Origin of the sequence: Thalassolituus sp. UBA675 (assembly GCF_002297765.1) — a bacterium.
Classification (GTDB): Bacteria; Pseudomonadota; Gammaproteobacteria; order Pseudomonadales; family Oceanobacteraceae; genus Thalassolituus.
Window position 1 is genome coordinate 57672 of sequence record NZ_DBNJ01000012.1, and the last position, 57671, is coordinate 115342.

The 57671-nt window shown below is 51.6% G+C and carries 51 protein-coding genes and 1 riboswitch (2 of these 52 cut by a window edge); of the genes, 25 read left to right on the forward strand and 26 right to left on the reverse strand.

What is annotated here, in order from left to right:
• A protein-coding gene (locus B3007_RS05970; protein ID WP_301378052.1) for a bifunctional diguanylate cyclase/phosphodiesterase crosses the window boundary here: on the reverse strand, positions 1–2095 show its 5' portion. 551 nt of this gene lie to the left of the window's left edge; 2095 of the gene's 2646 nt are visible here — the first part of the coding sequence; it begins with the start codon at positions 2093–2095; its stop codon lies beyond the left edge, outside the window.
• Positions 2096–2345: 250 nt separating this feature from the next.
• Here B3007_RS05970 and B3007_RS05975 point away from each other — a divergent pair, with 250 nt between their 5' ends.
• Together B3007_RS05975 and B3007_RS05980 are read left to right on the forward strand one after the other, a co-directional pair.
• On the forward strand, positions 2346–2603 hold the full coding sequence (locus tag B3007_RS05975; RefSeq protein ID WP_301378051.1) for a DUF3820 family protein: 258 nt from the start codon (positions 2346–2348) through the stop codon (positions 2601–2603).
• Between the two features lie 3 nt (positions 2604–2606).
• Positions 2607–3317 (forward strand): glutamine amidotransferase-related protein, encoded by a 711-nt coding sequence (locus tag B3007_RS05980; protein WP_301378050.1) that lies wholly within the window; start codon positions 2607–2609, stop codon positions 3315–3317.
• A 188-nt stretch (positions 3318–3505) separates the two neighbouring features.
• On the opposite strand, the gene B3007_RS05985 is transcribed toward B3007_RS05980, so the two are convergent.
• Positions 3506–3739, reverse strand: a complete 234-nt coding sequence (locus B3007_RS05985; protein ID WP_068435737.1) for a GNAT family N-acetyltransferase — start codon at positions 3737–3739, stop codon at positions 3506–3508.
• Between the two features lie 38 nt (positions 3740–3777).
• A complete protein-coding gene (locus B3007_RS05990) occupies positions 3778–4098 on the reverse strand; it encodes a DUF3301 domain-containing protein (protein WP_297534049.1) in 321 nt (106 codons plus the stop codon).
• A gap of 86 nt (positions 4099–4184) precedes the next feature.
• Here B3007_RS05990 and B3007_RS05995 point away from each other — a divergent pair, with 86 nt between their 5' ends.
• The 6 genes from B3007_RS05995 (at position 4185) to nhaD (ending at position 10788) form a co-directional block, all read left to right on the forward strand.
• On the forward strand, positions 4185–4466 hold the full coding sequence (locus tag B3007_RS05995) for a peptidylprolyl isomerase (protein WP_301378049.1): 282 nt from the start codon (positions 4185–4187) through the stop codon (positions 4464–4466).
• Positions 4467–4500: 34 nt separating this feature from the next.
• Positions 4501–5580, forward strand: a complete 1080-nt coding sequence (locus B3007_RS06000; RefSeq protein WP_297534046.1) for a CvfB family protein — start codon at positions 4501–4503, stop codon at positions 5578–5580.
• A gap of 139 nt (positions 5581–5719) precedes the next feature.
• Positions 5720–7315: an ABC-F family ATPase gene (locus B3007_RS06005; protein ID WP_297534086.1), complete on the forward strand. Its 1596-nt coding sequence runs from the start codon at positions 5720–5722 to the stop codon at positions 7313–7315.
• Positions 7316–7587: 272 nt separating this feature from the next.
• Positions 7588–8388, forward strand: a complete 801-nt coding sequence (locus B3007_RS06010) for a type IV pili methyl-accepting chemotaxis transducer N-terminal domain-containing protein (protein WP_297534044.1) — start codon at positions 7588–7590, stop codon at positions 8386–8388.
• 384 nt (positions 8389–8772) lie between these two features.
• On the forward strand, positions 8773–9405 hold the full coding sequence (locus B3007_RS06015) for a cyclic nucleotide-binding domain-containing protein (protein ID WP_301378048.1): 633 nt from the start codon (positions 8773–8775) through the stop codon (positions 9403–9405).
• Positions 9406–9525: 120 nt separating this feature from the next.
• Positions 9526–10788, forward strand: a complete 1263-nt coding sequence (gene nhaD, locus B3007_RS06020; RefSeq protein WP_301378047.1) for a sodium:proton antiporter NhaD — start codon at positions 9526–9528, stop codon at positions 10786–10788.
• A 4-nt stretch (positions 10789–10792) separates the two neighbouring features.
• Here the strand turns inward: nhaD and B3007_RS06025 are convergent, their stop codons facing one another.
• From B3007_RS06025 to dnaE, 5 genes are read right to left on the reverse strand one after another with little or no spacing between them, the layout of a single operon-like run.
• The gene (locus B3007_RS06025) at positions 10793–11524 is read right to left on the reverse strand and encodes a glutathione S-transferase family protein (protein ID WP_068435745.1); all 732 of its coding nucleotides are present in this window, start codon (positions 11522–11524) and stop codon (positions 10793–10795) included.
• Between the two features lie 9 nt (positions 11525–11533).
• Entirely contained in the window at positions 11534–12046 is a 513-nt protein-coding gene (locus B3007_RS06030; RefSeq protein WP_297534039.1) for an acyl-CoA thioesterase, read from the reverse strand.
• 11 nt (positions 12047–12057) lie between these two features.
• Entirely contained in the window at positions 12058–12627 is a 570-nt protein-coding gene (locus tag B3007_RS06035; RefSeq protein WP_301391521.1) for a hypothetical protein, read from the reverse strand.
• A gap of 4 nt (positions 12628–12631) precedes the next feature.
• Entirely contained in the window at positions 12632–13984 is a 1353-nt protein-coding gene (tilS, locus tag B3007_RS06040; RefSeq protein ID WP_301378045.1) for a tRNA lysidine(34) synthetase TilS, read from the reverse strand.
• Positions 13965–17459 (reverse strand): DNA polymerase III subunit alpha, encoded by a 3495-nt coding sequence (gene dnaE, locus B3007_RS06045; RefSeq protein ID WP_301378044.1) that lies wholly within the window; start codon positions 17457–17459, stop codon positions 13965–13967. Before dnaE ends, tilS begins: the two co-directional genes overlap by 20 nt.
• A 117-nt stretch (positions 17460–17576) precedes the next feature.
• Positions 17577–17703: riboswitch (FMN riboswitch) on the forward strand.
• A gap of 2 nt (positions 17704–17705) precedes the next feature.
• Here dnaE and B3007_RS06050 point away from each other — a divergent pair.
• Entirely contained in the window at positions 17706–18170 is a 465-nt protein-coding gene (locus tag B3007_RS06050) for a 6,7-dimethyl-8-ribityllumazine synthase (protein ID WP_301378043.1), read from the forward strand.
• 98 nt (positions 18171–18268) lie between these two features.
• On the opposite strand, the gene B3007_RS06055 is transcribed toward B3007_RS06050, so the two are convergent.
• Positions 18269–18532, reverse strand: a complete 264-nt coding sequence (locus B3007_RS06055; protein ID WP_301378042.1) for a hypothetical protein — start codon at positions 18530–18532, stop codon at positions 18269–18271.
• Positions 18533–18720: 188 nt separating this feature from the next.
• Here B3007_RS06055 and B3007_RS06060 point away from each other — a divergent pair, with 188 nt between their 5' ends.
• The 4 genes from B3007_RS06060 to B3007_RS06075 all read left to right on the forward strand — a co-directional run bounded on the left by B3007_RS06060 (position 18721) and on the right by B3007_RS06075 (position 21686).
• Positions 18721–19524 carry a TatD family hydrolase gene (locus B3007_RS06060; protein WP_297534029.1) on the forward strand — a complete coding sequence of 268 codons (804 nt, stop codon included), beginning with the start codon at positions 18721–18723 and terminating at the stop codon, positions 19522–19524.
• 105 nt (positions 19525–19629) lie between these two features.
• Complete coding sequence (locus tag B3007_RS06065) at positions 19630–20160, forward strand: hypothetical protein (protein ID WP_273089357.1); 531 nt, start codon at positions 19630–19632, stop codon at positions 20158–20160.
• On the forward strand, positions 20144–20467 hold the full coding sequence (locus B3007_RS06070) for a hypothetical protein (RefSeq protein WP_068438390.1): 324 nt from the start codon (positions 20144–20146) through the stop codon (positions 20465–20467). Before B3007_RS06065 ends, B3007_RS06070 begins: the two co-directional genes overlap by 17 nt.
• 16 nt (positions 20468–20483) lie before the next feature.
• On the forward strand, positions 20484–21686 hold the full coding sequence (locus B3007_RS06075; protein WP_068438393.1) for a cation:proton antiporter: 1203 nt from the start codon (positions 20484–20486) through the stop codon (positions 21684–21686).
• Here the strand turns inward: B3007_RS06075 and B3007_RS06080 are convergent.
• The 4 genes from B3007_RS06080 to B3007_RS06095 all read right to left on the reverse strand — a co-directional run bounded on the left by B3007_RS06080 (position 21683) and on the right by B3007_RS06095 (position 25357).
• Positions 21683–22348, reverse strand: coding sequence for a YoaK family protein (locus B3007_RS06080; RefSeq protein ID WP_301378041.1), 666 nt, complete (start codon positions 22346–22348; stop codon positions 21683–21685). The two genes, B3007_RS06075 and B3007_RS06080, sit on opposite strands and share 4 nt — an antisense overlap.
• A gap of 172 nt (positions 22349–22520) precedes the next feature.
• Entirely contained in the window at positions 22521–23633 is a 1113-nt protein-coding gene (locus B3007_RS06085) for a putative solute-binding protein (protein ID WP_301378040.1), read from the reverse strand.
• Between the two features lie 170 nt (positions 23634–23803).
• Complete coding sequence (locus B3007_RS06090) at positions 23804–24118, reverse strand: hypothetical protein (RefSeq protein WP_068438400.1); 315 nt, start codon at positions 24116–24118, stop codon at positions 23804–23806.
• A gap of 21 nt (positions 24119–24139) precedes the next feature.
• Positions 24140–25357: a glycosyltransferase gene (locus tag B3007_RS06095; RefSeq protein WP_301378039.1), complete on the reverse strand. Its 1218-nt coding sequence runs from the start codon at positions 25355–25357 to the stop codon at positions 24140–24142.
• A 114-nt stretch (positions 25358–25471) separates the two neighbouring features.
• Between B3007_RS06095 and B3007_RS06100 the strand changes: the two genes are divergently transcribed.
• Both B3007_RS06100 and B3007_RS06105 read left to right on the forward strand, forming a co-directional pair.
• The gene (locus B3007_RS06100) at positions 25472–26029 is read left to right on the forward strand and encodes a hypothetical protein (RefSeq protein WP_297534021.1); all 558 of its coding nucleotides are present in this window, start codon (positions 25472–25474) and stop codon (positions 26027–26029) included.
• A gap of 72 nt (positions 26030–26101) precedes the next feature.
• Positions 26102–26647: a nucleoside 2-deoxyribosyltransferase gene (locus B3007_RS06105; protein WP_301378038.1), complete on the forward strand. Its 546-nt coding sequence runs from the start codon at positions 26102–26104 to the stop codon at positions 26645–26647.
• On the opposite strand, the gene B3007_RS06110 is transcribed toward B3007_RS06105, so the two are convergent.
• Both B3007_RS06110 and B3007_RS06115 read right to left on the reverse strand, forming a co-directional pair.
• Positions 26637–29744 (reverse strand): efflux RND transporter permease subunit, encoded by a 3108-nt coding sequence (locus tag B3007_RS06110; RefSeq protein ID WP_301378037.1) that lies wholly within the window; start codon positions 29742–29744, stop codon positions 26637–26639. The two genes, B3007_RS06105 and B3007_RS06110, sit on opposite strands and share 11 nt — an antisense overlap.
• 6 nt (positions 29745–29750) lie before the next feature.
• A complete protein-coding gene (locus B3007_RS06115) occupies positions 29751–30929 on the reverse strand; it encodes an efflux RND transporter periplasmic adaptor subunit (protein ID WP_301378036.1) in 1179 nt (392 codons plus the stop codon).
• A gap of 108 nt (positions 30930–31037) precedes the next feature.
• Here B3007_RS06115 and B3007_RS06120 point away from each other — a divergent pair, with 108 nt between their 5' ends.
• Positions 31038–31691 (forward strand): TetR family transcriptional regulator, encoded by a 654-nt coding sequence (locus B3007_RS06120; protein WP_068438414.1) that lies wholly within the window; start codon positions 31038–31040, stop codon positions 31689–31691.
• A 5-nt stretch (positions 31692–31696) separates the two neighbouring features.
• Here the strand turns inward: B3007_RS06120 and B3007_RS06125 are convergent, their stop codons facing one another.
• The 6 genes from B3007_RS06125 to B3007_RS06150 all read right to left on the reverse strand — a co-directional run bounded on the left by B3007_RS06125 (position 31697) and on the right by B3007_RS06150 (position 36456).
• The gene (locus B3007_RS06125; protein WP_297534015.1) at positions 31697–32104 is read right to left on the reverse strand and encodes a hypothetical protein; all 408 of its coding nucleotides are present in this window, start codon (positions 32102–32104) and stop codon (positions 31697–31699) included.
• Between the two features lie 4 nt (positions 32105–32108).
• On the reverse strand, positions 32109–32546 hold the full coding sequence (locus tag B3007_RS06130; protein WP_068438418.1) for a DUF2059 domain-containing protein: 438 nt from the start codon (positions 32544–32546) through the stop codon (positions 32109–32111).
• 31 nt (positions 32547–32577) lie between these two features.
• Positions 32578–33381, reverse strand: coding sequence for a 2,5-didehydrogluconate reductase DkgB (dkgB, locus tag B3007_RS06135; protein WP_297534014.1), 804 nt, complete (start codon positions 33379–33381; stop codon positions 32578–32580).
• A 431-nt stretch (positions 33382–33812) separates the two neighbouring features.
• Positions 33813–35453 (reverse strand): chaperonin GroEL, encoded by a 1641-nt coding sequence (gene groL, locus B3007_RS06140; protein ID WP_068438424.1) that lies wholly within the window; start codon positions 35451–35453, stop codon positions 33813–33815.
• A 51-nt stretch (positions 35454–35504) separates the two neighbouring features.
• The gene (locus tag B3007_RS06145; RefSeq protein ID WP_068438427.1) at positions 35505–35798 is read right to left on the reverse strand and encodes a co-chaperone GroES; all 294 of its coding nucleotides are present in this window, start codon (positions 35796–35798) and stop codon (positions 35505–35507) included.
• 178 nt (positions 35799–35976) lie between these two features.
• On the reverse strand, positions 35977–36456 hold the full coding sequence (locus B3007_RS06150; protein WP_301378035.1) for an FxsA family protein: 480 nt from the start codon (positions 36454–36456) through the stop codon (positions 35977–35979).
• 192 nt (positions 36457–36648) lie between these two features.
• On the opposite strand from B3007_RS06150, the gene B3007_RS06155 reads away from it, so the two are divergent.
• The 4 genes from B3007_RS06155 (at position 36649) to B3007_RS06170 (ending at position 41266) form a co-directional block, all read left to right on the forward strand.
• Positions 36649–38097: a flavin-containing monooxygenase gene (locus B3007_RS06155; protein ID WP_068438430.1), complete on the forward strand. Its 1449-nt coding sequence runs from the start codon at positions 36649–36651 to the stop codon at positions 38095–38097.
• Positions 38098–38219: 122 nt separating this feature from the next.
• The gene (locus B3007_RS06160; RefSeq protein ID WP_301378034.1) at positions 38220–38978 is read left to right on the forward strand and encodes an SDR family oxidoreductase; all 759 of its coding nucleotides are present in this window, start codon (positions 38220–38222) and stop codon (positions 38976–38978) included.
• A gap of 4 nt (positions 38979–38982) precedes the next feature.
• Positions 38983–39303, forward strand: coding sequence for an MGMT family protein (locus B3007_RS06165; RefSeq protein ID WP_301391258.1), 321 nt, complete (start codon positions 38983–38985; stop codon positions 39301–39303).
• 481 nt (positions 39304–39784) lie between these two features.
• Positions 39785–41266: a flavin-containing monooxygenase gene (locus B3007_RS06170; RefSeq protein ID WP_301378032.1), complete on the forward strand. Its 1482-nt coding sequence runs from the start codon at positions 39785–39787 to the stop codon at positions 41264–41266.
• A 67-nt stretch (positions 41267–41333) separates the two neighbouring features.
• On the opposite strand, the gene B3007_RS06175 is transcribed toward B3007_RS06170, so the two are convergent.
• The 4 genes from B3007_RS06175 to B3007_RS06190 all read right to left on the reverse strand — a co-directional run bounded on the left by B3007_RS06175 (position 41334) and on the right by B3007_RS06190 (position 50199).
• Positions 41334–43355 carry a methyl-accepting chemotaxis protein gene (locus B3007_RS06175; protein ID WP_297534011.1) on the reverse strand — a complete coding sequence of 674 codons (2022 nt, stop codon included), beginning with the start codon at positions 43353–43355 and terminating at the stop codon, positions 41334–41336.
• A gap of 22 nt (positions 43356–43377) precedes the next feature.
• Positions 43378–45009: a dihydrolipoyllysine-residue acetyltransferase gene (gene aceF / locus B3007_RS06180; protein WP_068438442.1), complete on the reverse strand. Its 1632-nt coding sequence runs from the start codon at positions 45007–45009 to the stop codon at positions 43378–43380.
• 11 nt (positions 45010–45020) lie between these two features.
• Positions 45021–47702, reverse strand: a complete 2682-nt coding sequence (gene aceE / locus B3007_RS06185) for a pyruvate dehydrogenase (acetyl-transferring), homodimeric type (protein ID WP_068438447.1) — start codon at positions 47700–47702, stop codon at positions 45021–45023.
• 409 nt (positions 47703–48111) lie between these two features.
• On the reverse strand, positions 48112–50199 hold the full coding sequence (locus B3007_RS06190; protein ID WP_068438451.1) for a putative bifunctional diguanylate cyclase/phosphodiesterase: 2088 nt from the start codon (positions 50197–50199) through the stop codon (positions 48112–48114).
• 247 nt (positions 50200–50446) lie between these two features.
• On the opposite strand from B3007_RS06190, the gene B3007_RS06195 reads away from it, so the two are divergent.
• The 5 genes from B3007_RS06195 (at position 50447) to B3007_RS06215 (ending at position 57372) form a co-directional block, all read left to right on the forward strand.
• Positions 50447–51655, forward strand: a complete 1209-nt coding sequence (locus B3007_RS06195; protein ID WP_068438455.1) for a hypothetical protein — start codon at positions 50447–50449, stop codon at positions 51653–51655.
• Positions 51655–52083 (forward strand): hypothetical protein, encoded by a 429-nt coding sequence (locus B3007_RS06200; RefSeq protein WP_068438459.1) that lies wholly within the window; start codon positions 51655–51657, stop codon positions 52081–52083. Before B3007_RS06195 ends, B3007_RS06200 begins: the two co-directional genes overlap by 1 nt.
• 156 nt (positions 52084–52239) lie before the next feature.
• Complete coding sequence (gene imuA, locus B3007_RS06205; RefSeq protein WP_068438463.1) at positions 52240–52911, forward strand: translesion DNA synthesis-associated protein ImuA; 672 nt, start codon at positions 52240–52242, stop codon at positions 52909–52911.
• 4 nt (positions 52912–52915) lie between these two features.
• Complete coding sequence (locus tag B3007_RS06210; RefSeq protein WP_301378031.1) at positions 52916–54310, forward strand: Y-family DNA polymerase; 1395 nt, start codon at positions 52916–52918, stop codon at positions 54308–54310.
• An 11-nt stretch (positions 54311–54321) separates the two neighbouring features.
• Entirely contained in the window at positions 54322–57372 is a 3051-nt protein-coding gene (locus tag B3007_RS06215) for an error-prone DNA polymerase (RefSeq protein ID WP_301378030.1), read from the forward strand.
• Between the two features lie 11 nt (positions 57373–57383).
• Here B3007_RS06215 and B3007_RS06220 read toward each other — a convergent pair whose 3' ends face one another.
• Positions 57384–57671 carry the end of an MFS transporter gene (locus B3007_RS06220; protein WP_301378029.1) on the reverse strand. The gene runs 1032 nt beyond the window's last position, so the window shows 288 of its 1320 coding nt (coding positions 1033–1320); its start codon lies off the right edge, out of view; the stop codon is at positions 57384–57386.

Sequence of the window (57671 nt, forward strand, 5' to 3'; positions counted from 1 at the left end):
CCAGATCAGGCATCATGCCGCCCTCTTCTGCCACTGGAAGGAAGCGCCCCGGCGGAATGATTTCGCCGTCCGGCGTATGCCAGCGGATCAGTGCTTCAACTCCAACAACGCGACCTTCGGTGAGCTCTACCTGAGGCTGATAATACAATCTCAACTCATCTTCTGTAGTGAGTGCCTGGCGCAAACGGTTGCCCAGTTCAAGACGGTCAGCAACGACCTGAGTCATTTCGTTGCTGTATACCTTGTACTTGTTACGGCCTTCTTTCTTAGCCTCGTACATAGCCACATCGGCGTTACTGAGCAGCTGAGTCACATCAGCCCCATGATCCGGGAACATGGTGACACCTATACTGGCGCCGATATAAAAATCTTTGCCAACCCCCACATCAAAAGGTGTCTTGAGCAACTCAAGAATAATACCGGCAACGTTCTCGATCTGAGAGACGTTACCCACACTTTCCAGCACGACAACAAAATCATCACCACCCTGACGTGCAACGGTATCCGAATCTCTCAACCTTTGGCGCAGACGTTTGGCAAAGTCCTGCAACAAACGATCGCCCGCGGGATGTCCGAGGCTATCATTAATGTGCTTAAAGTGATCCAGATCGATCGCAATCACTCCGACCTTGCGCTGATTAATCGTGGCATCAGCGATCGCACCTTCAAGGCGACTTAGTAGTAAATGGCGATTAGGAAGATTCGTTAAAGAATCGTAATTGGATAAATGTTTGAGTTGTTGTTCGTGCTCTTTTATACGCGACATATCCGAGAATACACCGACGTAATGCGTCACTCGTTTCTGTTCATCACGAACTAAGGTCAGAGTAAGCCACTGAGGATAACTTTCGCCGTTTTTACGTGTATTCCAGATTTCACCGCGCCAGTAACCGCGTTCATTCAACTGACTGTTAATACGCTGGTAAAATTCCCGGTTGTGCCGACTGGAACGAAGAAAACCAAGATCTTTGCCCAGAGCTTCTCGTTCAGAATATCCGGTAATGGTACTGAACGCCGGATTAACCGCTTCAATTTTCTGGTCAGCATCGGTAATCACCACACCTTCCATTGAAAACTCGAACACTGTCATCGCCAGGCGCAGGCGATTCTCCCGTGCCTGCTGTTCAGTAATATCCTGCACCGAACCAACACGAGCAACAACCCGGCCCTCAGCATTAACAATAACTTCAGCACGGCCGTGAATAACTTTCTCTGCTCCGGACGGTAAGCTGATCCGATAGGTCATGTCCGACGGCTTACACTCGTTCATGCTTTCCGTGAGTGTCTGCGCAACACGCTCTATATCTTCGGGGTGAATGTACTCGAAATACTGAGAAAGACTGACGACTTCAAGATTTTCATCCTGCTCAAAAATTGCTGCCGTTTGGGGAGTAATAGTGATCTGATCGTTTTCAACGTCGTCATACCAGGAACCAATATTGGCAAGACGCTCTGTCTGACGTAAAAGATGCTCACGATCTTCGAGTACTTCCATGACATGCAGGCGTTCCTGCATAAGCAGGCAGAACTGCGCGAACGTTCCCAGCTGAGTCAGCTTACGTGGAGAAAGGCGCTGTGTAGGATCATCGAACGTGAGAAATAACCAACCAGTCACGCCATAGTCATTTAACAGGGGAATAGTAGAGAGGCGGTTGCCTCCGAGATAATGACGTAATGCTTCTTCGTCCGCATTTTCATCATCAGCAAAAGAGCAGCGTGGAGATATACTGCCACCCTCTATAGACCATCCATCGCGAATAACCGTCGCCAGTTGCTCCGTATCATTCGGTGACACAGCAACGGCCAGCTCGGGACGTTTTCCTGAGCCGTCTGTCGCGATATAGAGTGCAGCCGCCCTGGCCTTGAGGACTCGGGCCATCTGGAACAACGCTCCCTCAACGTCAGTCGCAAAGGTTGCGGCACGGGTAGTAATAAATACCCGCATGGTTCTCTCCAGAATGGTTTCCAGACGCAAATCAGCCGCACCGAAACGTCCACCATTGGTGACGCCAGCGCGACGACTTTCTTCTTCTACGCGTTTCCATCCCTCACTAGGCTGATATTTCCCTTCAGCTGTTGAGGTCAGCACAACCATACAAATTCTCTGACTCCTGATATTACTGTCTCTGGCACACCCTGATGACCCGTGGTCATATGAATATCAGACGAGCCTTACTACTTAATGTCCGAGCGCCCTAACAACTCTATCACCCGGTAGATCTCTTAAAGTGTAGACTATCAATATGAGGTTTAACTGACTTTTTAACAATTTGAAAGAATCTGGGGAACTTTTTAGAATCAAAACTGTTGCTGCATTGCCCCCAACCATCCATACAGGCCAAATAATGTATACCAAAGAGCACCTTCTACAGCTGGTTCAGATGACCATGCCGTTCGGTAAATATCAGGGAAAACGCATTTGCGACATTCCTGAAGAATACTTGCTCTGGATGCAAAAAAAGGGGTTCCCACAGGGGCGTCTGGGTGACTTGCTTGCTATGATGCTCGAGATACGGATTCATGGGGTCGAAGATGTCCTTCTCCCTCTCAAAAAAGCTTATCCGGCAAAGTTGATACAACCAGCAGCAAAAGGGAGCCATTGATCTATGGCCGCTCTCGGTATCCTTGAATGTGATGTTCTCTATGATGACCTTATCGGCGATTATGTGTCCTATGGCGTCATGTTGTCTGAACTTCTCGCCAGCATTGATCCAAACCTGAACTTCACTTTCTATCAGATTCATGACGGCGAGTTACCGTCAGCGGGGGAATGCGACGCCTACCTACTGACCGGCTCAAAGACCGGTGTTTACGACACCGACCACTGGATTCAGCCATTAATGGAATGGGTGCGCGAAGCCCACTCACGTAAAGAACGCATGCTCGGCATATGCTTTGGCCATCAGTTGTTGGCCCATGCATTGGGTGGCCACGCAGGCTTAAGCAACAAGGGTTGGGGCGTCGGTAATCATATGACGGAGATTGATCACCGCCCCATGTGGCTGAATGATGATCAGCCAGCCTATCAACTGATTTACAGTCATAAAGATCAGGTTTCTGCGCTACCAGAAGGGGCCCGTAGACTGGCGGGTAGTGACTTCTGCCAATACGCCGCCTGGTATAACAATGATCTGATCCTGAGCTTTCAAGGGCACCCGGAATTTACGCCCGAATACTTCAGAAGGTTACTGGAGCGCCGCCGCGAAGACGTTGGCGATGAGCGTTTAACTCAGGCAATGAATACTTTGGAACAACCGAATGACAGCAAAACCATCGCTCGCTGGATGACTGAATTTATTCACCTGCCGCGCGCTTAAGCGTGGTATCGATGGCTCTATTTTTACTGACGATTTTCTCGAGTCCTTATGCATTCAGCATTTAGTTCTCTCTGGACAGAAATTCGTAAGTATCAGTGAACGTCCTGCCAGGTCTGATGATACCTGAGCACACACAATTCACTATGGATGAGGCTATCGAGTGTGCAGATCAGACAGGTTGTAAATGCTTACAGAAATTTCTTCACATACCAACAACTGGCCTTGATAGTAAGAGAGTTGTCATTAGCCCATTGAAGCCCGGTTTTAACAAGTTCTTCAGCTAACCCCTTTCCGCGCAAAGCGAACGGGACATAGGTGTGTGTAAAATTCACTTGATCACCTTTCAGTACGTAATCAAGCACACACTCTTTACCGTCCTGTTCAATCACGAAGCGGGACTTCTCTGATTCGTGGTTAACCATTATCTCGTTCCTTGTATGAAGTTGTTGATGGCAGCGAATCAGGCCTGTGGATCAGAATGCACCGCCAGCACCACAGATACCGGCCGGTAGCCCTCCAGTACCAGTGAGCCCGGGTAGCGATCACCGCCGTCGACACTGAATTCAAATTCGTAGCCTCGTACCAGCACAGGTCGCCCCTTAGTAAACTTAAGACGCATACGTGCCAGCGACACAGTGTCATCGAGCAGCTGCAGATTCTCCTGCTGACACTGCTTCCGCAGATACCTGAGCGCCAGCACCCGCGCCGCCTGTTGCCGCTGAATTGCGGGCCAACCAAGCAAAGCCAGCCCGGCGAGTACCGCTATGATCAGTAATTCCACCCGTACCTCACCTCTGGGCCTGTGATACTATCCGCGCTGAGAGTAACACACCTGTATGACCCGTCAGTATTCCGGAGGTTTCCACCATGGCCAACCGCGCCTGCGCCTGCCATATTCTTGTCAAAACCCGTGAGGAAGCCGAATCTTTGCTGAAACAGCTCAACAAAGGGGCTGAGTTCGACAAGCTGGCGCGTAAACACTCCACCTGTCCGTCCGGCAAACAAGGCGGCTCACTGGGAGAGTTCGGTCGCAACGATATGGTGAAGCCCTTCGTCGATGCCGTCTTCAAAGGCCCCCTGTTAAAAGTACAAGGGCCGGTGAAAACCAAATTCGGCTGGCATCTGATCAAAACACTTTACCGTCAGTGAAGACGCTGACGCCCCTGAAAATACGGAGAACCCCATGATGACACCCGGTCTGTTTCACACTCTGACGGTCGCCGACACACAGCCCCAGGGCCTGTACCTGAGCGATGACAGCGGCGAGCGCGTGCTCCTGCCCAACCGTTTTGTGCCCGAGGGCATAGAAACCGGCAGTACGCTTGAAGTATTTATTTACCTGGATTCCGATGATCGTCTGATCGCTACGACACAGCGCCCGCGGGTACAGCTGAACCAGGCGGCCAGTTTGATGGTGAAAGACGTGAACCGTACCGGAGCGTTTCTCGACTGGGGCCTGCCGAAAGATCTGTTCGTTCCTTTTGCTGAGCAGAAGCAACGCATGGAAGCCGGGCAGTCGTACGTGGTCTACGTCACCAGCGACAATACCGGGCGTTTAATCGGCACTACACGTCTGAATCGCTTTATTAAAGACGAAGCAAGCGCGAACTGGCCGGGCGCTGCTGACCCATATCAGATGGGCGATAAGGTCAAGCTACTGATCGCGCAACGTACGGATATTGGCTACAAAGCCATCGTCGATAACACCTACTGGGGTGTGCTTCACAACAGCCAGATTCATAAAGCGATCCGCGTTGGACAGAAGACCGAGGGCTTTATCCGTCAGGTACGGGAAGACCAGCGTCTGGACCTGAGCCTCGAGCCCATTGGCCATCAGAGAGCCGATTCGCTATCAAAGCGCATCCTGCAGAAGCTCAAAGACTCCGGCGGCACTCTGGGCCTGAACGATTACAGCCCGGCAGAACTGATCGAAATGCACTTCGGTGTCAGCAAGCGTGCGTTTAAGATGGCCGTAGGGAAGCTCTACAAAGAACGGGAAATCATAATCGAGGAGAATGGCATCCGACTCGCCAGTGAGGAAGAGCGTAAGAAAGCCATCAAACATGCCGGTGGCAAGCCCGATGCTAAAAAGAACAAGCCCAAAGGCCAGAAAGCAAACAATCGCAAGCCTGAGAAGCATACCGCCCGGAAAGAACAGCCCAAAGACAGCAAAGATGACAGCAGCTCATCTGCACCGCGCAAAAAGACGGTATACCGCAATCCTAAGAACACCTCGGGCAATACCCTGCGCCTGAAAAAGTAAGTCACTCAATTAAGGCCCCCGCGACAGGTACTCTGGTGTATGTGGTGGGGGTTCAGACTCGTTTTCTGTGGCGAAAACGCGTATAGTCGCGGCCTTTGAATACGTCCCAAAATCTGCCTACGCAATTCAGGAAGTGCCTGTGATTTCTACCGCTAATATCACCATGCAGTTCGGTGCCAAGCCGCTGTTCGAGAACATCTCTGTCAAATTCGGAGATGGCAACCGCTACGGCCTCATCGGTGCCAACGGTTGTGGAAAATCTACCTTCATGAAGATCCTCGATGGTTCACTGGAGCCAAGCGCGGGCAACGTCAGCGTATCACCGGGCGAGCGTCTCGGTAAGCTGCATCAGGATCAGTTTGCGTTTGAAGAATGCACTGTGATCGACACCGTGATGATGGGCAACAAAGAGTTGTGGGCCATCAAAGAAGAGCGCGATGCGATCTACGCTAATCTGGAAGCCACCGAAGACGACTACATGCGCGCCGCTGAGCTTGAAGGTGAGTTCGCAGAAATGGACGGCTACACCGCCGAAAGCCGTGCCGGTGAGCTTCTGTTAGGCGCGGGCATTGAGACCGAACTTCATCAGGGCCCGATGTCTGAAGTCGCCCCAGGCTGGAAACTGCGTGTTCTGCTGGCGCAGGCGCTGTTCTCAAACCCGGACATCCTGCTGCTCGACGAACCGACCAACAACCTCGACATCAACACGATTCGTTGGCTGGAAGGCATCATCAATGACATGAAGTGCACCATGATCATCATCTCGCACGACCGTCACTTCCTGAACTCTGTGTGCACGCACATGGCCGACATTGATTACGGCGATATCAAGATTTATCCGGGCAACTACGACGACTTTATGATTGCCTCGACCGCAGCCCGCGAGCGTCTGCAATCAGAAAACGCCAAGAAGAAAGCTCAGATCGCTGAACTGCAGCAGTTTGTATCGCGCTTCTCGGCCAACGCGTCGAAAGCGAAGCAGGCCACCAGCCGCGCTAAGCAGATGGAAAAAATTAAGCTCGACGACATCAAGCCTTCGAGCCGTCAGAACCCATATATCCGCTTCAATCAGGAGAAGAAACTCCACCGTCTGGCGCTGGAGATCGAAGGTCTGGCACATTCTTACGATGGCGAAGCACCGCTGTTCAAGAACACCAACCTGCTGATTGAAGCCGGTGAAAAAATTGCCGTGATCGGTGCCAACGGCGCCGGTAAGACGACCTTCCTGAAGTGTCTGGTCGGCGATGTCACGCCAACGGCCGGCACCATTAAGTGGGCTGAAAACGCCGACCTTGGCTACTACGCACAGGATCACGAATACGAATTCGATATGGGCGGCAACCTGTACGACTGGATGGAGCAGTGGAAAACCGATAAGCACGACGATCAGGCCGTGCGCGGTACTCTTGGTCGCCTGTTATTCAACCAGGACGACATCAAGAAATCCGTCAAAGTGTGCTCAGGCGGTGAGAAGGGTCGCCTGCTTTTCGGTAAGCTGATGATGAACGACCATAACGTTCTGCTGATGGACGAACCGACCAACCACATGGACATGGAATCCATTGAGTCTCTGAACATGGCACTGGAGATGTACGAAGGCACCCTTATCTTCGTCTCCCACGACCGTGAGTTCGTGTCGTCACTGGCGACCCGTATTATCGAGATCCGCGACAACGAGATTGTCGACTTCCACGGCAGCTATGACGAGTACCTGAAGTCACTCGGTATCGAATAAGCCAACAGCTATTGAATAATGGTGACCCCGCAGCCGGCGGGGCCATCCTCCCCCGCTGTTATCTCTTTCTTTTTGCACTAAATATCATCTATCCAACTGAAACATGCCCTCAGTCAGTGCAGGCCTGCGTCCTCAGATGGCCGGAGTTCGTGGATTTCCGGCCACCTGTCTTTCATGACAGCTATATTTCACTGGTGGCTCGTATCTTGCTGCGTTGCTTATAAGCCAGCCGAATCAGGCGAATATTAATCAACTAAGCAAAGGATATAACCGTGAGAAGTCTGCTGTTCACACTTATGATTACTCTCATGCCCCTGACTGCTCCGACTCTTAGCTGGGGCCTCACGGATGCAGAAGCCATCAATGTATCAGGCCGTCAGCGTATGCTTTCACAACGTATGATGAAGGACTACCTGATGATCGGTGCCAACGTAAAAACTGAAACGGCACAGCGACAGCTGGATTCTGCCGTTGCACTGTTTGAAGAGCAGTTTCTGGCCCTGCGCGATTACGCTCCCAGTGATAAAATCAATGCGAAACTGGATGCCGTAGAGGAGATATGGCTCTCGCACCGGGTTAAAATCATCTCTACACCCGACAAGTCTCTTGTGCCGGAACTACTGAAAGAAAACCTGAATCTTCTCACTGCGTGTAATGATGTCGTGAAAGAGATCGAGAAGCACTCGGGCATTGCCAGTGGCCGCCTGGTCAATATGTCGGGCCGCCAGCGAATGCTATCCCAGAAAATCGCTAAGGCTTACATGGCGATGTACTGGAAGGTCGATGCTCCCGCTCTCGAAGAGGAGTTTAAGCAAGCGATTACCCTCTTCGATGAGTCACTGCTTGAGCTTCAGGCATCGAAGAAAAATGACGACCCACTCAATGATGCACTGAAGCGTGTACAGAATCAGTGGAAGTTTTCACAGTCAGGCTTTCAGCTCGGTGATCAGGGCCGGTTTGTTCCCACCGTGATTTCAGTAACCACCGAATCAATCCTGAAAAAGATGGACAAAATCACCGGCCAATACCAGGAACTGATGAATTCAGATCAGCTTCTCGCCGGATCAGACTGATCAGAGACAGCTTAAGTTGAGTCTGTCGCCCAGCTCGGGCGGCAGCACCAGCGCCCCCCCCAAGACCGAACACCTCCCCAAACAACACCGCGATCACTTCCCTCTTACTGAGTCTCCAGCATCGAAAGAATTTTGTGTAGAGTAGTTATTGCAAGAAGCAATAATGAACAGAGCATCATTTTATAAAGCGATGACATCATAGTGAGCTACTCTTAAACAGACGACGTGATAATCTGCCACAATGCGGGCCGATTCTCATTTTCATCGTAAAGCGAGTGGTATGCTCCCGTCGTTCGTATGTGGCTGAGCCGGATTACGATTGGAGCTACATAAATCATAGGGCATACCTGAGCGTTAGGTGTGCGTTAGACAACAGGATCTTTTATGCGCCCCGTCACCCGGGAAGAGTACCCGCTTGAAAACCTCCACAGAATCGTTTCCGGCGTCACTTTTTTCAAAGAGCTACTGAAGACTGATCCAGAACAATTCGAGTTATTGATGACGCAGGCGCGATTTGTGACCGCCGAGCAGAATGAAATTGTGCTGCATAAAGGTGATGGCGCAAACGTATTGTATTTTCTGCTGCGCGGTGAGCTCGACGTCATTGCCGATGATCACGCAGAAGAAGTCTTGGGCACAATCAACCCCGGCGAACCATTTGGTGTCATGGCAATGGTGCTGAATTTTAAGCGCTCAGCATCTATCCGGGTCTCGAGTAAGAACGCCCTGCTGGCAGGCATTGAGTTCGACCACTTCCGTCACAGCGACAGCGCCAGTATCTTCAGCCTGACAACTCGTATTACCTTCTTCCGCATGCTGAACAGCAATATCCGCTGGGCACTTGAGCGAAAAAAAATGGAATCACCGGACCACGCACTCGTACAACGCATCCGCTCTCTGCCTATCTATTCTGGCGAGAAGAATACAGCTGCCGAACTGCATGCATTGATGGAGCTTGCTCATCTTCAGGCAGAACTATTGCGCGACTGGAATGACGCCAGCCTGTCAGATAACTGATCTCACGTAACAGCCTCTGAGCTGGATCAATTTGTTCAGCAATTAGGACATATGTCTGCTTTCGCACCTATGGTGATGGGCATAGAATGAAGGTTCTCATGCCCTGAATAAGCGTCGCTCATGCCTGAATTTGTTTCCTGGATTCTGATTACACTCGCCGTGCTGGCGTTGATCGGAATTATCTTCGAAGAAGTTATTCACATTAATAAAGCCCAGTCGGTATTGTTCTTCGGCTCAATTTCCTGGGTCATTCTGTTTGCCGCCAGCATCGGGACACCGGAGCATCATAGGATTGAGGAAGGGCTGAAAGAAAACATCGGAGAAATTGCCGCACTCTGGCTGTTCCTCACCGCAGCGATGACCTTTGTCGCTTACCTTAATAAAAAGGGCTTGATCGAAAGCGCCATTTTCAAGGTGCTTCCGCAGCAAATATCCGAACGAAAACTGATGCTGCTCACTGGTTTATTTGCCTTTGTCTTCTCATCGCTCGCCGACAACATTACCGCGACACTGGTATCCGTCGCTCTCATTCTTTCGTTGCAATTACCTGCTCAGAAGACACTGAGGTTCGCCGCGATTGCTGTCTTTGCTGTGAATTCAGGCGGCGTGGCCATGATCACTGGCGACGTGACGACGTTGATGATATTTCTCGCCGATAAAGCAGAAATTACCAGCCTGCTGATGCTTTCTCTGCCAGCCTTCTGTGCCGTTCTCGTTCTGATCGCTCTGCTGATGTTACCGATGTCCGGCGAGGTGACTGTCACCAAAACATCGCACGACCTACAGCAGGTCGACATTGTCGTAGCGGGTATTTTCCTGCTGACGATCATGACTACCATTGCCTTCAATGTACTCTTCGATATTCCACCTGTACTTACCTTTCTGACCGGGCTGTCCATTATGTTCCTGGTCGCGAAAGGGATGGGAGAAGATACTGAGGATGATCCTATTATGGATTATATCCGTCGTATCGAATTCGATACCCTGATGTTCTTCCTCGGCATTCTTATGGTGGTCGGCGCGCTGAAAGAGATCCGAGCACTGGATTCGTTTGTTGCCGTCTATGAGTATCTTCCTGCGTGGCAGGCGAACTATCTGATGGGGCTGTTTTCATCCATTATCGATAACGTCCCTCTCACTGCTGCCCTGCTCAAATCAGACGTTGTGATGAGTCCAGCGGAGTGGTTGGCACTGACCTATGCCGTAGGAGTGGGTGGTTCACTGCTGATCATAGGTTCAGCCGCAGGCATTGTCGCAATGAGTAAGATTGAAGCATTAACGTTTGGCACTTATCTGAGATTTATCGTCGCTTTACTACTGGCATACACCCTGGGGTACGCTCTGACGATGGGGCTCGGCACCCTGATCTTCGCTCAAACCTGACGCCTTAACGGTTCTGTTCGTAGCGAATAGCCAACGATTGCAGGGCTCGCTCGTGAGACGCTTTCCAGTGTTTCATTTCGGCGGGTTCCTCGACGTCAGTCGGCCACTTAAGGCCATAGCCATTCGGTCTGAATAAAGGTGCAAACAAAGCGCAGGCAGTGAGATCAGCACGCGTAAATTCATCACCGACCAGATATCGGGTGTTCGCATATATCTGTCGCAATTCGTTCAGCAATTCATCCATGTCGTTCATTGCTTTGTGAGCACTGGTTTCGTTGATGTTCATCCAGCCACGTAAGGTATTCGAGAGCTTACGATAACCAACGTAAAACATCATGCTCACTACCAGGCTCTGTTTTGCAGTAAGCAAGGGCACGATTGCTCTCGGGAATGGTAACAGGAAATGATAATTAAACGTTCTGACCGCTGGGCCAGCGATCCGATCCAGACGCTCTTCCCAAGCCCTGGCTTGCTCTGCCAGCGAAGGGTCTTTTGGCGTGAGTGAGCGTTCGGGGTATTTCGATTCGAGGTAATCAATAATCTCTGCACTGCCCTGCACTATCACTTTGCCGTCTTCAAGAACCGGCACCTGTGATCTTGAGGCCATCTGCAGAACCTTGCGCACATGAGGTCCAGGTACAAGATTAATTTTCCGGTATTTCAGCCCCTTAAAATCCAGCGCCCAGCGAACTTTTTCGCAGTAGTGCGACACCGGGAACTGATATAGCTTTATCATCGGACCTCCTCAGCGGGGTCCCGATGCACTCCGGACTTCCGCCTGAAATTGCTGCCAGCTCTCCACGATACCCGCAGCACTCTGTGGACTTTCTCCACTGAAAATATCTTCCGGGGACAGAACTGCTCCTTTGGCGACACACGCTTCCTTCACGATTCCAGTTGCCACCAGTTTTTTCCCCACGTAAAAATCGTGTCTGAAATATACGTACTTCTTATCCCACCCCAGAAGAGTGGTCTCCATATCCAGCCGGGCGAGAAAACCTACCGGGCGGATATAAATCATGTCCTGCGCGGCAATCAGACGCATCCCCGCAGGCCGCTTCAGTTCTTGTTTAAGCCCTCTCCAGAACTGAAACCTTCCTAATTCCATAAAACTCAGAAAGCGGAAATTTGGAAGATGGTTCCGCCAGCCCATATCATGCGGCTGGATGCGGTAACTCTGCCTGACCGTATCGCTCTTGCTATGCTGTGTCTGGCCGCTGAACAGCCAGAGAAGAAAAAAACGTATTAACAGATTCATGGCTTATCCTGTCAGGGCAAATAGAACTGCAGTTCTACCTCTGCGCCTTTAATTGTATCTTCGATCGGCATTTGCCTAGCCTCTTCTGATTCATCCCAGAGCAGTTTTCCGGAGAAGTTCAATGTCGACTCCTGCGGTATTTCCCGGAATACATCGGGGAGCACGCCGCGAGAAGAACCGTCACCTCCTATCGTCTCCCAGGACATCGAGGGCAAAGATAAATTCAGGGGCCTTTTGTCTTTATTTTTATTCTCTTCTTTTACTTTCGTTACTGTCTTCAGAAAAGTCTTTTCAGCCTCAGAACTCTCTTCTGATCCTGATACGCCTTCCGGATCAGAATTCTGATCTGACTTACTCTGAGCTGAAGTATCGTCGCTTGCCTCTGCCTCTGTCTGAGAGGCAGTCCCCATTTCAGACCATAAATTTGAGACTGGCTTTTCTCCACGCAGTATTTTTGCGGTCTGGTCCTCACACCCGGCCAGAAAGATCAGCGATACAATACTTATTACTGCAGACATCCTTATCCAGCAGCGCTTCGTTTTGCAAGTTTGCTTTCTGCTGTCTGTCATAGATAACGTCATAATATCATTCAGTCGTTTCCCTCCAAATAGCGCCCTGGCGCCATTTGAGGCTTAAAATGTCTACCGGTTCACATTCAGGAGAACATTCATTCATCAAACCCAGAACGGCCAGAATATCACCCTGGTAAATCAGCATGGGCCAGTCATCTCTGAGCCAGACCGGAACACCGTTTTCCTGCCACACGTTCTTCAATGTTTTCGTCTGTTGCCCTTCTCGGCGCAGAACTTTCGACGCACATTGCCGGGCGGGCAATACCGACCAGCCCTCAGGCAAGAGTCGACTATTTTCTAAGGGCGCGATGGTACCCCGCCCCCATGTCACCGGTATACAGTCGACACTATCTGGCGTCTTTTGTTCACTCCATGCATAAAGGTGCTGTTTGAAACGCTGTAGTACGACACCGTCAAACCGTAAGCTCGGCTGGCGGTCTGGCCCTGCGCTCAAGGCCTGTTCCAGCCAGTGCCAGACCTTCTTTCCCTGAGGTATGGGTAATCCATTTTTCTGAAGCCAATACCTGACCTGATGAAAACGCACCCGCGGAGACCGCTCATTAACTGCTTCGACAGAGAGGCAAAAGGGGGCAGTGGCCGGCCAGTTACATTCTGAGATCGCCTCATCTAATACCGGCGAGAGTAGATCCATCAATAACTGATGGTCAGCGGACAGGTGGTGTGTGGTTTCGATGAGGGTTGACTCAATAGACGGATACCGGGCCTGCAGTGACGGCAGTAAACTGTGCCTGATCCAGTTACGATCGAAGGTCTGATCCAGATTAGAATCATCTTCAATCCAACTCAGCCCTCTTGCGGCCAGGGCCAATTGCTCTCGCGTAAACCCCAACCACGGACGCACGACTGTGCGTTCATCGTCAGGGTGACGGGTCAGCTTACGACTGGGTGACATTCCTTTGAGTCCGGCCAAACCGCTGCCACGAAATAACCGCAGCAGTAGGGTTTCCGCCTGGTCAGAACCGTGATGTGCGGTCAGTAACAGAGCCTGGGGCGGGAGCAACTGCTGAAAAGCGGCGTAGCGGGCGTCCCGGGCAGCGGCTTCGGTTCCCTGCCCTTTGTATTCCAGCGTTACCTTCCGGCCGATGAAAGAAACACCACAGGCTTCACAGTGACGCTGGCATTCCTGCTGCCAGAGGTCTGAATCCGGGCTAAGGCCATGATTAACATGAATCGCCGTCACCCGTGAGCACCACTCTGGCCGGGAGGCAATGCAATCGAGCATCAGACGGGAGTCCATGCCGCCGCTCAACGCGAGATACACAGCCGTACCGGGGTATTCTGAGAATACCGGTGCGAGTGCCTCAGTTAACTCAATACGCAGCTGCTCAGCTGAAGACAAGCTCAACGGAGGCCTCGCCGAATTCGTATCTCAACTCCTGTAATAGCTCATCGGTTGGATTGATACGCCAACGATCATCGAGACGGATATCACAACTCGCAACTTCGTTGCGATAGTCCAGAACCACAGGGCAGCCGTTTTCTAAGGGTTGCAGTAGCTTAGCAAGGCGCTGACAGAAGGTATCGGGGTTGACCTCACCATCGACGCTGACACGAACTGAATTGGCGTAAGTGAGGCGAGCCTGGCTGATTTCCATAGCATTGCGCCCAGTAGCTTTCAGGCCGCCTGAGTAATCGTCGTGGCTGATCTGAGCTTCGACGACGAGCACCTTATCTTTAGCGACGACCTCGCGCACCTGTTCATAAACATCGGAGAAAAGTGCGACTTCCATCCGGCCAGAGCGGTCATCCAGAGTGACGAAGCACATATTGTCGCCGCGCTTATTCTTCATCACCCGCATATCAACCACCAGACCAGAGAGCTTCTGCGGTGCTTTGGCTTCCTGCAGGTGTGACAGGCGGGTCGGCACTAACTGGCGGACCTCTTTCTCATATTCATCGAATGGGTGACCCGTGACGAACAGACCGAGCGTATCTTTTTCGCCTTGTAAGCGCTCTTTCAGGCTCCAGTCACGCAGACGACGATGACGTTCATAAACATCGCCAGTGACGGCCTCTTCAGCTTCGACTTCACCAAACATGTCGAACATGCCGGCGGCTTCATTTGCGGCGCTCTGGTTAGCTGCCTTGATGGCATCTTCGATGCTGGCCATCAGCACCGAACGCGGTGCAGTGTACTCAAGACGGTCAAAGGCACCGCAACGCACCAGCGCCTCCATTACCCGTTTGTTGATTTTCTTCGGGTCAACCCGCTTGCAGAAATCAAACATGTCACGGAAAGGGCCGTCTTTACGGGCAGCAATAATGGCGTCAATCGGGCCTTCACCCACGCCCTTCACCGCGCCGAGACCATAAACGATGGCGTCGTCATCATTCACGGTAAAGCCGTACTGGCTCTGGTTTACGTCCGGTAGGATGAGCTCAATGCCCATCTCCCGACACTCTTCGATAAAGACCACCACCTTGTCGGTGGTCTGCATGTCCGAGGTCAGTACCGCCGCCATAAAGGGCGCAGGGAAGTGCTGTTTCAGCCACAGAGTCTGATAAGAAACGACAGCGTAAGCAGCGGAGTGAGACTTGTTGAAGCCGTAACCTGCAAATTTCTCTACCAGGTCGAAGATCTTCATCGCCAGATCCGGGTCTACCCCCACCGAGATAGCACCCTCACGAAAAGTATCCCGCTGTTTGGCCATCTCTTCTGGCTTTTTCTTACCCATGGCACGACGCAACATGTCTGCGCCGCCCAGCGTGTAGCCCGCAAGGATCTGGGCGATCTGCATCACCTGTTCCTGATAGACGATAACTCCGTACGTAGGCTCAAGCGTTTCTTTCAAGGTTTCGTGTTGGAAATCTGGGTGTGGATAGGCGACTTCGGCACGACCGTGCTTACGGTTAATAAAGTCGTCCACCATGCCGGATTCCAGCGGCCCCGGACGGAACAGGGCCACCAGTGCGATCATGTCTTCGATGTTATCCGGCTGGAGACGGCGGATCAGATCTTTCATCCCGCGCGATTCGAGCTGGAATACCGCGGTGGTTTTGGCTTCTTTCAGCAGCTTGTAGGAGGGCTCGTCATCGAGTGGAATCATATTGATGTCCACCGGCTCCAACCCTTTTTCCGCTTGCTTGCGGTTAATGGTTTCGAGCGCCCAGTCGATGATGGTCAGGGTCCGCAGACCCAGGAAGTCGAACTTCACCAGGCCGGCTTCTTCCACGTCGTTCTTATCAAACTGAGTCACCAGACCGGTACCGTCTGGTTCACAGGCTGTCGCCGAGAAGTCGGTCAATTTAGTCGGTGCGATCACCACACCACCAGCATGTTTACCGGTCTGACGGGCAATCCCCTCAAGCTTGAGGGCCATTTCCCAGATTTCCTGGGCTTCTTCGTCTTCGTCGAGGAATTCTTTCAGCAGGGCTTCGGTCGACAAAGCTTTCTCCAGCGTCATGCCCGGATCACCCGGAATCAGCTTAGAGAGCTTATCGGCCAAACCAAACGACTTGCCCTGAGCACGGGCCACGTCACGCACTACCGCCTTCGCCGCCATGGTGCCGAAGGTTACGATCTGAGACACCGCCTCACGGCCGTAGTTGTCGGCCACGTACTGAATCACCTTCTCACGATCTTCCATACAGAAGTCGATATCGAAGTCAGGCATGGAGACACGTTCCGGGTTCAGGAATCGTTCGAACAGCAGGTCGTATTCGAGCGGATCAAGGTCGGTAATTTTCTGCGCGTAGGCCACCAACGAGCCCGCACCGGAACCCCGCCCCGGGCCAACCGGAATATCGTGATCTTTGGCCCACTGAATAAAGTCCATTACGATCAGGAAATAACCGGGGAATCCCATCTGAATAATAATATCCAGCTCGAACTTCAGACGGTCATCGTAAGGTTTGCGCTTTTCGGCGTATTCCGGTGAGTCTTTAGGTATCCCAGCCAGAATGACGTCCAGGCGCTCATTCAGACCTACCTCAGAAATCTTGCGGAAAAAGTCGTCCTCGTTCATACCTTCCGGAATCGGATAGTCCGGCAAGTAGTAGGTGCCCAGTTCGACTTCTACCGAACACCGCTTGGCAATCTCCACGGTGTTTTCAATGGCGGACGGAATATCACTGAACAGCGACTCCATTTCTTCGCCCGAGCGGAAATACTGCTGCTCACTGTATTCACGTGGACGACGTGGATCGTCCAACGCAAAGCCCTGACCAATAGACACACGGGTTTCGTGAGCTTCAAAGTCATCGGCTTTGATAAAACGTACGTCATTGGTGGCGACAAGGGGTACATCCAGCTTACTGGCCATCGCCATGCCCGCGCGGACAATATTTTCATCGCCCTCACGCCCAGTGCGCTGGACCTCAAAATAGAAGCGATCCGGGAAATGCGCCATATACTCTTCGACCAGAGCCTCAGCCGCTTCAAGCTTACCTTTAATGATCCGCTGACCAACATCGCCATCACGTCCACCCGATAACAGAATCAGACCGGCTGACTGTTCGAATAGCCATTCTTTTCGAACAATGGCTTTATCAAAGTGCTGATTCTGGCTGTACCCACGAGACACCAGCTCACGGAGATTTTTGTACCCATCATCATTGATACATAAAGCGCAGACGCGGAAAGGCGCCGTCTGGTCATCGGGGTTTTCCAGCCAGAGGTCCGCGCCCAGAATCGGTTTAAGGCCTGCTCCCAATGCGGTTTTGTAGAATTTAACCAGCGCATAGGTATTGGCCTGATCCGTTAAAGCAACCGCCGGCATGCCCGCATCTGCGGCTGCCTGAACCAGTTTTTTTACACGAATTGTACTGTCGTAAAGCGAGTACTCGGAGTGAACTCTGAGATGAACAAAGCGACCGGCCATGTTGCCCCCTGTTAATGATCGGGAGATTGTACCGGTTTTCTCTGAACGCCAAAACAGACGTCCTTTGACCTGAGCGGCCCATATGCCTATATTGGCCGCCCCCTGCAAAGGGGAAACAACCATTCTCGGGGCGGGGTGCAATTCCCCACCGGCGGTATAGCCCGCGAGCGCCTGTTAAACAGGGTCAGCAGATCTGGTGAAACTCCAGAGCCGACGGTCACAGTCCGGATATGAGAGAGAGACGATATGAGTACTACGTTTGACCCAAGCAAAGCCCGCTTTGCCTTTATCCATGCCAGCTGGCATACCGACATTGTTCTGAAGTGCCTGGACGGTTTCCGTGAAGGTCTGGCAGAACGCGGTTACAACACCGACAACATCGATGTTGTTGCCGTACCCGGCGCTTATGAAATCCCACTGCAAGCCAAGCTTCTGGCAAAAACCGGTCGCTATGACGCGGTTGCCTGCAGCGCATTAGTGGTGGATGGTGGCATTTATCGCCATGACTTCGTGGCCAATGCCGTCTGTCAGGGGCTGATGCAAGTGCAACTGGAGACCGAAGTGCCGGTACTGACCGCAGTGCTGACACCACATAACTTCCACGAGCACGACGAGCACAAGCAATACTACACTCGCCACTTCGTGGTGAAAGGTCAGGAATTGGCCAATGCCGCCGATGGCTCTCTGCGCGCTAAGGCAGCGATCGCCTGAAGAAACACTCGTTTGTTCGGGTATGTTGAGTGACGCCAATCAAACAGCGCTCACTCAACACCTTTTCTTACCATTACTGAACCACAAACGTCGATAATTCAACGGTGACCCAGCACAGACTGAAAGCGCCGGATTCGCTGGCACTCACTGGCAATATCGTCACACACATCGCGGAGGTCAGCCTCAGAATGCGAGTGAGCTTGGGGGATGTTGTCGACTGTTGTACCGGTTGCTTCGGAGTGAAGTACTTCAATGGAAGCATCGTTCGCCGAAAAACGACACGGTCCACACAGATTACGTACCAGGTTGGCACATAAGTGCTTCAGGTGATGCTCTATCTGAGGTTCTGAATGACTACTCACTGTTCATACCTTCACGTGTGGGGCTCGTTCTTTTAACCATAGCGGCTATCCTGATTTCTGCCCGTCACACTGAACTGTCATACTCGCCTTTCGGCCCGTATAATGACTTCGATCACATAATGACCAATATCCTAGGGTCATTGCTTAATCGCACATCATCCCATTCATGACTTTTTATCATATTCGACATGGCCAAAAAACGCAGAGATATCCCCAACTATCAGCAGCCCATCATTGAAACGCACTTTCATCTGGACTATCTGAAGGAACAACCGGCATCAGACATCCTGCAGCAGGGTCGTGATATTGGTGTCGAGCGCTTTATGACAATCGCTGTCGCGCCAGAGAACATGGGGCAAGTACTGGCTTTAACAGAAGAGCACCACGACGTTTATGGCACACTGGGAGTGCACCCGCACGATGCGGAAAAGTACACCGAAGAAACTGGCAGCTTTGTTCGGGAGCATTGTCAACGCGAGAAGATTGTCGCCATAGGTGAAATTGGTCTCGACTATTTTTACGACAACAGTGACCGTGCCGTGCAGCGCAAGGTCTTTGCTGAGCAGCTTCAGATCGCTGTCGATACCGGCCTGCCAGTCGTCATCCACACGCGTGAAGCCGACGACGACACCATGGCGCTACTGCGTGAATACGCCCCCCAGATGAACCGCAAAGGCGTGGTTCACAGCTTCACCAGTGGCATGGAACTGGCCCAGTTGGCGGTTGAGCTGGGCTTCTGCCTGGGAATCAACGGCATCGTTACCTTTAATAAGGCAGACAACGTTCGCGAGGTCGTTGCCGCCACCCCTATGAGCCGGCTGCTTCTGGAGACTGACTCTCCGTTTCTGACTCCGGTCCCATACCGTGGGACAGAAAATGCGCCCAAATATCTGCCCTTTATCGCAGAGAAAATCGCCGAGGTGAAAGATCTCTCTGTTGAAGAAGTTCTCAGCGCTTCTTACGATAATTCGTTACGTACCTTCTTTAACTGATAGGCACCAGCTCCCGCAACAAGTAGAGCGACAATCCTTGCAAACTGCCTGACCTGTCGTCATTCTGAGCGATTAACTCACTGACGACAGACTCAGGAACAGGGAATGGCACTACAGAACTGGTTCGGCCGTGGATGGCTTGCGTTGGCTTTTGCAACCATCTACATCATTTCGCAAGCCACTATTGCATCAACCTTGCACAGTGCAAATGCATCGCATCTTCTGTTCGCATTCCAGTTTACTTACGATGCGGCCAGCTTCAGGGAACTGTTAGCGTCGATCAGTGCCGTACAACAAGCCGGTCTTCAGGCGCATTTCACTTACGATCATATCCACCCTCTCTGGTATGGCGGCCTGATTGTGACCCTGACGGCCTGGTTACTTAAGAAGAATGACTTGGGTGGGCGCTGGAATCTTCTGATTATTTTCGGTGTTATTCCCTCACTGATGGATATCATCGAGAACAGTATTCACGAGCCACTGCTGTTTGAAACAGCCATTCCCACTGACCCTGCTGTTACCATCGCAGCGATCTGCGCTACCATTAAATGGTCCATGGCATTGGGCTATCTGCTGATGGCCATCACCCTTGGGGTACGAGCAGCGATTCAAGCGAAGAATGAAAAAACGAGCTAGTAAGCAAGAGATTCGTGACAGCCTGAAACAGGATATCGAGCGATACCTGAGCGATGGTGGTGAAGTCCACGAATTTGAACGCGGAGAGAGTGGCCTGATTGATGGCCGCTACAACGAACAGGCCATGTCGTTTGAAAAACGACAGGAGCGTACCCCTGTGTCTGACGTTCTGCGCGCTATTGATGAACGCCGTGATGCCCGACGCAAACCCCAGAAGAAAATCACAGAAAAACGCTCGTCCGGCCCAAAAAAGAAAGTCATATACGACGACTTCGGTGAACCTTTACGGGTTGTCTGGGAAGACTGACCTCAGGAAACGTTAAATGAGTAACGACCCTCTCCTGCTGATTCTTGCGGCAGGTTTACTCACCTTCGGGTTGATATCCCAACGTATCGCGCGCATTGCGCTCACTGCCCCCATGCTGTTCCTGCTTCTGGGTGTTATCAGCGGGCCTGTATTACTGGACTGGAGCGCCCCCGCGATCGAGAGCAGTGCACTCAAAATCATTGCTGAACTGACGCTGGCATTAATTCTGTTTACCGACGCCAGTCAGGTGCAGAGATCGCATCTGGTGAAGTTCGAGAATCTTCCGATACGGCTTCTCGGCATTGGTCTGCCTCTAACCATGCTGGCAGGCGCCGCCGTCGCTTTCTTACTGTATCCAGGGTATTGGCAGGTCGCGATTATGATCGGTGTGATTCTGGCCCCTACCGATGCGGCGCTTGCCCAGAGCGTATTCTCAGCATCGGCCATCAAAGAAAAACTCCGTCATTCAATCACAGTTGAAAGCGGCCTGAACGATGGCCTTGCTCTTCCTTTCCTCCTTTTGATTATTGCCATTGCCAGTGCCGGTGACCTCAGCACCGTAGACCCATGGTACTGGGGTAATTTTCTGTTTCAGCAGATTGCACTCGGGGCCTTAACAGGTATTGCCGTGGGCTACTTTGGTGGATACCTGCTTGAGCAAGCCGGAAGGCATGATTGGATGGATCCGGTATTTCAGCGGTTATCCTCTGTCGCACTTGCTCTGGTAACCTACACCGGCGCTGAACACGCCGGCGGCAACGGCTTTATTGCGGTGTTTATGGCGGGGCTGTTTCTTCATGCCGGACGGACGATGGTAGTAACCCGCCTGAAAGAATTTGGCGAAGCAGAAGGTCAGTTACTGACCCTGGTGATGTTTTTTCTGTTTGGTCTCATCTACGTCCCTGATGCGTTACCTCAGATAACCCTTGAAACGGTCATTTACGCACTCCTCAGTCTCACCCTGATACGCATCATTCCAGTCGTATTAGCCCTGACTGGGACAGGGCTTGATATCAAAGAAAAGCTGTTTCTGGGATGGTTTGGTCCCCGCGGAATTGCCAGTATTCTGTACCTGTTAATGGTGATTGAGCAGTTGGGTTTTGCAGAGCAGCTACCCGGGTATCAGCTGCTTTTCCCTACCGTAGTGACGACAGTGGTGCTCAGTATTTTTGTACACGGGATGTCGGTGCCTCTATGGGTTCGATGGCTCAAACGCTAAGTACGGACACTCCGTAACAGCACCACCGCGTATCCAACAGACACCAGGGCAACCCAGATACCGTTAATCAGTACAGCATCGTAACCTAGTTGCTGAAAACCGAGAGTGCCCGCCGCAGCCCCCAGGATAAAGGCGAGAAAAATAGACAATTGCAGTAGCAACTGTTGCCTGAGCAGACCACGCCCTGCAAAGAAATTCCCGAGCACAGAACCTATATCAGACACGATGCCGGTCAGGTGGGTAGTACGAATGACTGAGCCGCTATAGGTCGCCACCATAGCGTTCTGTAAACCGCAGGCCGCTGACGCCAGCCACTCCGCCGACATGTGATCAGTACGGAAAGCGTACCAGGCAAAAAACAGAAGAAAGGCTTCAATGGTCAGCGCCAGACCGTAGCGGCGGCCGAGTTGCAACGCCTCATTACCAACGATGATACCGCTGATAATGGCCCCAATTACAAAGCTGAGAAGTATGCTCGCTGTATGGAATAAAACTTCAGACCGCCCTGACACCAGCGCATCCGCTGCAATGGTCGCCGTCCCTGTTACATGTGAAACCGCATTATTCGCGAAAGAGAGTAAAGCGACGCTATTGATAAAGCCTGCGTTCAGCGCCAGCATCACACTGCCCGCCAGAACCCAGACGGGAAGTTGACGAATCATTCTGCCTGCTCCTGTCGAGCGTTTTATTCTATCGGATTTGCGCACTCAAAGTGATCGGGTTGAAAACGACAGCGCACTTTGCGTTGCCATGTCAGCATTTGAAAGAAAAAAAATACCCAGCAATGCTGGGTATTTATCTCAATCACCGGTGATGTTCTCGTACTCTACCGGCTTATTCTACTGGGTTAGCACATTCGAAATGTCCTGGCTCAAACTTACAACGAACCTTACGCTGGAGCTTCAGCATATCGGCATCATAGTATTCACGCTCACGCAGCTGAATACGGGCTTCCTGCATCATAACCTGATATTCCGCTTTATCGTCGTCAGGAATATTGATCCAGTACTGTTCCGGAATCTCACCTTCCTGTGCTTTGACCAGTTTTTCGATTGTTTCGAACCGTGTCAGGAAGTCTTCGCGAACCAACTGCGCCAGTTCATTCGGGAATTTATCAGCACGCCCTACAAGCTGCAGAGTGATCTGTGAGAACGGATAATCAACGATACCGCCGTTATCCCCCAACCCTTTGTACAGCTCCATGACCTGATACGCAGCCAGTGGTGCTGCCAGAACATCTACAATCTTGTTATTGAACTTAGTACCCGCGTTCACGAGTGCCGTTGGCACCGGGTTGGCACCGATCTGCGATACCATTTCAGCCTGCACCAGATCGTAATCAAGAACGGCTACACGTTTACCTGCTGCTTTCGCCAGCGTATTAATCTTGCGGTCATTCACGAAGATATACGCGGCACCCATCGGAGCGTAACCCATCACAACGTACTGACCATCAAGCATGCGGTCGGCATTTTTCGGGCTGGTAATAGCCTGCATCAGCAACTTCATGTGATCACGGCTTGGCACCGCACCGATTGCATCAATGGTGCCTGTGTAGCGGTTAAACAGACGTGCGCGTAAGCCAGTAAACAATGCTGCATCACACATACCCGCTTTGAGTTCTTCAGTCAGAACAGATTCGCTGGTGTAAGCATCCAGTTCAACGGTAACGCCCCACTCCATCAATTGAGCAGCCTGATCGACTGCGGCATTGTAGATAGGGCCATTTTTACCCGCAATATCCCACACACAGATACGGCGCGATGGAATCGAACCATCTTCATTCAGCATATCGGGATACATGGCCTTGATCGCTTCAACACGCTCAGCTTTAGCGACCTTAGGGTCCATGGCTTTGATTCTGAGGGCCTCAGTATCGGCAGCGATGGCCGACGCCGAAACCAGAGTCGAAACAGCACATACGGCTGTGGCGATAAAACGCTTCATAATTTGTTCCTGTTCTTATTTTAATCTCAGCGACTACTCTAAATATGCAGTGCCGGTTATTTTTGTTGTCACACCGGGCACAGCATCTGCCGGGTGTTTGTCGTCGGAATAACCCCATACATCGACGAACACGAAATACTTTACACCTGTCTGTAAAAATTAACCAGTACTCAGATATGAGTCGCCCGGTAAGGGCGGCGGCTGCGTTCTTTCCGCATGCAGTGTAACCACCAGATGCAGCAGGTTGGCGCCAGAATCAAGCCTATCGGTACGCCCACCAGTAGCGTCCAGCCCAACATTGACAGCCCGTAGAGAAGATCAGCAATATTCACGTCCCCCAGATGGCAGACGCCTCCGACCGAGGATATCAGGTCACACCCCAGAAACTCTGCCAATGAAGTTGCAAAGACAATAAACAGGAAAGGAGAAATCAACAGGAGGGCTGATGTCCAGAGGCTGATCAACGCTTTGTATGATAACTGCATCTGGCCCTCCAGACTGCTCACTTAGTGACGGTTCTTCGCCTCTATCCACTGCGCCATATACTGGGTGCTCTTGAGGCTATGGTGGCGAAGCATACCACCAATAAAGTCGCACTGGCGGTGTCTTTCGAGGCCATTGAGCAGGTCATCAATCCGAGTCAGTAAATTCTGGCCATGAATGGCCTCATTGAACCTGCCGATGGCCAGATGCGGCCCCCTTGCACTGTATTCGGACCACAGAAATTCATCCCTGTAGAGTGCAACCGCCGATTCAACGAACTCACTGGGTTCGTCGGCGACCATGGCTGGCGATGGTTCGCTACCGAACATGCCTTCCGCACCAATCCCTGAGGTCACCGCTGGCGTCCCCAGTGTGGCAGCATCCAGTAACTTCCCTTTAAGGCCCGCACCAAAGCGCAGAGGGGCCAGCATCACACGCGCGTTACTGATCACAGCCTCTGCGGAGGGTGCCCAGCCTTTGACTCTGAAACCAAGGCCCGGATTATCCAGCTGCGTTGCTTTCTTTGGCGGGTACGCGCCGTAAACGTGAAGCTCTGCAGATGGGAGCTGACGACGAATATCCGGCCATAACTCGCGTAACTGCAGCACGGCATCCCAGTTCGGTGCATGGCGAAAATTCCCGATTGCGACGAAGTGTTCACGCTCATTAAATGCTTTGATCTCCCGATCGGACGGACTAAGCATAAACGGCAGATACAGGATCTTTGATCGATCAACCGGAAAGTTATCTTGCAGCCAGCTCATTTCATATTCAGAGATGACAAGCGTCAGGTCACAGCGCAGCAGCGAAGCGATTTCCCGGAAAGCCATATCCGTCTGCCACTCCAGCTCAGTCACCGGGCGCCCTGCCTTAATCGCGCGGTGTCGGGCATCACGCAGGCAGTGAACGTCTTCCATATCAAGGATACGAAGCGCCTTCGGGGCAAACTTCTCGACGCGCCAGCCGAACTGCTCCTCCATCATAAAGCGGTCAAACATCACGATATCAGGCGACTGTTCCGTCAGCCAGGTATCAAAGGTCGATGAGTTCAGCTCAATACGATGCTTCTCTATGTCCATCGCAGCGAGGTTAACCGCATGATCACTGTCATCGGCGGGAGAGGCAAACAGCACACGGTAGCCGCTCGCACGCATCAGCGAGAGAATCTGCAGCATACGACTGCCCGCTGCTGATGAATTGGGTTCTGGCCAGACGTAGCCAATAGCAATAAAGGTTTTCATGGCGCGATTATAGCGCGTTGCACCGCACAATTTGGTCTTAACACGGAGACGACCAAAAACAGCCCGGATGCTGGTATACTCCGCTCCTGTTTTTAATTGCCCGACGGTTGAATAATGAGCGAAATTACCACTCCTGATTACCTCAAAGACGCCGAGCAACTGCTCAGCGAGAACGGTTTTGCAACCAGTGATGACTGGTATCACGGCACGGCCTCTGGTCTGGTAGACACGATTCTCAAAGACGGCCTGAAAGGCGGCGGCGATACAGAGACGGCTCAGCGTGAGCAGGGTACTCTGGGCACTATCGGCAACCGCCAATTCGAAACCAGCGAACCGGTGTTCCTCACGCAAAGCAAAGAGTTGGCGTACTTCTGGGCCGCACGTAAAGCCCACATGCGTAACCTATATTTCCGCAAAGAAGAGACGCCTGTCGTTCTCAAGGTGACGGCGCCTGAAAAAGTGACTCCGGATGTCGGCGGTACCGCTATCCTGCTGGAGCCTTCCAACACGTATATTATGATGTTGAAAGAGCTCTACGAGAAGAAAGGCATTGCCTGGATCGACGAATCGAATCCACTCAAGCTGCCACGTGAGACCTATCTCACCATGCTGGGGCTTGGCTACAGCTACAATGACATTCCGGCCGATAAAATCAGCCTTGTCAGTGAGTGACATGGCCTGAATTAAAGGTCTGAATAACGGCTGACATAGTGCTTTATCAGGCACTTGATATGGATAACTAAGATGAAGATCTATCTTGCGGGTCCGGAAGTCTTTTTCCCTGACGCGGATGAGCTCGGGGCCCGCAAGAAGCAGATCTGCGAAAAGTACGGTTTTACCGGCCTGTTTCCCCTCGATACACAGATTGCACCGGCCGCAACGGCCTCGGCAACCGGGTTCCTGATCAGCCATGAAAATGAACAACTGATCCGGGCCTGCGATCTGGTGATCGCCAACCTCACGCCTTTTCGAGGCGCCAGTGCCGACGTTGGTACCGTCTATGAAATCGGCCTTGCTCGCGGCCTTGGCAAACCAATCCACGGCTACACTAATGACCCGGAGCTATACCACTCCCGTCTGAACGCTCTGTTTGGAAGCGGGACGGAACAGCCACAAGGTCAACTCTGTGACCGCGACGGCCTGAAGATCGAAGAGTTCGACCTGCGCGACAATCTTATGATTGATGGTGGTATCCATGCCAGCGGCGGACACTTTATCGCGGCACAAAAAAAGGCCGCCATCACAGAGACAGCGGCCTTTGAGAAAATCCTGATCAGGCTCAGCCGTTAAGCTTCACCCCGGACATTCTGCGCACCAGAACATAGAAGAGCGGGATAAAGAAGATCGCCAGTACAGTTGCGGCAACCACCCCACCAAACACCCCGGTACCAATCGCATGACGTGCACCTGAACCCGCGCCGGAGCTGAGCATCAGTGGTGTCACACCCAGACCAAAGGCCATCGATGTCATCAGGATCGGACGTAGACGCATACGGGTGGCATCAAGCGTTGCCTGAAGCAGTGTTTTACCCTGATCTTCCAGCGCTTTGGCAAACTCAACGATCAGAATCGCGTTCTTAGACGACAGACCAATGGTCGTCAGCAGGCCTACCTGGAAGAAGACGTCATTACCCAGTCCACGGAAATTAGCCGCAGCAACCGCACCAATAACACCCAGAGGCACAACCAGCATCACAGAGAACGGAATCGACCAGCTTTCATAAAGTGCCGCCAGGCACAGGAAGACTACCAGCAACGACAAGGCATACAGTAGTGGCGCCTGGTTACCGGCCTCAGCTTCCTGATAGGAAAGCCCGGTCCACTCGAAACCAAACCCGTCCGGCAACTGCGAGGCAATTTCTTCCATTGCCGCCATGGCATCACCGGTACTGAAACCTGGCGAAGCTGAGCCCTGAATATTTATCGACGGCACGCCGTTATAGCGTTGCAGCTGCTGTGCACCGTAGGTCCAGTTCCCTTCAGAGAAGCTTGAGAACGGTACCATTTCACCGCTGGTATTACGTACATACCAGTCGGTAATGTCATCCGGCAGCATGCGGTATGGTGCATCCGCCTGAACGTACACACGCTTGATCTGACCGCGGTCGAGGAAGTCATTCACATAACTCGAACCCCAGGCAACGGCCATGGTGCTGTTAATTTCAGAGACTGGGATACCCATCGCCAGCGCTTTCTGGTGATCCACTTTCAGGTCAAACTGAGGCGCATCAGGCAGACCACTGTATCGTACCTGATTCATTTTCTCGTGTTGATTGGCCTGGCCAAGTACCTGATAAGTCGCTCCCATCAGCGCTTCGTGCCCCATACCACTGCGATCCTGTAGCTGGAAGTTAAAACCGCTGGCCACACCAAGTGCAGGAATCGCTGGCGGGTTGATCGCGAATACAAAGGCTTCACGGATTTGAGAGAAAGCCCCCCATGCACGACCAACCACAGCCTGAACACCGTCTTTTTCAAGATCACGCTCATCCCAATCTTTAAGACGGATAAAGGCGATACCTGAGTTCTGACCACGACCTGAGAAGCTGAAACCAGCGGCCGCGAACATTGACTGCACAGCGTCTGATTCATTATCGAGGAAGTGATCTTCAATCTTCTTCAACACCTCAATCGTCTGCTCCTGTGACGAACCCACCGGCAACTGAACCAGCGCGATCAAGATGCCCTGATCTTCTTCGGGTAAGAACGCACTTGGCAGACGCATAAAGGCAAAGATCAGCACGCCAACAATCAGCACATACATCACCACATAACGAACCCAGTGGCGGATGGTGCTATCAACGCGATTACGATAGCCGTTCGTTGCTTTCTCAAACGTGCGGTTAAACCAGCCAAAGAAACCTCTTTTGGTCTGATGATCACCGTCGTGAGGTTTGAGCATAGTGGCACACAGTGCCGGCGTCAGAATCAATGCCACCAACACCGACAACACCATGGCCGACACGATAGTGATCGAGAATTGCTGATAAATTGCACCTGTCGAACCAGGGAAGAAGGCCATCGGAATAAATACAGCAGACAACACCAGGGCAATACCGACGAGAGCACCGGTAATTTCACCCATCGACTTGCGGGTTGCCTCAACGGGCCCAAGGCCCTCTTCAGCCATGATCCGCTCGACGTTTTCCACCACTACAATGGCGTCATCTACCAGAAGACCAATCGCCAGCACCATACCAAACATGGTCAGGGTGTTTACTGAGAAACCAAAGGCATAAAGAACCGCAAAGGTACCCAGCAGAACCACGGGCACTGCAATAGTAGGGATCAGTGTTGCACGGAAGTTCTGCAGGAACAGGTACATCACCAGGAAGACCAGTGCGATCCCTTCAAACAGAGTTTTCACAACCTCGGTAATAGAGATCTCAACAAATGGGGTCGTATCGTACGGGTAACTGACATTGAGGCTGTCCGGGAAAAACTCCTGCAGTTCAGCCAGACGCTCTTTTACCAGTTTTGCCGTGTCGAGCGCGTTTGCGCCAGATGCCAATGTGACGGCTAGACCAGCGGCCGGCTTACGGTTAAAGCGACCACTGATTTCATACGACTCAGAACCGAGTTCAATACGGGCAACGTCAGACAGCGTGACGCGCGAACCATCAGGTGTCACTTTCAGAAGAATCCGCCCAAACTCTTCTGGCGTTTCCAGAAGCGTCTGCACAACAATCGACGCATTCAATTGCTGGCCTTCAACAGCCGGCGTACCACCTAACTGACCACCAGCCACCTGATTATTCTGCACCTGAATCGCAGAGGTTACGTCGTTAGGCGTCAGGCTGTACTCATTCAGTTTGTTCGGATCCAGCCAGACACGCATTGCATACTGAGAGCCGAACAAGCGCGTATTACCCACGCCTTCAACACGGGCAATTGAGTCCTGAACATTTGCACCGATAAAGTCTGCGATATCAGAGCGCGTCATGCTGCCGTCTTCAGAAGTGAAACCAATCACCATCAGGAAGGTATCCGACGACTTAGCTACGCGTACACCCTGCTGCTGAACCGCCTGAGGCAGGCGTGGCGTCGCCATCTGCAGTTTATTCTGAACCTGAACCTGGGCGATGTCAGGATCAGTCCCAGCAGCAAAGGTCAGTGTGATCGACGCGTTACCCGATGAGTCACTGCTGGCCGACATGTAAAGCAGATTGTCGATACCGTTCATCTGCTCTTCAATCACCTGCGTCACAGAGTTCTCAACGGCTTTCGAAGACGCACCCGGATAGGTCGCAGTAATCTGAACTTCGGGTGGCGCCACCTGTGGATATTGCTCCACAGGCAGGTTGATGATCGACAGGGTACCCGCCAGCATCAGAATGATGGCGATTACCCAGGCGAAAATCGGGCGATCAATAAAGAAACGAGCCATAAATTATCAACCCTCAGCTGACGATTGTGCAGATGTTTTTTCAGCGTTGACGTCTACTGGCGTCACCGGTATCCCAGGGCCAATTTTCTGCAGGCCGTCGACAATTAGCTTATCTCCAGCCTTCAGACCAGACTTAATTAACCAGCTACCGCCCACGGCTTTCTCAGTTTTCACCGTGCGCTTCTCAACGATATTGTTCTCACCAATCACCAGCGCAGTGGCAGAACCGTTAGGCTGACGGGAAATGCCTTTCTGAGGAACGACAATGGCATTTTCACGCTCGCCCTGAGGCAGACGCGCACGAACAAACATGCCCGGCAGCAACGCACCATCAGGATTTGGAATCAAAGCGCGCAGAGCGACAGTACCTGTCTGTTCATCCACTGCGTATTCAGAAAACTGCAGAGTGCCTTTGTGTGGGTACACGGTACCGTCAGGGAGAGCCAGCTCGACGGTTGCCTGATCTTTACCGGTTGTGATCAGTTCGCCACTGGCCATCGCCGCACGCAGACTGCGTAGCTCTTCATAAGACTGAGTTAAGTCCACATAAATTGGGTCAAGCTGGCGGATCGTCACCAGCGCTGCTGCCTGATTCGCGGTGACCAGAGCACCTGCGGTCAGTGACGAACGACCGATACGACCGTTAATCGGCGCCTTGATCGTAGTGTATTCAACATTGATTCGAGCCGTATCCAGACGCGCCTGAGCAGCCGCCACCTGAGCTTCAGTGACAGCAAGATTCGCGTTGGCATCCTCCAGCTCCTGCTGGCTGACAGCCTCGGACTTACTCAGTTTGTCGTAACGGCCATCAGTAAGCTTCGCCAGTTCCCGGTTCGCTTGCGCATTCGCCAGGTCGGCTTCAGCACTGGCCAGTGCTGCCTGGTAAAGCTTGTCGTCCAATTGATATAGAGGCTGACCCGCCTTTACCCGATCCCCTTCCTTGAACAGGCGCTCTTCAATAATGCCTGTTACCTGCGGACGAACTTCAGCAACCTGATAAGGCGTTGTCCGGCCCGGCAACTCGTTCACCAGGGTAAACGGCTGTGCAGTCACTTCCACATATCCAGCCTGAGGCGGCGGCATCTGCCCACCACCGGCGGCTTGTTGGCCAGACTGCTCACCACAGGCAGCCAGAATAAATGAAACCGTCAGCGCAGCTGCTGGTAAACGGAATGATGTACGCATGAGTAACCTCAGTCTGGTGGTACTTTAAAGGGCACAATATACATACATGCACGAATGTATGTATAGTGTGAAACAGTGAGTTGTCATTCGTAGTACAGTGAGCCCGCCATGCCCCGCCGCACCAAAGAAGAAGCCCTACAGACCCGCGAGACGCTCATCGAAGCGGCGGAGGTAGTCTTCCACCGGAAGGGCGTTTCAGCATCCTCATTAAACGACATCGCGAAAGAAGCGGGTGTGACACGCGGTGCCGTCTACTGGCATTTCAAAAACAAACACGACATTTTCCAGGCCATCGTCGATCGTCTATTGGCTCCACTCGATGCCTTACACGACCAGATAGAAGACCCTTCGGAGCCTGATCCACTCAGCCGTTTCCGCGAGTTACTTGAATACCTTACTCTAGAAATCGCCCGTGATCCACGGCGCCGCCGCGGGTTTGAAATAGCATTTCTGAAATGCGAGCAGACCGAGGCCAATGCGGTGCTGAACGAGCGTCATCGCCAGAACTATCTGGATGGGTCAGAACGGATAAGAAAAGCTTTGGAAGCAGCCGTAAACAAAGGGCAGCTTCCGGCGGATCTGGACATTGAGCGCGGCGTTGCACACCTTCATATTCAGCTCACCGGAATTATCTACCTCTGGCTGGTACTGCCAGACGTAATCGATTTTAAGAAAGAAGCCCTCCACATGATCGACAGCTTCTTTTTGACGATTAAGCAGAATTTTGGCTCTCACTCCCAAGGCGACAATGAAAGCCAATAAGGGATTCAGGCTTTAGCGGCTGAAGCACTCTTCAGATACACCCAGGCAAAAAAGACCATAAACACGGCGTCGTTCAAGCCATAGATACTGTAGAAAATCCCCGCAAAGAGATCCTGCTCGTACACCGCCTGCAAATTATCTCTACTGAACCATGTCAGCCAGCAAACAACGTAGACCAGTTTTTCAACTGCAAAGGCTCCTGCGATCCAACGCAAATTGCCCGGTGTAAAAGCGGCCCCCAAATACGCCAGCCCCCAGACCATGATCATGATCAGACCGAAAGACGACATAACCACAGGGTCGGCTTCCATTAAGGCTGTATTCGTCAGGCCCTTTGAAAAAATAAGAACACCACTGATGTTAGCAATGGCAGCGGCGATAAAGCCTTGCTTAACCAACGAAGGATTCAACATTTAATTATTCCTGACGTTCCTTCAGTTTTTCTTGTGCGCGTTGCATCAATTTTATGCCCCACTCCTGACCAACCATCATGGATTCCTGCATGATCAGCGGCTGCACTTTGATCATTTTCTGACCTACATCTGACTGCAGAAACTTCAGCTGTGCATCGACATCCGCCTGAGTGAGGTGCTTCTGATAGATCGGGATCACCATATTTTCCAGCTCGTCGCCATCGACCTGGCTTGCAAATTCCTCCCAGAAAGCCTCAGGTGCATCCGGCACCATACGCTTCATGGAAGGTATCATCTGCTCCATCATCTGCGTGGCCATATTACCCGCGCCGGTTACCTGAAGAAGCTCTTTAACGCTCTCACTGCTGGGGGCCTCTGCCCACGAAGTCGCAGAAATAATGAACATCAGGCCCGTGAGAAAAGTTAACTTAATTGGTTTCATGCGATAGTACTTCAACAAATGAAGGCCTATGCTAATCCCATTGCGGAGCAAAGTCAGGGTCAATTTTACGGTCGCCCCGATCAAGCTTGCCGATTGCGATCATGTCTTCAGCATCAAGCTGTAAACCGTGACTGTTGAAGTTATCTTTCAGGTGATCTTTATTGGTCGATGCAGGAATGGTGATCAAACCGTTCTGTAACTGCCATGAAATGGCAACGTTTGCCGGCGTGACACCGTGCTTCCTGGCAATACGAACGATTTCTGGGTCAGAGAGAACCTCACCCACGTAGAATGGGTTATAGCCCGTGACCTTAATATCATTAGAAGCACAGAATGCGCGCAAATCATGGTTCTGAAGATACGGTTGTACTTCCACCTGATTCACATACAACTCGCCTGCCGGAAGAATACGCAGTGCATCTTTTAGCTGAGCGATAGTAAAGTTTGATACACCGATGTGCTTTGTCAGCCCCTGCTGCTTCGCTTTTAAAAGCTCGCTCAGGTACTCATCCATTGGTGCATTATCTTCTGGCGATGGCCAGTGAATCAGTAAAAGATCCACGTAATCCACAGACAGTTTTTCAAGGCTTTCCTTCACACTGGGTATAAATCCGGTCCGGTTCAGATGACTGTTCCAGACCTTAGTCGTCAGAAAGAACTCGTCACGCTCTAATTCAAAATCAGCGAGTGCGGAACCCACTTCAGATTCGTTATCGTAAATCTGAGCGGTGTCGATGTGGCGGAACCCCACATCAAGAGCGTCAGTAACTGCCTGATACGCGGTTTCGCCCTTCAGACGAAAAGTGCCCAACCCCAGAGAAGGAATATTTTTCATTACGCTACCTCATTATTAAAAACACAATAAGTCCGATAACGGAGAGGCTCCTAAGTTCGCAACATCTGTAAATGAGGCATAAAAAAAACCGGCCCTCGTGAGGCCGGTTTTAATTGCTCCCCGGTAAGGTCGCAATGTTCTTAAATACATAGTGAACAGCGTGAGCTTCTAGAGCTTGAGTAAATTGAAAGCTGAGGGCAGTTCAGTCACGGCGCTGGTTTCGATGCTCTGCAATCTGTTCGATGATTGAACGAGGCGTGAGCTTCGACGTGTAGTTCACCTACACGAGAAACCAGCAACAAAGAATGAACAACCTCAGGCAGCAATGAAATCGACGACTGAGGCAGGCTGATCAAGGCGTATTGAGCGACGCTTAGTTCACCTAAGCTAGCGAGATACAACAAAGAGCAGCCAACTTCAGTGGGCGATTTTTACATCATGCCGCCCATACCGCCCATTCCACCCATACCACCCATGTCAGGGGCAGCAGGCGCATCCTGAGGAATCTCAGCAACCATGGCTTCGGTGGTGATCATCAGACCTGCCACAGAGGCTGCTGCCTGCAGAGATGAACGGGTCACTTTCGCTGGGTCAAGAATACCCATTTCGATCATATCGCCGTATTCACCGGTGGATGCATTGAAACCGAATGAACCTTCACCGGCTTTTACTTTATCAACAACGACTGAGCCTTCAGCACCGGCGTTACCAGCGATCTGACGGATCGGAGCTTCCATCGCGCGCAGGGCCAGAGCAATACCCACGTTCTGGTCTTCGTTATCACCTTCGACGGTGATTCCGGTCAGAGCGCGAACCAGAGCAACACCACCACCAGCGACGACGCCTTCTTCAACCGCAGCACGGGTCGCGTGCAGAGCATCATCTACGCGGTCTTTCTTCTCTTTCATTTCAACTTCAGAGCCTGCACCGACTTTAATAACGGCTACACCGCCAGCCAGTTTCGCAACACGCTCCTGCAGCTTTTCTTTGTCGTAATCAGAGGTAGAGGCTTCCATCTCAGCACGGATCTGCTCAACACGGGCAGTCACGTCCTGCTGTGAACCAGCGCCGTCAACAACGACTGTGTTTTCTTTGCTGATAACAACGCGCTTGGCAGTACCCAGCATATCCAGAGTGGTTGTCTCGAGCGACATGCCCACTTCTTCAGAGATCACCTGACCACCGGTCAGCACTGCGATGTCCTGAAGCATGGCTTTACGGCGATCACCGAAGCCTGGTGCTTTCACTGCAGCCACTTTGAAGGTGCCGCGCAGGTTGTTCACAACCAGAGTTGCCAGCGCCTGACCTTCAACGTCTTCTGCAATGATCAGCAGCGGACGGCCAGATTTCGCAACGTTCTCAAGAACCGGAATCAGTTCCTGCAGGTTATCAATCTTCTTATCGACCAGCAGCAGAAGAGGGTTATCCAACTCAGCAACCATCTTTTCCTGGTTGTTGATGAAGTATGGAGACAGGTAACCGCGGTCGAACTGCATACCTTCAACAACGTCCAGCTCGTCAGTCAGGCCTTTGCCTTCTTCAACGGTGATCACGCCTTCTTTGCCGACTTTCTCCATCGCTTCGGCGATGATACGACCAACAGTTTCATCAGAGTTTGCGGAGATAGTACCTACCTGAGCAATGGCTTTGCTGTCTTCACATGGTTTTGCCTGAGCTTTCAGCGCTTCAACAACGGCTGCTGTTGCCTTATCGATACCGCGCTTCAGGTCCATTGGGTTCATGCCAGCAGCAACCGCTTTCAGACCTTCGTTAACAATCGCCTGCGCCAGTACGGTCGCGGTGGTTGTACCGTCACCCGCCTGATCGTTCGCTTGCGAAGCAACCTCTTTTACCATCTGGGCACCCATGTTTTCGAACTTATCTTCCAGTTCGATCTCACGTGCTACAGATACGCCGTCTTTTGTAATGGTCGGGCCACCAAAAGCCTTATCCAGAACGACGTTACGGCCTTTAGGACCCAGTGTTACTTTTACTGCGTCAGCCAGAATATTTACGCCGTCGAGCATTTTTGAACGGGCGTCATTACCAAACTTAACTTCTTTTGCTGCCATGGTAGTTTCCTTAAAATTCGTTGATTTGAAGTATCAGAAGACGGATAACAATTAGTCTTCGATTACACCGTAGATTTCGCTTTCGTTGAGAATCAGCAGTTCTTCGCCGTCTACAGTGATTGTGTTGGAACCTGAATACTTACCAAACACAACGATATCCCCTACGTTTACAGCCAGAGCCTGCACATCACCGTTATCCAGAACTCGGCCATTACCGACGGCTACCACTTCACCCTGATTCGGCTTCTCAGCCGCAGCGCCCGGCAGCAGGATGCCACCAGCAGTGGTTTGCTCTTCTTCCTTGCGACGAACTACGACGCGATCGTGTAAAGGACGGATTTTCATTTGAAGTTCTCTCCAATGTATATGCAAATAAGTTGCGTGTTATGAAACCCCGCTGTCAGCGTGCTCGCTGATCAGGCGGCCCCAAAATCTGTGTGGTTTTCTTTATTGGGGTGGTGATCTGGTTTTCAACACCCCGAAATGAAATTTTTTACTCTTGTCACTTTTCGATCTTCACGCTTCAGTCTTCGCGTTTATAGTCGCCCTCAATCACATCGCCACCAACCCGGCCATCCCGCTGAGGTCGTTGTGATTGCTGACGCTGATTGAACGGCTCCTGAGTGCCGGGCTGCTCGAATGGATTCATTACCTGAGGTTTGAATCGCTTCATGATCGACTGCGCCATCACTCCACGCACACCGGGAAGCAGAAGACTGAAGCCAAAGGCATCAGTAATGAATCCGGGAGTCAATAAAAGTGCACCGGCGAGCGCTAATAAGAAACCTTCAGCCAATTCCTGCGCCGGCAGGCTACCCTGCCGCATACGTTCACTGGCACGCATCAATGTGGCGAGACCCTGAGCACGCAATAGAGTGACACCGACCAGAGCGGTGAGAAGAATCAGAGCGAACGTCCACAGTATGCCGATGGCACTGCCAACTTTGATCAGGACGGCCAACTCGGCCATAGGAACAAGAATAAATATAAAGAGTAAAGGCACGTATAACTCCCGTAAGCTTTGCTATCTGAAATGGGGGCCAATCTTCTGAATACAACCCCAGCGGGACTGAAGCACAAGTCCGAGGATGGCCCATAAGTGTCACGATTGCCCGTAATTTGTCTTCTTTTGCCCTACTATTTGATACCTACACAACGGATAGTGCCCGCGTCAGATAATAATTGGAGTAAAAAAATGGCAACTGAACATTTCGACGTATTGATTGCAGGCGCGGGACTCTCCGGGATCGGGGTAGCTTGTCACCTGACAAAAAAGTGCCCTGATAAGTCATTTGCCATTCTGGAAGCCCGCGACGCCATTGGCGGCACCTGGGATCTGTTCCGCTACCCTGGAATCCGCTCTGATTCCGATATGTTTACACTGGGCTACCGCTTTAAGCCCTGGACCAGCGATAAGGGCATCGCCGACGGCGGTGACATCCGCCAGTACATACGTGATGCTGCGACTGAAAATAAAGTCGATGAGAAAATCCGCTTTAAGCACAAAGTTAAGAATGCCGACTGGAACAGCCGTGAAAAACTCTGGACTGTGACCTCGGACGTTGACGGCGAAACCCGCACCTATACGGCCAAGTACCTGGTCGGTTGTACCGGTTATTACGATTACGATGAAGGCTTCACGCCAGAATTTGCAGGACGTGAAGACTTCAAAGGTCAGGTGATTCATCCGCAGTTCTGGCCGGAAGATCTCGACTACACCGGTAAGAAAGTCGTGGTGATCGGTTCAGGTGCAACGGCGGTTACATTAATCCCGTCTATGTCACGCGAAGTTGAAAGCATTACTATGCTACAGCGCTCGCCAACCTACATCGTGCCAGTACCGAGCAAAGACAAACTCGCTATCCGCCTGCGTAAGTTCCTGCCTGAGAGTTTCGTATACAGCATCATCCGTAGCCGTAACATCATGCTAACCATGGCGTTCTACAACTACTGCAAGCGTTTCCCGCAGAAAGCCCGTGACTTCATTTTCAATTTCAACAAGAAGATTCTGCCGAAAGACTTCGACATGTCGCACTTCACTCCGAAGTACAACCCATGGGATGAGCGTTTGTGTGCCGTTCCCGGCGGCGACCTGTACAAGGCCATTCACAAGGGCAAAGCAGACGTTGTGACAGACCACATCGATAAGTTCGTCGACAATGGTATCCTGCTGAAATCAGGTAAAACGCTGGAAGCCGACATCATCATTACCGCTACCGGTCTGAAAGTTGTTGTGCTTGGTAAAATCAACGTCACTATGGATGGGCAGCCGTTCGATGTCACGGACAAGATGAGCTACCGTGGTGTGATGTTCGAGGGCATCCCGAACGCCGCCATGGTATTTGGTTATACCAACTCATCATGGACGCTCAAAGCCGATCTGATTGCTGATTACTTCTGTCGTGTTGTGAACTACATGGATGATAAGGGCTACGACGAAGTTATTCCGGTCAACCATGATCCGGGTATGGCAAAGAAATCCTTTATCGACCTCACATCAGGTTATATCTCCCGGGTAAAAGATCAGCTACCGAAGCAAGGCACCAAAGGCGCCTGGAAGCTGCATCAGAACTACTTCCGTGATTGGCTGTCTCTCCGTGCCAGCCGAATTACCGCAAAAGAGCTTCAGTACGGTAAGAAGTAAGCTCTATCGCTCTGCTTGTCCGGGCACCCGCCCGGGCAAAGCGGACAGAGCTGCCAGTACCTGCAAGGGACACTGGCTAGCCGCTATACTCTCAGGGCATTCAGCCGCCCCAGGAGCTTCCCATGAACATTCACGGACACACAATTGCAATCACTGGCGCAGGTCAGGGACTCGGCCGGACCATGGCTGTCGAACTCGCCAAGAAAGGCGCCCGCCTCGCTATTATTGATCTCAACCCTGAGCCGATGCAGGAAACACAACGCCTGATCAGTGCCCTGGGAGGGGAAGCTCGCTTATACGAATGCAATGTCGCCGATGAAGATTCCGTCGTCTCCACCTTCAATACGATTAACACCGACTTCGGTGGGATTCACGGCCTGATCAACAACGCTGGCATCCTACGCGACGGGCTCTTCGTTAAATCAAAGAACGACGAAATTACAACCATGAGCCTGGCCAACTGGCAAATGGTGATCGACGTTAACCTTACCGGTGTTTTTCTGTGTGGGCGGGAAGCCGCCAGCCATATGGTGCGTAACAAAGAGCCCGGCTGCCTGATCAATATATCCAGTATCAGTCGCGCAGGTAACGTTGGCCAGACCAACTACTCTGCCGCCAAGGCTGGTGTTGCTGCAATGGCCGTTACCTGGGCAAAAGAGCTGGCGCGCTACAACATACGTGCGAACGCAATTGCACCCGGCTTTATCTCAACAGAAATGACCTCCGGTATGCGCCCGGAAACACTGGAGATGATCTGCTCTGGCATTCCGGCGTCACGTATGGGGACGCCTGAAGAAATTGCTCATGCCGTCGTTTTCCTGCTCGAGAATGAATACGTTTCCGGCCGGGTCATTGAAGTCGATGGTGCATTACGTATCTGAGTCTATGCCCGAAGAGATCCAGACACCTTCTGATGAAGAGAAGCTATACATTGCCTTGAGCAGCGTGCCGGCTGGGCGGGTCATTGCCTATGGAGAGCTTGCCCGGTTGGCCGGGCTTCCCGGCCGTGCCCGCTGGGTCGGACGCACCCTGTCGCAACTCCCTGAGGAATCAGCGCTGCCATGGCACCGGGTAATCAATGCCAACCGAAGAATAAGCCTGCCTAGTGGCTCCCCAGGCTATGCAGAACAACGGCAGCGCCTGCTCTCAGAAGGCATTCTTTTCTCTCCTGCGGGAACAATCGACAGGAAATACCTCCTGACCTGAATGCACAACTGCAACGTGCATGACGTTAAAACACCCTCTCATGGACTGGTTGGCAAAATAGAACCCACCCGACTCCTACGTACGTAACACCTTCACTGAAGAACAAAAACTATCAATTACGAATTTTTAATTGTTTTTATCTATAAAAAAACAGAACCGTGTTTAATGCTTATAAATGATAGTGAGTACAAACTAATAAACAGAAGCGGACACCGCTATAACAATACCGGCCAGCACTATCATCCCAGCAGTGACGGGGCTTTTAGAGCCACAGAGCACTCTATTCTGTCCCCGGTTCAGGACGAGTTTCTCGACATGTGTCAATTAAGTACGGATTTATGTCGGTCAATCACCTTTCCCCCTAGCTTTATTTCAGACAAATTACAAACCACCAGCCGCAAGGCACCCTTGAACAACGAGGGCCTGCTACCGACATAAGCCGTTCAGCAAGCCGACTCATACGATAACAACAGGTGTGACTATGTCTCAGACTAACGAATATTTTGACCTTCTAATCATCGGCGCAGGCCTGTCAGGCATTGGGGCTGGTTGCCACATGAAGAAAGAATGTCCGGGAAAAAGCTTCGCCATTCTGGAAGGCCGTCAGGCAATTGGTGGCACCTGGGACCTGTTCCGCTACCCTGGTATCCGTTCAGACTCTGACATGTACACTCTGGGCTATGAATTCAAACCATGGGTAAACAAAAAAGGCATCGCTGATGGCGACGACATCCGTAACTACATCCGCGAAGCTGCTCAGGAAAATAAAGTAGAAGAGCACATCCGCTTTGGCCACAAAGTGATCGGCGCTGACTACTCGAGCAGTGAATCACTGTGGACAGTCACGGTAGAAGTTGATGGCGAGACACGTACCTATCGCTCACAGTTCCTGCTGAGCTGTACTGGTTACTACAACTACAACGAAGGTTTCACGCCTGACTTCGAAGGTCGTGATGACTTCAAAGGCCAGATTCTTCACCCACAATTCTGGCCTGAAGACCTGGATTACGAAGGCAAAAACGTACTCGTAATCGGCTCTGGTGCAACGGCGGTTACTCTGGTGCCGGCGATGACCGACAAGGCTAAGAGCGTTACCATGCTGCAGCGTTCGCCGTCTTACGTGATTTCTGTACCGCAGATGGACCCTATGATTAACTTCATGCGTAAAATCATGCCTGAAAAGTGGGTCTACAAAATCACACGCGGTCGTAATGTGACTATCACCCTGGCTATCTACAATTTCTGTAAGAAATTCCCGGGGCTGGCTCGTAAGCTTCTGCAGAAGCAGGTATCCAGCCAACTGCCTAAAGACTTCGATATGTCGCACTTTACGCCTAAGTACAATCCTTGGGATGAGCGTCTGTGCGCTGTGCCAAATGGCGATATGTTCAAAGCAATCAAGGCCGGTAAAGCCAACGTCGTTACCGATCACATTGATCGTTTCGTCGAGAACGGTATTCTGCTGAAGTCCGGCAAAGTACAGGAAGCGGACATCATCGTAACGGCGACAGGCCTGAAAATTCAGTTGCTCGGCAACATGAACCTGACGATGGATGGTCAGGAAATTCCAATGCCAGAGAAGATGAGCTACCGCGGCGTGATGTTCGAAGACATCCCGAACTTCGGTATGATTTTCGGTTACACCAACGCATCCTGGACACTGAAAGCCGACATGCTGTCTAAATGGTTCTGTGGTCTGATGAAGCACATGGATCACATTGGCGCCCGTGAAGCTAAGCCTGTGAACCACCACGGTAAAATGGAAACGCGTCCATTTGTAGACATGCAGTCTGGTTACATCGCGCGTATGGCCCACACTCTGCCTCGTCAGGGCATGGAAAAGCCATGGAAGCTTTACCAGAACTACTTCGCAGATATGGCAGCCCTGAAAACGGCTAACTACGATGAAGAAACCATCGAATATGGCAACAGAATAGAAACGACTGAACCGCGACCTGCGTGATCATCCTCTGTTACTGATGAAAAGAGCCCACTCTCAACGAGTGGGCCCGTATCGACCTACGTCGCGGTCAGTTAACTTTAAACTGGTCGACTTTATTGCCCAGCGATTCAGCGATTGAACGGGTCTTGGCAACGGCCTGAACCGTACCTTCTGCATTGCGCGACGTTTCTTCACCCGTACTGCGGATCTCACTAAGATTTGTGCGCAAGCGCGTCGCCGCCTCGCGCTGCTGTCCAGCGGTACCCGCAATCCGGTCAGTACGCTGCTGAATATCGCCCATGCTCTGTTGAATTTCTGCCAGAGTGTCACTGACTTGTACCGAATTTTTCACGGTTGCATCCACCATGTCGCGGTTGACGCGCATGGTGTCGACTGCTTTCACAATGTTTTCCTGAACATCGCTGATCAAGGTTTCAATCTCCTGAGCGGACCCCTGAGTTCGGCTCGCCAGTGTCCTCACTTCATCCGCGACCACAGCAAACCCACGGCCTTGCTCTCCAGCCCGAGCAGCTTCAATAGCAGCATTCAGAGCCAATAGATTGGTTTGTTCCGCAATACCTTTAATCGTTTCAAGGATAGAGCTGATGCTGGTCGAGTTTTCGGCCAGGCGGTTTACAGCCGCCATCGAATTTTCCATTTCGTCAGACAGACGGCCGACCTCGCCCATGACGCGTGTCACAACCTTGCCTGCTTCGTCGGATTTGCCCTGTCCTGAGCGGGCTGCCTCTTCGGCTTCTTCTGCAAGACGGCTGACATCAGCCGCACTCTCAGCAACCTCTTCAATGGTGGTGCTAACCTCGTTCGTCTGCGCTAACTGCACGGTGACTGCCTCGCGACTGCGGTCTGCGATGGATTCAACTTCAGATACATTGCTGCCCACCTCAGATGCAGAATCTTTGACCGCGGTCAGAGTCTGACGAATATTATCGATCATCTGATTAAAGGCATCCCGCAACTGCCCCATTTCATCACTGCCAACCACTTCAATCCGCCGGGTGAAGTCACCCTCTGCGACCACGCCCGCAGTTTTGGTAAAGCTTTTGATCGTCGCCCGAACAGACATAAAGAACGAGAGGTACAGGTAAACAATAATAGAGAGTGTTACGAGCAGCACAGTAACGAGTGTGGTGACCCGGGTGGTCTGGCCAGCCAGTCGCTCTTCAAGTCGGGTCTGAAGCAGAGGGAATGCATTACCACGCATGTTATCGAAAACGGACGATGCCTCAAGATAGTAATTATGGAAATCCTGCCAGGGCCGCTCAATAGAGGCAGCCATAATGACCTGTTCATCCAGGGTCATTCTCAGGTCATTCAGAAATGCCAGGACATTACGTGCATTATCGGCAAGTGCCGCATCACCCGTCACTTCAGCGTTAGCCATAACCAACTCTGTTCCCTGCTCAGCCGCCAGAATCTCATCATAAATAAGATTCATAAGATCGTAAGTCGATGACTGTAGATACTGCTCAGCAAAGGCATAAATACCTGCGGAGTGGCCAAGACCAGCAGCTTTCTCGACCTGAGGGAGATCAATCAGCAAGGTAGACGTCAGACGTTGGATAGTGTCATCAGAGTCCAATGTAAGCCCGGACGTCTGCGCATACTGGCGGGCGGTCAGATAGATCTCTTCGATGTTCGTCTGGAAGTAATTAAATTGATCAAGAAAAGCCGGTTGGCGTTGCTCACCAACGATACTGAAACGTCCCAGGTATTGAGAGCGCCACTCTTCGATAGTGGTGATCAGGTTATCGTCATCAAGTTGGTCGATCAGCGTATTGGTTTTTTGCGGCAGCAAACCAATCAAGCGCGTCGCCTCATCTCTTAGCGCCTGATCACTCTGAATCACCGCCGCTGCAGAAATGTCGCGAACATTTTCAAGCTCTTTGGCAAAAGCGAGCAACAATTCAACAGAATAAACAGCGTTAATCTCACGCTCAGTTTTCTTCATGGAGTCGAATGCGGCCAGAAAGACCTGGCCGCTGAGGATTACGAGAGGCACCAGAAACAGGAAACTGATGAGGCTGAACTTTGAGGCATAGCTTAAACGCCCCATAAACTTGATACCCGGAAGCATCAGTGACCTGAACATATGTACAATCTCCGCTAAAACATCACATCAAGAGCTGCCGCATATCCTCCAGATAACTCACGAGTTTCTGGCTGAAGCGCGCTGCTTCAGCCCCGTCGATCACCCGATGGTCGTATGAAAGCGACAGAGGCAACATCAAGCGAGGAACAAATTCAGATCCATTCCAGACGGGTTTCATTTCAGACCGTGACAGGCCCAGAATGGCAACCTCTGGCGGATTAACAATCGGTGTAAATGCAGTACCACCGATTCCGCCCAGACTGGAAAGACTGAAGCAACCTCCCTGCATGTCCTTTAAGGATAGTTTACCTTCACGGGCCAGGCTGGCCTTATTGCCCAGTTCTTGTGTAATTTCTGTAACCGACTTCTGATCGACATCACGAATTACAGGGACCAGCAGTCCTTTCGGTGTATCTACCGCAACGCCAATATGAACGTACCCCTTCATAATCAGCGATTCACCGTCCGGTGCGAGCGACGAGTTGAAGGTAGGAAACTCTTTCAGTAGTTTCGCGATGGCTTTTAGTACGAAAGGAACAATCGAGTAGCGCACGTCTCCGTTGGCGTTCTGTTCCTTACGGAAAGCCTCCAGCCCCGTGATATCAGCGTGGTCAAACTGAGTTACCTGAGGCACGTTCAACCAGGCCGTCGTCATCGAGCGTGCTGTAGCTCGCTTAATGTTGTTCAGAGCCTCTGTAGTTACCGGGCCAAACTGCGAGAAGTCCACCTCTGGGACTGCTGGGATGCCTGTTCCGCCTGCGCTTGCAGGACCGTTCACACGCTCTTTAACAAAGGCCTGAACATCCTCCTTAAGAACACGCCCTTTAGGGCCAGAGCCCGCAACTAACGCCAGATCGACACCAAATTCCCGTGCCACCTTACGGACCGCAGGGCCAGCATGAACCTGCTTCGAAGGCGATGCCGCAACGGCCGACATCGCCGGTGCAGCGTTGCTCTTAGCTGGCGTAGCTTGAGAAGCCGTTGACGCAGGTGCAGACTCCGGTTTCTTATCCTTGCTTTCGCTAGAGCTGGCGGGTGCTGGCTTGCTTTCCTGCTTAGCAGTGGCAGCGGTTTTTACCACCACCATAGGATCACCTTCGCTGACCTTATCGCCCATCTTAATCAGAATTTCTTCGACCGTACCGGCAACTCCAGCAGGAATTTCCATGCTGGCTTTATCGGTTTCGAGCGTGATCACTGACTGCTCTTCATCAACCTCTTCACCAACGCGAACAGACACTTCGATCACTTCGACGTCTTTAGATCCTCCCAGGTCAGGGATAGGGATGGTTTTGCTCTCACCGCTTCCAGCAGCTTCTTTACTCTCGGCAGGTTCATCAGAAGTCTCTGCTTCAGACGCAGTGTCAGCATTACTGTCGCTGTCGTCGCCATCTGAACTTTGAGCACTGCTGTCACCTGACGAAGCACTGTCCAGTTCCAGAAAATCGTCTCCCTGGCTGACTTTATCACCGACCTTCACCAGCACACCGGTTACTGTGCCCTCTTCTTCAGCCGGAATTTCCATCGTAGCTTTGTCTGTTTCAAGGACAATCAGAGCCTGCTCTTTCTCGACGCTGTCCCCATCACTGACCAGTACCTCGATAACTTCGACGTTGCTGGAACCACCCAAGTCAGGAATTTTCAATGTTGTCATCGGTTCCTTCCTCAGCTGTACAGCGGATCTGGTTTAGACGCATCAATAGAAAGCTCTTCTCTCCAGCTTTCCAGCTCATCGGCAGACAGAGTGCCCTCTTTCATCAGCTCATAACCTGCGGCCCAGGCGATGTGCTGCCAGTCGACTTCAAAGAAGCGACGCAGGGCGTCACGGGTGTCACTACGACCAAAGCCGTCGGTACCTAACACCTGATAGCTGCGACCCGCCGGGATGTAAGGACGGATCTGATCCGAGTAGGCTTTCATGTGGTCGGTTGCAGAAATCAGCGGACCTTCGCTCTGTTTCAGCTGAGAGGTCACATACGGCTCAGGTGTGCGCTGTCCTGCGGACAGCAGAGCTTCACGTTCGCAGGCCATACCGTCACGGCGCAACTCGTTATACGAGGTCACTGACCAGACGCTGGCAGCGATACCTTTTTCGTTAAGCCATTCGGCCGCTTTTTCAACCTGACGAAGAATAGAGCCTGACCCCATCAACTGTACTGGTTTGTCGGTGCCAGCCGACTCACGCAAGCGATAAATACCGCGGCGTATGCCTTCTTCAACACCTTCCGGCATGACTGGGTGTGGGTAGTTCTCATTCAGAGAGGTGATGTAGTAGAAGACTTTCTCTTTCTTCTCGTACATGCGCTTCAGACCATCCTGAACGATCACTGCCATCTCATAGGCATAGGTCGGATCGTAAGAGATACAGTTCGGAATGGTCGACGCCAATAAGTGACTGTGGCCATCCTGATGCTGCAGACCTTCACCGTTCAGTGTTGTGCGTCCGGAGGTAGCACCAATCAGGAAGCCCTGACACTGCATATCGCCAGCCGCCCAGGCAAAGTCGCCGATTCGCTGGAAGCCAAACATCGAGTAGTAAATGTAGAAAGGAATCATAGCCAGGCCGTTAGTGCTGTATGAGCTGCCTGCAGCCATCCAGGCCGAAAATGCACCGGCCTCGTTGATGCCTTCTTCAAGAATGCGGCCTTTCTTATCTTCGCGGTAGTACATGACCTGCCCCTGATCGACTGGCTCATAGAGCTGGCCTTCAGATGAGTAAATCCCCATCTGGCGGAACATGCCTTCCATACCAAACGTGCGCGCCTCATCCGGCACGATAGGAACAACGCGTTCGCCCATGTTCTTGTCTTTCACCACCTGTGACAGGATCCGCACAAACGCCATGGTCGTTGAAATTTCACGTTCTCCAGTACCATCAAGCTGGGCCTGGAAGAACGACAAGTCAGGCGCAGTAAGGCCCTGCCAGTTTTCAGTACGTACCGGCAGGCTGCCGCCCAGTTTCTCACGTTGCTTACGCATGTAAGTCATTTCAGGGCTGTCAGCAGGCGGACGATAGAACGGCAGGTGCTCCAGGTCTTCGTCACGTATAGGAATACCGAAACGATCCCGGAAGGCTTTCAGGCTATCGATATCCAGTTTCTTAACCTGGTGCGCCTGATTCTGACCTTCGGCTTCGCCACCCATGCCATACCCTTTTACGGTATGAGCCAGAATTACCGTGGGCTGCCCTTTGTGATTCACGGCTTCGTGATACGCCGCGAATACCTTGTACGGGTCATGTCCGCCACGGTTAAGTTTAAAGATGTCCTCATCGCTGAGGTCTTTAATCAGATCTTTCAGCTCAGGATACTTTTCGAAGAAATGCTCACGCGTATACTTACCGCCTTTGGCCTTGTAGTTCTGATATTCACCATCAACGGTTTCGTCCATGCGTTTCTGAAGGAGGCCTTTACGGTCTTTCGCTAACAAAGGATCCCAATGGCGACCCCAGACGACTTTAATAACGTTCCAGCCAGCTCCACGGAACTGACTCTCCAACTCCTGAATAATCTTACCGTTACCCCTGACCGGGCCGTCGAGGCGCTGCAGATTGCAGTTAATAACGAAGATCAGGTTTTCGAGCTTTTCGCGCCCGGCAAGACCGATGGCGCCCAGAGTCTCAGGCTCATCACACTCGCCGTCACCGAGAAACGCCCAGACTTTACGACCTTTACGCGGCACGAGTCCTCGCGCAGACAGATAACGCATAAAGTGCGCCTGATAGATCGCCTGTAACGGTCCAAGGCCCATCGAAACCGTAGGGAACTGCCAGTAGTCTGGCATCAGTTTCGGATGAGGGTACGATGACAGTCCCGGGGCCAGTGCTTCCTGTCGGAATCGTTCAAGATCGTGTTCGTCGAACCGCCCCTCAAGATAACTGCGCGCATAAATGCCCGGTGATACGTGACCCTGGTAATAAATCAGATCGCCCAGCGGCGATTGCTCGCTGTCAGCATTTGGAGCACGGAAGAAGTGATTGAATCCCACATCGTACAGCGTCGCACTGGAGGCAAAACTGGAAATATGGCCACCAAGATCACCCGCGCCTTCTTTATTTGCTCGCAGTACCATCGCCAACGCATTCCAACGCACCAAAGAGCGGATACGTCGTTCCATGAAAAGGTCACCCGGCATCGGCGCTTCTTTTTCAGGTGGGATAGTGTTGCGATACGGGGTATTCAGGGCATACGGGAGTGGCATCCCGTCCCTGGTGGCCCTTTCGGCGATACGTTCAATTAAGAAGTGGGCTCTGTCTAACCCTTCAGCTCGAATAACGGAGTGGATTGCATCCACCCATTCTTTGGTTTCCTGAGGATCTGCATCGTTCGTGTAGACCTGATCATCCATTCGCTAGGCTCCTGACCTTGGGCATGTGCTGCTTTCAGTATAGATAAAGTCTGGGAAAACACTCACTCGGGGCCGCAAAGAAATTCGAGGCTGGTCGCAAAACTCCGAACCAGCCCCCAATCATTTCCACAAATGTTGCTGCTCCCGTCACAAAGGTGACTATTTTGTCATTTAAGACTTTCACGCAAATATTGAGACACCGATATGTCCGTAGGGTTTCATCCTGCCCATTGACTCTTTTTGTCCGGATTGATGAGCCCATTTTTACCAGTGTCCCTAAGCGACACTCCGAACAACCTATTCCTCATAAGATCTAGAGTTGAATGTATGGAATTAGTTCAAAAGCTTCGCGCCAGAATCACGAGCGGCGGAGGATTTCCCAGTACTGAGTCAGTGTATTGGTGAACGACTATCGGTGCGTGAGCACGCCTGACTGATCCGAAATTGACGTGGCAAAATTGGCCTTGAGCTGTTCTAGCTCCTGAGGACGGTCAAACAGATAGCCCTGCATCAGGTTACAACCGTGAATTTTCAGAAAATCACGCTGAGCTTCGGTTTCTACACCCTCTGCACACAGTTCTATCCCCAGACGCTTGGCCATCTCAATAATGGTTAAAACCAATGCATCATCGCGGGCTGTAAGGCCAATATTCTCAACAAACTGCTTATCAATTTTGATCAGATCGATAGGAATACGAGTCAGGTAACTGAGCGACGAATACCCTGTGCCGAAGTCGTCTAATGCGACGCGACAACCAAGTTCGCTGATGTCATTGAAGAATCGATTCGCCATCTCAAGATTATCGAGATATGCATGCTCCGTCACTTCGAACTCGATCAGTTCAGGACGAACGGCATAAGTTTCAAAGGTACTGCGGATAAAATCAGAAAACTGGTAGCGTTTGAGGTCGTAAGCCGACAGGTTAAGAGAGACCAATATAGGAACAGGAAGGTCCTGAAAGTAATCCGCAACGTCGCGGCAGACACGCTCAACAACCCAGTCGGTCAGCGCAGAAATCTTGCCTGAGCGTTCAGCAATAGGAACAAAATCTGATGGCGACACTCTGCCAAGCGTTTGGCTGTTCCAACGCACCAGTGCCTCAACACCTCGGGGTTCACCATCGCTGCTGACCTTAGGTTGATAACAGATGTAAAACTCGCCGCGCTCCAGGCCCGGCTCAATGGCATTGGCAATGTCAATTTTACGCTGATGCTCAATGAGCATATGTTCCTGGAAGAAGCAGTACTGAGACTTACCCTCTTTTTTGGCAACGTACATAGCGACATCGGCATTACGTATCGTGTCCTGCGTATCAAAACCGCCTTCGGACGCCCGCGCAATACCGACGCTGGCGCTGATCCGGACCTCCCATGAATCAATCAGAAAAGTTGTTCTCAGGCCACTGACAATGTCTTCAGCCATACTCTCCGGGTGATCAGGAGAGGTTCGACACAAAACAAGGAATTCATCACCGCCATGACGACTGACAACGTCTTCTCTCGGGATGTACGATTTCAGCCTCTCCGCAACCTCAACCAGCAGTTTGTCACCGACCTCGTGGCCCAGCGTATCGTTGACCTCTTTAAAACCGTCCAGATCGACGAACATGACTACCAGGTCGCCTTCCCCGCTATCTCGCAATTCACGTAATGAAGCATCGAGAATGCCCATAAAGCTCTGTCGATTAAGCAGATGCGTCAGGCTGTCGTAGTTCGCCAGGTATTCCATTTCTTCCCGGCGCTGTTCCAGAAGTTCGACGTACTCCTGATTAATGTCGGACTCAACACGGATCGCATCCATCATATTGTTGATATCCTGCGTTAACGACGACACCTCGTACTTACCGTATACAGGGATCTTGAGTCGATAGTCTTTAGTCTCCTGAACTTTTCGGGCAAATTCAGATAACTGAGTCAAAGGCCACAACCAACGACTAGCCTGTACATAGAACAGACCCACCATGATCAGGATCACAGCAATCGCGACAGGAAGAATGCGTAATGCCAGGCTGATAGTGCTCGAAAGCAGCGGCCCTTCAAGGTCAACGATCAGGGCCAGATGCCCCATCACCAAAGGTGGCTCGCCGATACGTCTGACAGCAATCAGACGTCCGTCGTCGCGTAGTACCCCGGACTCGAAAAACTTCCAGTCCGTGAAATCAACGGGGAAATCACCCTGGCTCTCAAGCATGGCCTGGCCAGCATACAGTTCAAGTACGTTCCACTGCGGGTCAAAGATGGCGGCACCAACCACATTTTCGTAAGGCTCAAGGCTCAGCAGATAACGCTTCAAGTCGAAAAAATGATCCGACTTGCTGAGAATCCCAACCAGGTCGCTGGCCATGTTGTCGGAGAGTGCACGGAGATCGCTTTCAACGTAACGGGTGTAGAGCTCCCTGTGCTCGCGCAGGGCAGAATAAAATACAGAAGTGGCGACCAGTGCAATCGAGATAAGACTCAATAGCATCACCGCCGTTCTGATACTTCTAATCAGCATGTAGCTCTCTCTGTTCCCTGACGTCGTAAATTTTTTATACCTGCCATCAGATCATAGTTCACTATAAGTTCAATGTCTGGCCGTTAAGGAATGATATTTATCCTTCTCAGCCCACCACTTATATGACATATTAGGCCAAACTGTCTGAAGTGGGACATCCCGCAAGCTGTATGGGCAGAATTGATTACTATACTCCTGCAACAGAGCCGACATTGAGTACTCTGGCGCAACTTGGAGCAACCATATAATGATAAAAATACCGGGTGTTGCTGCCGTTGTATCTGCCCTCCTTCTGGGTGCAGAGGCATGCTATGCAGAAAAACTGACCGACAATCTGGAAATCTCGGGCTTTGCCCGCGTCATTGGCGGCTACCTCAGCCACAGCAGCCGACGTTTCGATGGCTATACCAATGAAGTATCTCTGGATGAGCAATCACTGTTAGCGGTTCAGCCATCCTATTCCTTCAACGATAAGCTGTCCGTTTCGAGCCAGTTCGTCGCACATACCGGTGACGATCGTGACAGCGGACTGGAATGGGCTTACCTGAGTTATCAGCCAAGCAGCGCCTGGCACTTCAGGGCAGGGAAACTACGTACACCGTTTTTTATATACAGCGACGGTTACGACGTTGGCTACAGCTACCCGTGGGTAACCGCACCTGTTCAGGTTTACAACAATTACCTGTTCTCTAATTTTAATGGCGCCAGTGCCAGTTATTACCATTCAGGCAACTCTCTGGCACTCAACCTCGAAGCTTACTACGGATACTACGAAGGCGACTTGTTCCTTGCCGGCTCAAAAGTAGACGTTGAGACAGAAGTTGAAGACCTGGCGGGTATCGTCGCTACGATTAGTCGCAATAACCTGTCTTTACGCATGTCATACCATCAGGCGCGCAACACGACTGAGATTCCGAATGTATCTGAGCTGCGCTCACAACTGTATGCCCTCGGCTACAACGACAGTGCCAAAAGTCTGGAATCTTCCGGTAATGTATACGCTCTGCAGACGTCTCTCAGCTACGACACGTTAAATTCATTCTATAAAGCAGAGTGGGTCAACATAGTCACTGGGTACGAAATTGCTCCTGAGATCACGGGTTACTACCTGATGGCGGGCCGGGTTATTAACGACTGGACACTGCACGCGACATACAGCCGCAGCGAATACAGTGCAGTCAAAATGTCGAACGAGCTGCCGATACCCCCGACCGGAAACCCGCAGCAAGATATGTTATCAACGGCCTACTACCAGGTATTTGCCAGCACACCGAATGGCAACCTGGATAGCTACACCCTGGGAACACGTTGGGACTTTCGGATGAATATGGCACTGAAAGCAGAAATAACTCTGCTTGAAGAGTCACGAAGCCGCAGCGGTTTCTTTATGAGCCCAGCAAATGACTCCACTGAAAATGCCTACCTCTACCAAGTGGCGTGGGAGTGGATCTTCTGATGAGACTCATACTTAGCTCTTTACTGGCGCTGACCTTATTGTTTGCACCAGGGGCATTTGCTGCCTTCGCCAGTGAACGCATCATTATCGTGACGCATTCCGATAATACCGGCGTGCGATTATCCCGTGAACAGATACGTAACCTGTTTATGGGGGCCTCTGTGGGTCGTGATCTGCAGCCTGTTGCCCTACCTCCCGGCAATCGTACACGCAGTCTGTTTAACATAAAGATCGTCGGCCTTTCTGACTCACGGGTTCAGTCTTATTGGGCTCAGATGAAGTTTACTGGTCGCCGCCCGCCGCCTCAGATAGTCAATTCTGAGAAGGCGATGGTTCAGTATCTTCTTGATACGCCAGACAGCATTGGCTACCTCACTGCGGACACAGACCTACCGGAAGATCTGATCGTTATTTATGCCACCGACTGACCGGTAGGCGTACGCCGACCAAGACAAAATACTGAACTAAGAAAGGGCCTGCGAGGCCCTTTTTTCTTCTGTCTTTTGTGCTCTGTCGTATCGACTCCTTGAACACTGTTTTTATATACAGTACTGTATATAAAAACATTCATAGGAGAGAGAGGTATGCCAGAGACACAATCACATTCGTCATCCGGTCCGAGTTACCCTCTCGACCTGGCTCTGAACAAAGGGCTGGTATGGCAGGCGGCTCAGCAACCCTGTAGCAGTGCCAGAGTCATCTCCTCTGGGTATCCGCAGCTGAACCGTGAACTCCCACAAGGGGGCTGGCAAGCTGGCCAGGTCTGCGAGATTTACCCTCATAGGTACGGCTCCGGTGATATGCATATTCTGCTACCCGTGCTGGCGACATTAAGTCATCAACAGCAGTGGATCATGATGGTAGCTCCTCCTGCTATTCCCTACGCGCCAGCCCTGACAATGGCAGGAATAGATACCCGACGACTGTTGATGGTCCACCCCAAAGATCGTAAAGAAGCACTCTGGTGCGTCGAAGAAGGGCTTCGGTCTGGTCACTGCAGCGCCGTCATGGGATGGCTGCCTGAATCGGACCCTAACAGCATTCGCAGGATTCAACTGGCCTGCGAAGCAAGTAAGAACTTCTGCTGGCTATGGCCCGACGCCAAACACCAGAACAGCGCTTCAGCCGCACCATTGAGACTTCAGGTCACACGAATCTCAGCAGAACAGGCAAACCTGCGCTTTATTAAACGTCGGGGACGCTGGCCGGGTAATGCCTTTTCACTGTCACTGAACAGCGCAACCCGGACAGGTTAAGCCAATGAACGCCTGGCTCTATCTCTACTTTCCGGATATGTACCTGCACAGTCTGGTCCATGATTATCACAGCCCGGTTATTGTGATTACTCAGGATCAGCAGCGGGTCGTTCAGGTTTCAACTGCTGCAAGGCAATGCGGAATTCGGCCAGACATGCCTCTCGCCAGTGCGTTATTTCTGTGTCCGGAAGTTGTCTGCCATACCCTGAACAAGGAATACGCAGAGCAGTTACTGCAACAAAGGGCACTGTGGGCATATCGCTACTCTGCACAGATATTCCCGGACCCAGCGGACGGCTTATGGCTCGAAGCAGGGAGCATGCTGAGGCTGTTTGGTGGCATTGAAGCCTTCGCTAACACGCTCAAAGACGGCTGTCAGCAGCATCAGTGGCCACTGCAATATGGCTTAGGCCTGACGCCTGTTTCTGCGCGCTGGCAGGCACTCGCTGATATACAGACACTCTCTCTGAATACCGTACAACAACAGCATGCGCTACAGGCACTTCCTTTGGATAAATTGCATCTCAACGATGCACAGCTGCTGGCACTACAGCGACTGGGTATCCAGCGTCTGGGAGAGTTATTACAACTGCCACTCGCAGAAACTGGTCGTCGTATCTGTCCGCAGTTGATGCAACAACTGCAGCAACTACACGGACAACAAAAACCGCCCTCTAGTCTTTTTACTCCGCCGCTGAAATTCTCTGAGAAAGTCATTTTCAGTCATGATGCCGAGCACAGAAATGGGCTATTTTTTCCATTGGCTCGTCTGCTCGACAGCCTCTGTGGATTTCTCCACCACCATCAGCTTTCAGTCCGCTGGCTGGCCTTACGCCTGTTACACAGAGAACTTCCGGAAACCCGTTGGTTATTCAGCTTTGCCAACCATGAATACCGCTATGAAGAACTGTTACAACTGTGCCGTTATCAATTGGATAAACAGTCTCTGCGGGCCCCGGTCACTGAGCTTCAGCTTAGTGTCACCCAGTTCACTTCAAGACAGCATGAGCAGGCATCATGCCTTGCAACAGACGACCAGACGCCTCTGTCAGGCAGTCTGATTAACCGCTTACAAGCCAGGCTATCAGCCAGCCAGGTGTCGGTACTGCAAAGCACTGGAGACCCGCGACCAGAAGCTTCATGGCAAGCACAGCCCGCAGATGAAAGCGTAACAGACAGCCTGAGCCGAACCGGAGACTGGCCTATCTGGTTGCTGCCTGAGCCAGTTCCCTACCCGCCTCCCGCAGACATTATCCAAGGCCCTCTGCGCATCACCAGCGGCTGGTGGGATAGCCGGATGACGCGCCGGGATTATTATCAGGTCATGCAAGATGAACAATTGCTATGGGTATTCAGAGATGACCAGAAACGTTGGTTTCTGCATGGCTATTTTTCATAGGCTGACACTCCGTGACTACACCATATGCTGAGCTTCACTGTCTGAGTAACTTTACCTTTCTTCGGGGCGCTTCTCATCCCGAAGAATTAGTCCAGCAAGCCGCTGATCTTGGCTATCAGGCATTGGCTCTGACCGATGAATGCTCTTTCGCAGGCGTTGTGTGCGCCCACCGGGCCATTAAAGAAGAAAATCTGTCACTGAAGCTGATTATTGGTAGCGAATTTCGTCACGCCAGTGGCCTCTATATTGTGCTCGTTACCGGGCGCAAAGCGTACGCTGAACTCTCAACACTGATTACTCAATGCCGGCGTCAGGCAGAAAAAGGACATTATACGTTTACGCCCGCACAGCTCACTGATTTGCAACATTGTCTGTTGCTCTGGCAGCCAGCTGAACAAGAGATACTCTCTGAGTACGCAGCATTAATCCGACATTTTCATCAACGTCTGTGGCTATTGGGAGAGCGGACGCTGGATGAATTTGATGCCCATCACTATATCGGTATCGCCCGCTGGGCAGATACCCTCGACCTGCCTGTTGTCGCAGCGAGCAATGTACATATGCACCACCCGTCACGGCACAGCTTACAGGACTGCCTGACAGCTATACGTATGAACCAGCCAGTTCAGCAGATAAAGCATCACTTATATGCAAATGCCGAGCGTCACTTACGGTCACTTAAAAAATTATCACATCTTTATCCTGAACATTGGCTACAGGAAAGCGTCAGCGTCGCTAATAAATGCACATTTAATCTTGATGAAATTTCCTATCTTTACCCCACAGATTCAGTTCCTGATGGTCTGTGCGCCCGGGAATATCTCAAAACTCTGGTAGAAAAAGGCCAGACAATCCGCTTCCCTGAAGGTACCCCTGCTCATATCCAACAAACCATCGATAAAGAGCTTCGCCTGATCGCACAGAAAGAATACGAGCATTACTTTGTCACGCTCTACGATATCGTCCAGTTCGCCCGCTCAAAAAATATCATGTGTCAGGGACGTGGTTCCGCGGCCAATTCCGTGGTCTGTTATTGTTTATTTCTGACCGAAGTAAATCCGCAAGAGGTACAACTACTTTTTGAACGCTTTATTTCAGAAGAGCGCCACGAACCGCCAGATATTGATATTGATTTTGAAAGCCAGCGACGTGAAGAAGTTATTCAGTACATATATCAGAAATACGGGCGCGAGCGTGCTGCACTCGCAGCTACTGTCATCCGTTACCGTCCGCGTAGTGCTTTGCGTGATGTCGCAAAAGCACTGGGAGTCAATACTGCAGAGCAGGACCGTATTGTTGCCCGCTACGCTGGCCGCTATCACGGTCACGAATGGATGGATCATGTCTATCCAGACTCCGATCAAAGCCCTTTAACGCAACGCCTTCGTTCACTGACTCAAGAGATTCTGGGTTTTCCTCGCCACCTGTCACAGCATGTTGGTGGCTTTGTTATTGCCGAAGGTTGTCTGCATGAATTAGTTCCGGTCGAAAATGCCAGCATGAAAGAGCGCACGGTGATTCAGTGGGGTAAAGACGATCTGGAAACGCTTGGTCTGATGAAAGTGGATATTCTTGGCCTGGGCATGATGACAGCGATACGTCGTAGCCTGAATCATTTAGAAATGCAGATCAGTGACATTCCGCGGGAAGACCCGGCGACGTATAAAATGCTGCAGAAAGCAGATTCCGTGGGTGTCTTTCAGGTCGAAAGCCGAGCTCAGATGAATATGCTACCGCGCCTGAAGCCCGCCTGTTATTACGACCTGGTAGTCCAGGTTTCAATCGTACGCCCGGGCCCCATTCATGGTGATATGGTGCACCCTTATTTAAAGCGGCGTAACGGTCAGGAAGCCGCAGATTATCCTCTGCCTGAACTCAGACCTATTCTTGAACGCACCCACGGGGTTCCATTATTTCAGGAGCAAGTCATTGCCTTTGCCATGGTCGCCGCAGACTTTACTGCCTCTGAGGCCGATCAATTAAGACGCTCCATGGCCAGCTGGCGAAAGAAAGGCCAGATGCACAGGCTACAAAATCGTCTGCGTGAAAACATGCTTCAAAATGGATTTTCAGAAGCCTACATAGAGAGAATCCAGCGCCAGCTCGAAGGCTTTGGTGAATACGGTTTTCCAGAATCTCATGCCGCCAGTTTTGCTTTACTGGTTTATCTGACCGCCTGGTTGAAGTGCCATCACCCTGGCGTCTTTCTGGCGGCCCTACTCAACAGCCAACCTATGGGATTTTATAGCCCAGCACAGCTGATCAATGATGCGCGACACCATAAGGTTATGATTCACCCGGTCGATGTTAATCACAGCCACTGGGACCACGAAGCACTTCCTGATGGCTCAGTCAGACTTGGCCTTCGTCTGGTAAAAGGTATGAATCAGGATGCAGCGACGCGACTGTTAGCAGCGCGTCCGGAAGCAGGATACAAGAGCATTTCTGACTGCACCCAGGCTGCTCAGCTCAATCGCAAAGAGCGTGAGGCGCTGGCTTCTTCAGGTGCATTCGGTGCCCTCAGTGAGCATCGTTACCATGCACGCTGGCAAGCCGCTGAACCCGCTGCGGCATCTTATCAACCCGACCTTCTTGAGAACCTTTCACAAGCCACAGCCTGGGAGCTGGCAGCGCCAGATGAAGTCGATAATCTACTGGAAGATTATCAGAGTCTGGGCGTGACGCTTGGACGCCATCCGATGGAAGTCCTGCGTGAACAGGGTCTCTTAGGGAACAGTGTGACAGCAGAAGGTTTAAAACAACTGAAACACGGAGACGAAAGCTATATCAGCGGTATTGTCACGTGTCGCCAACGCCCCGGAACCTCAGCAGGCGTGACCTTTATTACGCTCGAAGATGAAACCGGTTGCTCGAATATTGTGGTCTGGCTGGCTACGGCAAAACGTCAGCTGGATACTTTGATTCATGCACGGTTACTACAGGTATACGGAAAAGTTGAGCAAGACCCCGAAAGCGGCATTACCCATATGATTGCATACCGGCTACTCGATCTGAGTGGTTCACTGGAGCGGCTGAAAGTACAGTCGCACGACTTCCACTGAGTGCTACGCTCTTAGTCACGGGACAAGAAGTTGCGGGCCTGCAACAGACGAATCAACCACCAGAGAATCACCAGGCTCGGTAAGACCATCAGGGTGGTTAATACAAAGAAGGTCGCCCAGTCACCGTTGAGGTAATCGACCACATAACCGCTGGCACCTGACACTGTCGTCCTGCCAAAATTCGCGATCGATGCCAGCAAAGCGTACTGAGTCGCTGAAAATACCCGGTCAGTCAGCAGAGTTACGAAGCTGACCAGTACCACGGTCGCAAATGCGCTGGTGAATCCATCTGCAATCAC

What these genes read in the sequence shown, in the direction of transcription:
- dnaE (WP_301378044.1), bottom strand. Translation starts at nt 17,459, where the DNA reads ATGGCCGGTCGCTTTGTTCATCTCAGAGTTCACTCCGAGTACTCGCTT.
- B3007_RS06080 (WP_301378041.1), bottom strand. Translation starts at nt 22,348, where the DNA reads ATGATTCGTCAACTTCCCGTCTGGGTTCTGGCGGGCAGTGTGATGCTG.
- B3007_RS05980 (WP_301378050.1), top strand. Translation starts at nt 2,607, where the DNA reads ATGGCCGCTCTCGGTATCCTTGAATGTGATGTTCTCTATGATGACCTT.
- B3007_RS06120 (WP_068438414.1), top strand. Translation starts at nt 31,038, where the DNA reads ATGCCCCGCCGCACCAAAGAAGAAGCCCTACAGACCCGCGAGACGCTC.
- B3007_RS06160 (WP_301378034.1), top strand. Translation starts at nt 38,220, where the DNA reads ATGAACATTCACGGACACACAATTGCAATCACTGGCGCAGGTCAGGGA.
- B3007_RS06000 (WP_297534046.1), top strand. Translation starts at nt 4,501, where the DNA reads ATGATGACACCCGGTCTGTTTCACACTCTGACGGTCGCCGACACACAG.
- B3007_RS06085 (WP_301378040.1), bottom strand. Translation starts at nt 23,633, where the DNA reads ATGAAGCGTTTTATCGCCACAGCCGTATGTGCTGTTTCGACTCTGGTT.
- aceF (WP_068438442.1), bottom strand. Translation starts at nt 45,009, where the DNA reads ATGACAACATTGAAAATTCCTGACTTGGGTGGTTCCAGCAACGTCGAA.
- B3007_RS06060 (WP_297534029.1), top strand. Translation starts at nt 18,721, where the DNA reads ATGGCCAAAAAACGCAGAGATATCCCCAACTATCAGCAGCCCATCATT.
- groL (WP_068438424.1), bottom strand. Translation starts at nt 35,453, where the DNA reads ATGGCAGCAAAAGAAGTTAAGTTTGGTAATGACGCCCGTTCAAAAATG.
- B3007_RS06015 (WP_301378048.1), top strand. Translation starts at nt 8,773, where the DNA reads ATGCGCCCCGTCACCCGGGAAGAGTACCCGCTTGAAAACCTCCACAGA.
- B3007_RS05975 (WP_301378051.1), top strand. Translation starts at nt 2,346, where the DNA reads ATGTATACCAAAGAGCACCTTCTACAGCTGGTTCAGATGACCATGCCG.
- B3007_RS06030 (WP_297534039.1), bottom strand. Translation starts at nt 12,046, where the DNA reads ATGAATCTGTTAATACGTTTTTTTCTTCTCTGGCTGTTCAGCGGCCAG.
- B3007_RS06130 (WP_068438418.1), bottom strand. Translation starts at nt 32,546, where the DNA reads ATGAAACCAATTAAGTTAACTTTTCTCACGGGCCTGATGTTCATTATT.
- B3007_RS06090 (WP_068438400.1), bottom strand. Translation starts at nt 24,118, where the DNA reads ATGCAGTTATCATACAAAGCGTTGATCAGCCTCTGGACATCAGCCCTC.
- B3007_RS06195 (WP_068438455.1), top strand. Translation starts at nt 50,447, where the DNA reads ATGATAAAAATACCGGGTGTTGCTGCCGTTGTATCTGCCCTCCTTCTG.
- B3007_RS06075 (WP_068438393.1), top strand. Translation starts at nt 20,484, where the DNA reads ATGAGTAACGACCCTCTCCTGCTGATTCTTGCGGCAGGTTTACTCACC.
- B3007_RS06190 (WP_068438451.1), bottom strand. Translation starts at nt 50,199, where the DNA reads ATGCTGATTAGAAGTATCAGAACGGCGGTGATGCTATTGAGTCTTATC.
- nhaD (WP_301378047.1), top strand. Translation starts at nt 9,526, where the DNA reads ATGCCTGAATTTGTTTCCTGGATTCTGATTACACTCGCCGTGCTGGCG.
- B3007_RS06105 (WP_301378038.1), top strand. Translation starts at nt 26,102, where the DNA reads ATGAAGATCTATCTTGCGGGTCCGGAAGTCTTTTTCCCTGACGCGGAT.
- B3007_RS06155 (WP_068438430.1), top strand. Translation starts at nt 36,649, where the DNA reads ATGGCAACTGAACATTTCGACGTATTGATTGCAGGCGCGGGACTCTCC.
- B3007_RS06115 (WP_301378036.1), bottom strand. Translation starts at nt 30,929, where the DNA reads ATGCGTACATCATTCCGTTTACCAGCAGCTGCGCTGACGGTTTCATTT.
- B3007_RS06050 (WP_301378043.1), top strand. Translation starts at nt 17,706, where the DNA reads ATGAGTACTACGTTTGACCCAAGCAAAGCCCGCTTTGCCTTTATCCAT.
- imuA (WP_068438463.1), top strand. Translation starts at nt 52,240, where the DNA reads ATGCCAGAGACACAATCACATTCGTCATCCGGTCCGAGTTACCCTCTC.
- B3007_RS05995 (WP_301378049.1), top strand. Translation starts at nt 4,185, where the DNA reads ATGGCCAACCGCGCCTGCGCCTGCCATATTCTTGTCAAAACCCGTGAG.
- B3007_RS06175 (WP_297534011.1), bottom strand. Translation starts at nt 43,355, where the DNA reads ATGTTCAGGTCACTGATGCTTCCGGGTATCAAGTTTATGGGGCGTTTA.
- B3007_RS06100 (WP_297534021.1), top strand. Translation starts at nt 25,472, where the DNA reads ATGAGCGAAATTACCACTCCTGATTACCTCAAAGACGCCGAGCAACTG.
- B3007_RS06210 (WP_301378031.1), top strand. Translation starts at nt 52,916, where the DNA reads ATGAACGCCTGGCTCTATCTCTACTTTCCGGATATGTACCTGCACAGT.
- B3007_RS06065 (WP_273089357.1), top strand. Translation starts at nt 19,630, where the DNA reads ATGGCACTACAGAACTGGTTCGGCCGTGGATGGCTTGCGTTGGCTTTT.
- B3007_RS06095 (WP_301378039.1), bottom strand. Translation starts at nt 25,357, where the DNA reads ATGAAAACCTTTATTGCTATTGGCTACGTCTGGCCAGAACCCAATTCA.
- B3007_RS06165 (WP_301391258.1), top strand. Translation starts at nt 38,983, where the DNA reads ATGCCCGAAGAGATCCAGACACCTTCTGATGAAGAGAAGCTATACATT.
- B3007_RS06200 (WP_068438459.1), top strand. Translation starts at nt 51,655, where the DNA reads ATGAGACTCATACTTAGCTCTTTACTGGCGCTGACCTTATTGTTTGCA.
- B3007_RS06170 (WP_301378032.1), top strand. Translation starts at nt 39,785, where the DNA reads ATGTCTCAGACTAACGAATATTTTGACCTTCTAATCATCGGCGCAGGC.
- B3007_RS06025 (WP_068435745.1), bottom strand. Translation starts at nt 11,524, where the DNA reads ATGATAAAGCTATATCAGTTCCCGGTGTCGCACTACTGCGAAAAAGTT.
- B3007_RS06145 (WP_068438427.1), bottom strand. Translation starts at nt 35,798, where the DNA reads ATGAAAATCCGTCCTTTACACGATCGCGTCGTAGTTCGTCGCAAGGAA.
- B3007_RS06070 (WP_068438390.1), top strand. Translation starts at nt 20,144, where the DNA reads ATGAAAAAACGAGCTAGTAAGCAAGAGATTCGTGACAGCCTGAAACAG.
- B3007_RS05985 (WP_068435737.1), bottom strand. Translation starts at nt 3,739, where the DNA reads ATGGTTAACCACGAATCAGAGAAGTCCCGCTTCGTGATTGAACAGGAC.
- B3007_RS06125 (WP_297534015.1), bottom strand. Translation starts at nt 32,104, where the DNA reads ATGTTGAATCCTTCGTTGGTTAAGCAAGGCTTTATCGCCGCTGCCATT.
- B3007_RS06035 (WP_301391521.1), bottom strand. Translation starts at nt 12,627, where the DNA reads ATGACGTTATCTATGACAGACAGCAGAAAGCAAACTTGCAAAACGAAG.
- dkgB (WP_297534014.1), bottom strand. Translation starts at nt 33,381, where the DNA reads ATGAAAAATATTCCTTCTCTGGGGTTGGGCACTTTTCGTCTGAAGGGC.
- B3007_RS06110 (WP_301378037.1), bottom strand. Translation starts at nt 29,744, where the DNA reads ATGGCTCGTTTCTTTATTGATCGCCCGATTTTCGCCTGGGTAATCGCC.
- aceE (WP_068438447.1), bottom strand. Translation starts at nt 47,702, where the DNA reads ATGGATGATCAGGTCTACACGAACGATGCAGATCCTCAGGAAACCAAA.